Origin of the sequence: Microcoleus sp. MON2_D5 (assembly GCF_036701905.1) — a bacterium.
Classification (GTDB): Bacteria; Cyanobacteriota; Cyanobacteriia; order Cyanobacteriales; family Microcoleaceae; genus Microcoleus.
Genome location: NZ_JAUBRM010000063.1, coordinates 1 through 43305 on the forward strand (window position 1 = coordinate 1; position 43305 = coordinate 43305).

The 43305-nt window shown below is 46.2% G+C and carries 31 protein-coding genes; 15 read left to right on the forward strand and 16 right to left on the reverse strand.

Annotation, left to right across the window (positions count from 1 at the left end):
* Positions 1 to 195 precede the first annotated feature (195 nt).
* Positions 196 to 1203 carry a zinc-dependent alcohol dehydrogenase family protein gene (locus QUA47_RS21625; protein WP_333432288.1) on the reverse strand — a complete coding sequence of 336 codons (1008 nt, stop codon included), beginning with the start codon at positions 1201 to 1203 and terminating at the stop codon, positions 196 to 198.
* Between the two features lie 91 nt (positions 1204 to 1294).
* On the opposite strand from QUA47_RS21625, the gene QUA47_RS21630 reads away from it, so the two are divergent.
* Entirely contained in the window at positions 1295 to 2509 is a 1215-nt protein-coding gene (locus tag QUA47_RS21630; protein ID WP_333432271.1) for a transposase, read from the forward strand.
* A 190-nt stretch (positions 2510 to 2699) separates the two neighbouring features.
* Positions 2700 to 6245 carry a sensor domain-containing protein gene (locus QUA47_RS21635; RefSeq protein ID WP_445302537.1) on the forward strand — a complete coding sequence of 1182 codons (3546 nt, stop codon included), beginning with the start codon at positions 2700 to 2702 and terminating at the stop codon, positions 6243 to 6245.
* 162 nt (positions 6246 to 6407) lie between these two features.
* Here QUA47_RS21635 and ilvN read toward each other — a convergent pair whose 3' ends face one another.
* The 4 genes from ilvN to QUA47_RS21655 all read right to left on the reverse strand — a co-directional run bounded on the left by ilvN (position 6408) and on the right by QUA47_RS21655 (position 9076).
* On the reverse strand, positions 6408 to 6926 hold the full coding sequence (gene ilvN / locus QUA47_RS21640; RefSeq protein WP_039887977.1) for an acetolactate synthase small subunit: 519 nt from the start codon (positions 6924 to 6926) through the stop codon (positions 6408 to 6410).
* Between the two features lie 350 nt (positions 6927 to 7276).
* Entirely contained in the window at positions 7277 to 8089 is an 813-nt protein-coding gene (locus QUA47_RS21645) for a carbon-nitrogen hydrolase family protein (RefSeq protein ID WP_333432273.1), read from the reverse strand.
* Between the two features lie 252 nt (positions 8090 to 8341).
* Positions 8342 to 8470, reverse strand: coding sequence for a photosystem I reaction center subunit IX (gene psaJ, locus QUA47_RS21650; RefSeq protein WP_106151078.1), 129 nt, complete (start codon positions 8468 to 8470; stop codon positions 8342 to 8344).
* Positions 8471 to 8587: 117 nt separating this feature from the next.
* Positions 8588 to 9076, reverse strand: a complete 489-nt coding sequence (locus QUA47_RS21655; RefSeq protein ID WP_333214796.1) for a Photosystem I reaction center subunit III — start codon at positions 9074 to 9076, stop codon at positions 8588 to 8590.
* A gap of 330 nt (positions 9077 to 9406) precedes the next feature.
* Between QUA47_RS21655 and tsaD the strand changes: the two genes are divergently transcribed.
* Both tsaD and QUA47_RS21665 read left to right on the forward strand, forming a co-directional pair.
* Positions 9407 to 10480 (forward strand): tRNA (adenosine(37)-N6)-threonylcarbamoyltransferase complex transferase subunit TsaD, encoded by a 1074-nt coding sequence (tsaD, locus tag QUA47_RS21660; RefSeq protein ID WP_333432274.1) that lies wholly within the window; start codon positions 9407 to 9409, stop codon positions 10478 to 10480.
* A gap of 88 nt (positions 10481 to 10568) precedes the next feature.
* Positions 10569 to 11057: an N-acetyltransferase family protein gene (locus tag QUA47_RS21665; protein WP_333287512.1), complete on the forward strand. Its 489-nt coding sequence runs from the start codon at positions 10569 to 10571 to the stop codon at positions 11055 to 11057.
* A 296-nt stretch (positions 11058 to 11353) separates the two neighbouring features.
* On the opposite strand, the gene QUA47_RS21670 is transcribed toward QUA47_RS21665, so the two are convergent.
* The 8 genes from QUA47_RS21670 to QUA47_RS21705 form a co-directional block, all read right to left on the reverse strand.
* On the reverse strand, positions 11354 to 12094 hold the full coding sequence (locus QUA47_RS21670) for an HAD family hydrolase (RefSeq protein WP_333432275.1): 741 nt from the start codon (positions 12092 to 12094) through the stop codon (positions 11354 to 11356).
* Positions 12095 to 12335: 241 nt separating this feature from the next.
* Positions 12336 to 16556 (reverse strand): chemotaxis protein CheB, encoded by a 4221-nt coding sequence (locus QUA47_RS21675; protein ID WP_333432276.1) that lies wholly within the window; start codon positions 16554 to 16556, stop codon positions 12336 to 12338.
* A 225-nt stretch (positions 16557 to 16781) separates the two neighbouring features.
* Positions 16782 to 18191 carry an adenylate/guanylate cyclase domain-containing protein gene (locus QUA47_RS21680; protein ID WP_333432277.1) on the reverse strand — a complete coding sequence of 470 codons (1410 nt, stop codon included), beginning with the start codon at positions 18189 to 18191 and terminating at the stop codon, positions 16782 to 16784.
* A 1123-nt stretch (positions 18192 to 19314) separates the two neighbouring features.
* On the reverse strand, positions 19315 to 20442 hold the full coding sequence (locus QUA47_RS21685) for a 30S ribosomal protein S1 (RefSeq protein WP_333287504.1): 1128 nt from the start codon (positions 20440 to 20442) through the stop codon (positions 19315 to 19317).
* A gap of 639 nt (positions 20443 to 21081) precedes the next feature.
* Complete coding sequence (gene nrdR / locus QUA47_RS21690) at positions 21082 to 21639, reverse strand: transcriptional regulator NrdR (RefSeq protein WP_333432289.1); 558 nt, start codon at positions 21637 to 21639, stop codon at positions 21082 to 21084.
* 194 nt (positions 21640 to 21833) lie between these two features.
* Positions 21834 to 21929: a photosystem II reaction center protein T gene (locus QUA47_RS21695; protein WP_006635641.1), complete on the reverse strand. Its 96-nt coding sequence runs from the start codon at positions 21927 to 21929 to the stop codon at positions 21834 to 21836.
* 143 nt (positions 21930 to 22072) lie between these two features.
* Positions 22073 to 23602 carry a photosystem II chlorophyll-binding protein CP47 gene (gene psbB / locus QUA47_RS21700; protein WP_333287502.1) on the reverse strand — a complete coding sequence of 510 codons (1530 nt, stop codon included), beginning with the start codon at positions 23600 to 23602 and terminating at the stop codon, positions 22073 to 22075.
* 198 nt (positions 23603 to 23800) lie between these two features.
* Complete coding sequence (locus tag QUA47_RS21705) at positions 23801 to 24130, reverse strand: hypothetical protein (protein ID WP_333403212.1); 330 nt, start codon at positions 24128 to 24130, stop codon at positions 23801 to 23803.
* A gap of 589 nt (positions 24131 to 24719) precedes the next feature.
* Between QUA47_RS21705 and mnmG the strand changes: the two genes are divergently transcribed.
* Both mnmG and QUA47_RS21715 read left to right on the forward strand, forming a co-directional pair.
* Positions 24720 to 26636, forward strand: coding sequence for a tRNA uridine-5-carboxymethylaminomethyl(34) synthesis enzyme MnmG (gene mnmG / locus QUA47_RS21710; RefSeq protein WP_333432278.1), 1917 nt, complete (start codon positions 24720 to 24722; stop codon positions 26634 to 26636).
* A 50-nt stretch (positions 26637 to 26686) separates the two neighbouring features.
* Positions 26687 to 26908 (forward strand): hypothetical protein, encoded by a 222-nt coding sequence (locus QUA47_RS21715; protein ID WP_333432279.1) that lies wholly within the window; start codon positions 26687 to 26689, stop codon positions 26906 to 26908.
* A gap of 413 nt (positions 26909 to 27321) precedes the next feature.
* On the opposite strand, the gene glgP is transcribed toward QUA47_RS21715, so the two are convergent.
* The 3 genes from glgP to QUA47_RS21730 all read right to left on the reverse strand — a co-directional run bounded on the left by glgP (position 27322) and on the right by QUA47_RS21730 (position 33605).
* Positions 27322 to 29880 carry an alpha-glucan family phosphorylase gene (glgP, locus tag QUA47_RS21720; protein WP_333287541.1) on the reverse strand — a complete coding sequence of 853 codons (2559 nt, stop codon included), beginning with the start codon at positions 29878 to 29880 and terminating at the stop codon, positions 27322 to 27324.
* Positions 29881 to 30259: 379 nt separating this feature from the next.
* The gene (locus QUA47_RS21725; protein WP_333432280.1) at positions 30260 to 33157 is read right to left on the reverse strand and encodes an EAL domain-containing protein; all 2898 of its coding nucleotides are present in this window, start codon (positions 33155 to 33157) and stop codon (positions 30260 to 30262) included.
* Positions 33158 to 33302: 145 nt separating this feature from the next.
* Entirely contained in the window at positions 33303 to 33605 is a 303-nt protein-coding gene (locus tag QUA47_RS21730) for a hypothetical protein (RefSeq protein WP_333287488.1), read from the reverse strand.
* 349 nt (positions 33606 to 33954) lie between these two features.
* On the opposite strand from QUA47_RS21730, the gene QUA47_RS21735 reads away from it, so the two are divergent.
* The 9 genes from QUA47_RS21735 to QUA47_RS21775 all read left to right on the forward strand — a co-directional run bounded on the left by QUA47_RS21735 (position 33955) and on the right by QUA47_RS21775 (position 43237).
* Positions 33955 to 34533 (forward strand): hypothetical protein, encoded by a 579-nt coding sequence (locus tag QUA47_RS21735; protein WP_190663868.1) that lies wholly within the window; start codon positions 33955 to 33957, stop codon positions 34531 to 34533.
* 35 nt (positions 34534 to 34568) lie between these two features.
* Complete coding sequence (locus QUA47_RS21740) at positions 34569 to 34745, forward strand: hypothetical protein (protein ID WP_190663867.1); 177 nt, start codon at positions 34569 to 34571, stop codon at positions 34743 to 34745.
* Between the two features lie 146 nt (positions 34746 to 34891).
* The gene (locus QUA47_RS21745; protein WP_333432281.1) at positions 34892 to 35932 is read left to right on the forward strand and encodes a M28 family peptidase; all 1041 of its coding nucleotides are present in this window, start codon (positions 34892 to 34894) and stop codon (positions 35930 to 35932) included.
* Positions 35933 to 36047: 115 nt separating this feature from the next.
* A complete protein-coding gene (locus QUA47_RS21750; RefSeq protein WP_333432282.1) occupies positions 36048 to 37898 on the forward strand; it encodes an ABC-ATPase domain-containing protein in 1851 nt (616 codons plus the stop codon).
* A 77-nt stretch (positions 37899 to 37975) separates the two neighbouring features.
* The gene (locus QUA47_RS21755) at positions 37976 to 40336 is read left to right on the forward strand and encodes an FHA domain-containing protein (protein WP_333432283.1); all 2361 of its coding nucleotides are present in this window, start codon (positions 37976 to 37978) and stop codon (positions 40334 to 40336) included.
* Between the two features lie 59 nt (positions 40337 to 40395).
* Positions 40396 to 40881 (forward strand): SRPBCC family protein, encoded by a 486-nt coding sequence (locus QUA47_RS21760; RefSeq protein ID WP_333432284.1) that lies wholly within the window; start codon positions 40396 to 40398, stop codon positions 40879 to 40881.
* Positions 40882 to 40886: 5 nt separating this feature from the next.
* The gene (locus tag QUA47_RS21765; protein WP_333432285.1) at positions 40887 to 41336 is read left to right on the forward strand and encodes an EVE domain-containing protein; all 450 of its coding nucleotides are present in this window, start codon (positions 40887 to 40889) and stop codon (positions 41334 to 41336) included.
* Between the two features lie 84 nt (positions 41337 to 41420).
* Positions 41421 to 41906 carry a hypothetical protein gene (locus QUA47_RS21770; RefSeq protein WP_333432286.1) on the forward strand — a complete coding sequence of 162 codons (486 nt, stop codon included), beginning with the start codon at positions 41421 to 41423 and terminating at the stop codon, positions 41904 to 41906.
* Between the two features lie 209 nt (positions 41907 to 42115).
* Entirely contained in the window at positions 42116 to 43237 is a 1122-nt protein-coding gene (locus QUA47_RS21775; RefSeq protein ID WP_333432287.1) for a tetratricopeptide repeat protein, read from the forward strand.
* Positions 43238 to 43305: the final 68 nt, after the last annotated feature.

Genomic DNA, 43305 nt, shown 5'->3' on the forward strand with positions numbered 1-43305 from the left:
CCATTGGTTAGGCTTCATAGCTTGTTTGCCAGCGACCCTTGCCGTTCAAAATTGACGTTCATAACAGGAGACTCGATCGCGCTCCTGTGGTCTGCTTAGTCTAAACTCCAGTTGGTGAACCCGCCCTACAAAAATCGCGGTTCCTCGACCGGACATGATATCAGTTGTGAATTTCTTATTTAACCATCCGCATTTTTAACCAGCCGCAATTTCAAGCACTATTTTACCGGTTACCGATCCTGTTTCTAACAGTTCGTGAGCGGCTTGCGCTTCTTCGAGAGGGAAAGTTTTGCTGACGTGAATTTTTAGCAAGTTGCGATCGCACAAACGAGCACACTTCTGCAAAATATGAGCCTGCTGTTCCTGTTCCTCCACCAAACCTTCCAGCATCGGTGTTAACATTAATTCCAGACTAATTCTCAGATTCCGCATTCTCGCTGTTTTCAAATTGCCCAAAGCTGGATCGGGTTCCAAAATGGTTACCAAATCTCCATAAATCTTCACAGCCGGAATAGTTTGGTAAAAAGTTTCTCCCCCGACTGTATCGAAAGCCAAATCAACTCCTTGTCCTTGAGTCCAAGTCAAAACCTCATCGACAACATTGGTATTTTTGTATAAAATAACTGAATCTGCACCTAAGGGCTTGACAAAATTGGCTTTTTCCTCAGAACTGACAGTCGTGCAAACCTCTGCCCCCTGCAACTTCGCCAACTGTACCGCGACGTGGCCGACACCGCCAGCACCAGCTTGAACCAGCACTTTTTGGCCGGCTTGCAAGCGCCCTCGATCGTACAGCGATTCCCAAGCTGTAATTAAAACTAACGGTGCCGCCGCCGCCTCCACAAAACTTAAAGCAGCAGGCTTGAGGGCGAGAAACCGTTCGTCTACAACGGCAAACTCAGCATAAGTACCGATCGACCCGCCCAAACCGCCATTGCAGAAAAAAACCTCGTCTCCCACTTGGAAACTTTGCACACCAGCACCGACAGCCTCTACGACTCCAGCACCGTCGCACCCCAAAACGTGAGGAGTTCTCTCGGGGTAAAAAGTGCCGCGCGATCGCAACTTAGTATCGATCGGATTGATACCCGCCGCTCGCAACCGTACCAAAACTTCAGTTTCTGTTTGTATAGTAGGGGCGGGGATATCTTGCAGTTTCAATACGGACGGGCTTCCGGGCGTGTGAAAAACGATCGCTTTCATCATGGGTGTTACACTAGATCAGATAATCCCTAGACTTTATTGTATATTGCTTAGCAAAGCAACAAAAAACTTTTCGTTTCTCCCAAAATTTATGATTGTTGTTGAAAGGCCTTACATAGATGGGCAGCATCAGTTTTATAAACAGTTTGATGACTTATCGTTTCTGTCGATAAATCTCTACAATCCTGGTAAATATTATATGAGGAAACACTTTTTTACTTCGGTATCTAAAGTTGGTAGTACCAGAATTATCAGACAGTTATCTGCCCTCTTAAAACCTACAGACGGCTCTCAATCATTCCCTGTTAAAAATAGCACTCAAGTTCTCAAACGAGTTGTTCACGATTGGGAGGATGGTCACAAGTCAAGAATAGCTTCTGATCGAGCTCTACCTCGATTTTTATTTCTCCCCAGCATCTCCCAATACAAACATAAAATCTGGCGATGTAACTTGTTAAGTCATGATAACCAATCGAGAAAAAAAAGGGGAGGTGACAAAAATAATGGACTACTTCATTTATCTCGAAATGACATAATAATTTCTACAAAATTTCCAACTTTAATCAAGGTAAGGAGAGGTTTTGCAACAGCGAGCTACTTTGTTGAGGTTGCCAATCAAAAGCCTGTAACGTTGGTGGATTTAAATTGCCACCTCAGACTAGGTAAACATTTAGGGATTAGTAACCTCGTAGTTGTGGCATCCAATAAGCCAACATTTACTCCAACTATCTATGATAAAAAACATCACAAATCAATCAATCAAGGTTTCAATCAGCGCAAAGCCTTTTTACGGTCAAAACTTCACCAGGAAAAATCTACGACGCGCCAAATCCAGCAAATCACCTTTAATCAAAACAAGCGATTAGAAAACTACCTTCATCAAACCAGCAGTTTGATTGTCAAGCAGTTGGTGGATGAGAAAATAATCCAGTTAATTAGTGGTACCAAGGTGAGGGATAAACAAAATATAAGATTAGAAAAGAAGCATCAGCATTTTGTAGTAATTTCTCATACCCAGCTCATAAAATTTCTTACTTACAAAACGGATTTATTCTGTCTCAAGGTAATAGTTACACAAGCATCTTATACAAATAAGCCCAGCTTTTGGGATTTAGAGCCTGTGGGTAAGGAAGAGTCTTGCCAGGGTAAGAGAGGTAAACGAGGGTGGTTTAGCTCTTTCAATGAAAGTCGGATTAATGCTGATGTGAATGCAGCGTTAAATATGATTATAAAAGTAAACGTAAACTCACCCTTAGAGGAGTGCCACAACTGTATATGTGTTTGCAATTTCACCAGTCCGGGTTGATCCTGTACGAAAAAAACAACAAAAAGTTCGGTAATGTCAAGTATTGCCAGGTTTTTTGTGAACTGTTAACTCTCTTGTCGCCTTCACGGCGATCTGAGCTTGTATTCGTTACCCATCCGTGACGATACTTAGTTATTTTTAAATAGATTGGCTTCAGATAACTACAACAATTGTCGAGCGGTGCTAATCGATGTTCGAGCTAGATTTATTTTTTTACTTTGAGATTCTTGCATATTTTCTGGGATTATCGGCGACTTTAGCCTTGGTGTCCGCGATTTATATCAAGTGCCACCGAAGGCCATCTAGTCTACCGCTAGCCCACGAGCAACGGCAGTTGGCAGAATTAAAGCCCGACGATTTATCTGCGGGATTGAAAATGCGGAAAAACTTTTTGATTTTCCCGAACTCAAATCTGTGGCCGGCAACTGACAGCTTCTTGGGTAAAGTTTTAGGTAGGGGCCGCGCTGTATTCTTCGCCAAGCAAGAGCGCCTAAGTGTGAATTCTTCGCCTATTGTGGGGCCTGGAACCTGCAAAAGCCTAAGTCTGGGCATTTCGGGTTCGATGGGAGAAAATGTCGATCGCCCGAATGCCGAAAATCCTCCCAAAGTTACTGCTTCCGAGCAATTAGAGGAACATTTGCTGGGCGAAATCCTAGCAGCTACTGATTCGCCGGGGGGAGCTGAATTCTTTGATGCCTTAGTTTGCCACTTAGCCTCAGCACTAGGAGTTCGCACCGCCGTCGCTGCCCAATCGATTAAGTCGAAGGCACGCACCAATGCTGCGGCCAATAGATTGCAACTTATCAGTTTGTGGAGCGACGGACAGCAGCAGCCAAACTTTGAGTGCGACACCGCCAATACTCCCGAAGCGCGGGTGCTGGAGGCGGGAATGTATTCGTGTCCCGACTACCTCTGGGAAACCTTTCCAGAAGACCGCAGACCGATAGTTACAGGTGCGCGCAGTTTCCTGGGAGTCTTGCTGAAAAACTCTTACGGAGAACCTTTAGGCATTATTTGTATTTTTCACGATCGACCCCTGGTCGAAGCACATCTTGCCAAATTCCGATTAATTCTCAGCATCTTTGCCGGACGGGCCGCCGCCGAATTAGAGCGGCAGCGCCTAGAAGCAGCACTGTCCACTGTAGAAGCGAAATACTGCGCCCTGGTAGAACAAATGCCCGCTGTCACCTACATTTCTCCCCTCAACCGCAAGGCTGCCAAACTTTACATCAGCCCGCAAATCGAGACTTTTCTAGGTTATTCTGTAGCTGAATGGAGAGCAGATCCCGACCTGTGGCTGAAACTCGTTCACCCAGAAGACCGTGACCGCGTGTTAGTTGAAAACGCCACACAGAAATTCACTGATGGAGAAGATATCTTCTGCGAGGGGTCGCTGGTTTCAGAATACCGCGCGATCGCCCGCAACGGTCGAGTCGTCTGGTTCCGCGATCAAGCGACCGCAGTTCGCGATGAAGCAAGCAAGTCTGTCATTCTTCAAGGGGCAATGTTTGACATCACAGAGACTAAAGTAGCAGCCAGCGCGCTGCTAGAAAGCGAATACCGCTATTACACCTTGGCAAAAATACTGCCGGTGGGGATTTTCCGCGCCGACGCTGCTGGAGATTGCTTGTACGTCAATGAGCGATTTTTGGAGATGGCGGGACTGACTGCGCTAAAGGCAATAGGCGAAGGTTGGGCACAAAGTGTGCATCCGGAAGACCGCGAGCGTGTTTTGAGCCAGTGGTATCGCGCTGTCACAGACAAGTTGCCCTGTAAGTTAGAGTACCGTTTTTGCAAGGGTGACTTCACAACCTGGGTCTTTTGGCAAGCAGTGCCAGAAATGACCAAAAGCGGTGAAGTTCTAGGCTATCTCGTCACGTTGACGGATATCACCGATCGCAAGCAGGCAGAATTCGCGCTGCAACAGGCGGAAGAGAAATACCGCAGTATCTTTGAAAATGCGATCGAAGGCATTTTTCAGACAACGCCCGACGGACGCTACCTCAGCGCTAACCCTGCTTTGGCGAGAATTTACGGCTACGAGTCGGCCGCCGAATTGATCGCGAATATCCAAGACATAGACCGCCAACTTTACGTCGATCCCAATCGGCGCGTCGAGTTTTTGCGCGCGATCGAAAAACACGGTTTTGTGTCTGAGTTCGAGTCCCAAGTTTACCGCGCTGACGGCACTACTATCTGGGTTTCCGAGAACGGCCGGGCAGTTCGCGACCCTGACGGAAATTTACTTTACTACGAAGGCACTGTCGAAGATATTACCCTCCGCAAGATAGCAGAAGATAAGTTAGTACACGATGCTTTGCACGATATGCTAACCGGTTTGCCCAACCGAGCTTTATTTATGGATCGCTTGGGGCACGCGATCGCTCTTTCAAAACGCCGTCCCGAGATTTTGTTTGCCGTGCTGTTTATCGATCTCGATCGCTTTAAGGTTGTTAACGACAGTTTGGGGCATTTAGTGGGCGATCGGTTGCTGATCGCGATCGCGCAGCGCCTGGGAATCTGTTTGCGCGCTGGAGATACTGTTGCCCGTCTCGGCGGCGACGAATTTGCTATTTTGCTGGAAAATATCAAAAGCACCGAGGATGCGATCGTGATTGCCGAACGAGTGCAAGCGGAACTGGCAGAGCCTTTTTACCTTAACGAATATCAAGTTTTTACCAGTGCTAGCATTGGGATTGTTTGTTCTGGTTTTCCTACCTCTCCAAGGGAAACCAGCAAACTGTCGAGCCTCGAAAATCTGGGAAATATCGATCGGGAAACTTCTTTGTCTTGCTTATCTTCCGACTCTCCTGTTCCCCCTGTCCCCTTACCCATGTTGTACGATCGACCTGAAGAACTGCTCCGAGATGCAGATGCTGCCATGTATCATGCGAAGGGATTGGGTAAAGCTCGCCACGAAGTTTTTGACTTAAGTATGCACACTCGCGCCGTCGCCCTTTTGCAACTGGAAAACGACCTGCGACGCGCTTTAGACTCCCAGGAATTTCAGCTTTACTATCAGCCCATCGTCTCTCTAATCAGCGGTAAAATCAGCGGTTTTGAAGCGCTGCTGCGGTGGTATCACCCGCAGCGGGGTGTCGTATCTCCTGGCGAGTTTATTTTAGTAGCTGAAGAAACTAGATTGATTATACCTATGGGCTGGTGGATGATGCGATCGGCTTGCCGTCAGATCCACGAGTGGCACGAAACATTCCCAACAAATCCGCCGCTGACTGTCAGCGTCAACCTTTCTAACCAACAATTTAAACAACCGGATTTAATCGATCGCATCCGCGAAATTTTACAAGAAACTCAGCTTGACCCCCGCAGTTTAAAGTTAGAAATTACTGAAGGCGTCATCATGGAAAATGCCGAATCAGCAGTCGCTATCCTCGCGGAATTGAAAAAATTAGAAATTCAATTATATATTGACGATTTCGGCACTGGCTATTCTTCTTTAAGCCGCCTGCACACTTTTCCAACTGATGCTTTAAAAATCGATCGAGCTTTTGTTAGCCGCATGACTGAAGATGAAGGCAACGAAGCGATTGTACAGACTATTTTAATTTTAGCCAGTCATTTAGGTATGGATGTAATTGCTGAAGGAATCGAAACCAGCGAACAGCTTAATTTACTCAGAGCCCTGCAATGCGAATACGGACAAGGATACTTTTTCTCAAAGCCGATAGACAGCATGGCAGCCACACTTTTGATAGAAAGTCAACCCAAATGGTAATTAGTCATCAGTCATTAGTCATTAGTTAGTAGTCATTGGTAAAAGGAAAGTGGGAAAAGGAAATCGGGAATTGGAAATTGGAAATTAGCAATTGGAAGTTAAAACATTCTTCCTTCTTCCTTCTTCCTTCTTCCTTCTTCCTTCTTCCTTCTTCCTTCTTCCTTAAAGTTTCGCTTCCAAAGACTTGAGAAACTCAGTATTGACCCCCGACTCCCGCGTCAGGGCAATTTTCCCAGTACGAGCAATTTCCTTAATCCCAAATCTATTCAGAACCTGGACGATCGCCACCATTTTACCGGGATCTCCCACAACTTCCAATGTCAGCGTATCATCACCAATATCCACAACTCGCGCTCTAAAAATTTGAGCTAACTCAATTATCTCCGATCGCGTCCCGCTAGCAGCATTAACTTTCAGCAACATCAACTCCCGTTCCACACAGGGAATTTCTGTTATATCCTGAACTTTAAGCACGTTAATCAACTTGTACAGTTGCTTTGTCAACTGCTCGATAATTTGGTCATCTCCCGGTACAACCATCGTAATCCGAGACACTCCCCCTTGTTCCGCCGGGCCAACAGCCAGACTTTCAATATTAAAACCCCGACGGGCAAACAAACCAGCAATTCGAGTGAGGACACCCGCTTCATCTTCAACTAAAACCGAAAGAGTGTGTTTCATTTATCCCAAAAAGACGCATTTCGTGCAATTCTACTTTCGCCAATTCGCCTTTTAGCAGAAGTGCACGCCCATTGAACCTGCATTAGATATTTTATCGCGAGTTATTGGCCGTTCATCTGCGGGAAAAAACAATATATTAAGCTGTCGGGGCCAGAGTCACGTCCGATCGACAATATCACTCATCGATCGGCGTAAATCCGTCCCCACCCGCTTATTGTTGTCGATCGCACCCACACGATCTAAGTTTTTTTGTGTACGAACCGACACAATTCCTCGCTAGAATAAAAAGTTTTCAGGTTTTGTCGTTGACGGGGACTGAAATTTTGAGATTAATTAATCTCAAAATTCCTTCAAATAAAAACCCGGTGTTGCAGAGATGGCATCTGGCGGCGGACTTGTTCTAGTCGATCGGGATTAATTTCTGCGATCGCCACACCCGGTTCCTCTCCAGCATCCGCCAAAACCGTACCCCAAGGGTCTATAATCATCGCGTGACCGTGAGTTTGACGGCGGCCGTAGTGGCGGCCAGTTTGTGCCGGGGCAATCATATAACAAGTATTCTCGATCGCCCTAGCTTGCAACAAAACCTTCCAGTGATCCTTGCCAGTGTAAGCAGTAAACGCCGCGGGCACGAACAAAATATCAGCCCCCTTGTACGACAAATGCCTGTACACTTCCGGGAACCGCACGTCATAGCACACCGAAAGTCCCAGCGTCCCCAACTCCGGCGACACATAAACCGACGGCAAATCTTCACCAGCTTTCACAGTGTTCGATTCCCTGTAAGTAATGCCGTCGGGAACATCCACATCGAACAAATGTACTTTTCTGTACCTTGCCACTTCAGTGCCGTTTGGGTCTACCAGCAAACAAGTATTGTATACCTTCCCCCCTGCAGTCGGCACTGGAAATCCGCCGCCCAGAATCGTTACCTGGAACCGTTGGGCCATCGTTTTGAGGAATTTTTCGCTTTGGAGTCCGATCGCCTCTGCTGAAGCAATCTTTTCCTCCTCTTCTCCCATAAACGAGAAATTTTCTGGTAAGGAAACTAACTCCGCACCCCGACGCACTGCCAGGTCGATTAATTCCTCTGCCTGAACCAAATTTTTTTGCAGGTGAGGCAAGCTAGTCATTTGAATTGCTGCGGCGATATAAGACTTCATCGATTCACAATATTAGTCATTAGTCATTTAGTCATTAGTCATTAATCATTAGTCATTAGTCATTGCTAACTAATTTGATAACTAAATAGTTGATATCCTTGGATTTTACCTATTTATGCGCTGTCTAGCATGAACTGGTATGGTTTGAGAGTTTTGATATTTGAGTTTTAAATTAACCTGTAACTCATAATTCAAAAATCAAAACTCTCAACTTTTCACTCCTAGGTTTTGCAACCTAATTTCCCTCAAATCTTAAGGCATCGGATGGAAAAGCAGGTCGGGGAAAAAGCGGTTAAATTCAATTAAAGCCGCGCCTTGAATAGATAGCCAAAGGATAGCCAATACTGGTGCGGTCGAAAGAAACTTGACAAAGTATTGCATGAATTCTGCTCCTGAAAATTCGAGACAGTTGGTAATTGCCGATCGGTCTACGCCTAATTGCTAATTTGCAGTTAATTACTTAACTGTTAGCTATTAGCTCTTCTCCATTTCCCAATTTTAGCGGGGGGAAACAGTAATTTCGTCTTCCTTGGCAAACATTTCACCGCTGGTGATTGATGTGATAGCTGCCAGAGGCCATAAAACGCCGCTCAGCATACATTTGATGGCCAAAGGAACGTCGATAATAATCTCTTTTTCCTCTGGTGTTGCTGATTTTTTGGTAACTTGCAGATAAGAACGGCCCACCCAACCAATCCAACCTGCCATATACAAGAACAGTATGCTAGGAATCAAAAAGTCCCCTGCTCTGCTCAAGTTGCCGTCTACGATTAAGTGCGGGTATCCTTCCGGGCCGCACATAGCTTGAGAATAGCGATCGAATCTTGCTTTCGCAGATGCCGGGTCGCCATTCGTAGAACGCGCATTTTTAGCCAGTTCCTGGAATTCGGGAGAGTCTTTGCACGGCACTAAATTGTAAGCCGAAGCAACTGGAGCAAAACTGAACCAGACACTCAACACTAAAATTGCAGCAAACAATCGTCGCATGGAATTGTTTCCTTTTGTTACAAAACAATAAGTTTTTGTACAAGCATTTCAACTTGCCAATCTGGAACCCAGATTACCGTGTTTGTTGACAGTGTAAAGTATCCATCATTGATGCGGCAAATCCCAATAGAGTGAGGGATTCCCGTTTTGATAGGTCAATGCTGAGCTAGCAATACCGCGAGGATATTCCTTCATTGCATCAGATGATGGCCTTACCTGTCGATCGGGCAAAAATCCCTTAACAATAACCTGAGTACAGGTAGAGCGGGGGACTTGCACCGAATTAGTTAAGCTAGCAATAACTAACCTATCAAATAAAATTACCAGTTAATGGCAACCATTTTCGCAATCGAAACAAGTTGTGACGAAACAGCAGCAGCAATTGTTAAGAATCGTCAAGTTTGCAGCAATGTTGTAGCATCGCAAATTAAAATCCACGAGCAGTTTGGCGGGGTAGTACCGGAAGTGGCTTCGCGGAGTCACCTAGAAATGCTCAATCAGGTAATTGCCCAGTGTCTCGGTGAAGCAAACCTGAGTTGGTCAGAAATTGACGGCATTGCAGCGACTTGTGCCCCCGGTTTAGTAGGTGCATTGTTAGTCGGGCTGACAGCGGCGAAAAGCTTGGCAATAGTCCATCAAAAACCTTTTTTAGGCGTCCACCACCTCGAAGGGCACATCTACGCTTCTTACCTTACCGAACCCGACTTGCAGCCACCGTTTTTGTGTTTGTTAGTTTCCGGGGGACACACTAGCTTTATTTATGTCAAAGATTGCGGCGTTTATGAAACTGTAGGACACACGCGCGACGACGCCGCCGGCGAAGCTTTTGATAAAGTTGCGAGACTGTTGCAGCTAGGATATCCCGGCGGGCCGCTGATTGACAAATTGGCCGCCCTTGGCAATCCCCAAGCATACCCTCTACCAGAAGGCAGAATTTCTTTGCCTGGTGGCGGCTACCATCCTTACGACAGCAGTTTTAGCGGCTTGAAAACCGCAGTTTTGCAATTAGTACAGAAACTCAAGAAACAAAATAACAATGTGGGTGCCGAAGGCATCTTGCCTGACTCTACAATTAATGATATTGCGGCCAGCTTTCAGGAAACAGTAGCCAAGGGTTTAACAAAAAGAGCGATCGACTGCGCCGTAAATTTCGGGCTTACCACTATTGTAGTGGGGGGCGGAGTTGCAGCAAACAGCGGACTGCGAAAAAATTTACAAGCAGCAGCCACAAAACACAACTTGCGAGTATTGTTTCCGCCATTAAAATATTGTACTGACAACGCAGCAATGATCGGCTGTGCGGCGGCAGAACACTTGCAGCGAGGACACAAATCGCCGCTGACTTTGGGAGCAAATTCGCGGATGGCCCTCAGCGATATTATGGAACTGTACAAGAGTCATTAGTTATTAGTCATTAGTTAACAGTTAACAGTCAACAGTCAACAGTCAACAGTCAACAGCCAACAGCCAACAGTCAACCCTCAACCCAACGATGAAAATCCGCGACGCAGAAGACAGCGATTTGCCAGCAATTGTCGGAATATATAACGCAGCAATCCCGGGCAGAATGGCCACAGCAGATTTAAAACCAGTCTCAGTCGAAAGCCGCCTCCCTTGGTACAGAGAACACTGCCCCACTTCCTGGCCGATTTTGGTAATGGAATCAGAACAAAATATTGTTGGCTGGCTGAGTTTTCAGCTTTTCTACGGACGCGCCGCCTATCAGCATACAGCAGAAGTTAGCATCTACGTCGCACCCGATCGCCAACGCTGCGGAATCGGACAAAATTTATTGCAATCGGCAATTGTGCGGAGTCCAGAATTGAAGCTTAAAACTCTCATAGGAATAATTTTTGCTCACAATCAGCCGAGTGTAAGATTGTTTGAAAAATTTGGCTTTCAGCGGTGGGGATATCTGCCGCAAGTTGCCGAACTTGACGGTGTTGAAAGAGATGTCGTAATTCTCGGTTTGCGTTGTTAGCTGTAGGGAAACCGCAATGCTTTTTATCGTGTTAACTTAAGATTAAAAACCTTTGTACCTCTCGCTTATAGCCGAGGCCAGATCCCCCTAAATCCCCCTTAAGAAGGGGGACTTTGAATGCTCTTTCTTGTCCCCCCTTCTTAACGGGGGGACGAAACAGAAGACTCTTCTCCGTTAAAAAGGGAGACTTTGAACACTCTTGTCCCCCCCTTCTTAAGGGGGGTTAGGGGGGATCTGGACTCAGGTACAAGCGAGATTTTCCCAAGCAAAACCTGCCCCGGCGATGTGATGTTTGCTCAATCTGCTAAAATTTTAATTTCATCCAAAGATGCGATCGCCACATCAGCATTTTCCAAATGACTAACCTGGGCCTTCCCCCAACAAATCCCGATACACCCCGCCGCGCCCGCATTTTTACCCATCTGAATATCGCCCGCTGAATCTCCCACCATCAAAGTTGCTGCGGGATTTACTCCGAGTTTCTCACAAGCTTCCAAAAACAATTTCGGATCGGGTTTGTGAACCGTTGAATCAACTCCCATTTCTAACTGAATGTAGTCACCTAATGCGTGGTGTTTCACAAATTTCTGCACAACCTCCGTCGTAGCCGCCGAAAGAATTCCCAGTTTTAAACCCGCTTCCGAAAGATATTTCAGCACTTCCAAACTGCCGACAAATAAAGGAGAAACAGCACTATTTTTAAACATTTCGTCAGCTTCGTCAAAAGCGCGGCGCGCAATAGTTAAAGATTCCAGCCATCCCCTGCCGGTTTCCGCGATGTATCCCGCTGCAACAATCTCATTTTCCCTGCGACTACCCACTGCTAGCAAGCCCGTGGGGTCAATGCTGCCGCCTTCGATACCGAAAGCCATTTGTAAAGGCTCTCCAACGCCCGGAATTTGAGCGTCTGCGAGGCGCGATCGCTTAATCCCCAACAGTCTCAAAAATTCTTGAGAATCCTCTAGAGTGCCGTCTTTGTCAAAGATTACGGCTTCGATATTTGAGAACGTAATACCCCGACATTTAATATTTACCAAGAATCTGAACTCCGTAATTTTTATATTTTTTTTTATTTTCCCATATTGCGCTCTTTTTGGCAATTCTTAATTGCCCGCAATCGTTGTGTTACTACAAAATCCTGATACAACATTAGACATCTCCAATAATTATTGTGGAACAGCCCTCTTGCCTGTTCAAAACAGGCTTTTTTGGAGATGACTCTTGTTGTGTCCCTACAAATTTAGGACACAACATTGTTTTGTCCCTACAATCAATAAATTAAAATCGTCCCGCTAAATTGGCAACCATTAATGCTAGTTGAACGGGCTGCACTGGTTTGGAAATATGCGTTTTAAAACCCGCTTCGATCGCCCTTTCGCGTTCTTTATCGCTCGCATAAGCAGTCAGCGCAACCGCTGGGATTTCTCCTCCGGCTTCTGCAGCAAGAGCTCGCACTTCTCGAATTAAGAAATACCCATCTCCCTCTGGCATTCCGATATCAGAGATTAGCACGTCATATTTGCCGGGATTTTCAGTCAAAGCGGCGATCGCACTTCTGGCAGATTCCACCGTCAAAACCTCAGCCCCGTAGCTTTCTAGCACAAATGCTAAGAGTTCGCGCGTATCGCTGCGATCGTCTACAACTAAAACGTGCAAGCCTTCGAGAGAGGGGACAATATCGGTAGAGGCCTTCAAAGGCGCAGCCAAAGCAATTGTTTTTAAATTGATAGCCGATGTCAACTTTTGAGGCAAGGCTACCAGCGGCAATTTCAGAGTCATTGTACTTCCTTGTCCCTCACCCGGACTATCCGCTTCCACCGTTCCTCCGTGCAATTCTACCAGATGACACACGATCGACAAACCCAATCCTAGCCCTTGATTCCGCTTATTGCTGCTGGAATCGACTTGATGGAAACGATCGAAAATATACGGCAAAAAGTCTGCCCGAATGCCTTTTCCCGTGTCGCTGATTTGAAGTTGAGCCTGATTCTCGATCGCCGACAGCGTTACTTCCACTCCTCCTCCCGCCGGAGTAAACTTAATTGCATTAGACAGAAGATTCCACACAACTTGTTGCAATCTATCAGCATCGCCTAAAACAGTGGCAGAACTCAACTGCGAAACAAGTTGAATATTTTTGGCATCCGCTGATAATTGAACCCCATCCAGCGCAGCTTGCACCACCAAAACCAGATCCATCAAATTGGTATTAAGAGCGAGCTTGCCGCTCGTAATCCTGGCAATATCCAGGAGATCTTCGATTAACTGAGATTGCGTCCTAGCGCTGCGCTCGATCACTTCTAGAGCGCGATTAGCCGCTGCTTCCTTAAGCACGCCGGAGCGCAGGATTTGTGCCCATCCCAGGATCGGAGTCAGGGGATTGCGGAGCTCGTGGGAGAGATTGGCGAGAAATTCATCTTTAGCACGGTTAGCACTTTCTGCTTGTTGGCGGGCAAACTGTTCATGCTCCAATAACTGCGCTCGTAGTATCTCCAACTGCTTGCGCTCGGTGATATCCTCGATCGACAACAGAATCATTAAAGCTCCATCTTCTCGTTGAAGTTTACAAGCATTAAGCAGCATGGTTTTGGGCCCGATGTGCTCAAATAGATGCTCCAACTCAAAGTTTTGAAGCTGAATATCACTAACCAGAATATCTTCCAATATCGATCGTAATTGGGGGATATTCCACTGCCCGTTTCCTAGCTCAAACAGCGAAGATTGCGCTGTTTCTGAGGATGAAACCTGAAACGTTTCATAGAACGATCGATTTGCTTTATTCACTCGGAAATTAGCATCAAGCGCGACTAAAGGCGTTTGCACAGTTTCCACGATGGTTTCAGCGTAATTTCGGGCTTCCTCCAAGGTTCTGGCACTGCGTTTTAGAGAATCAATATCGATCAAAACCATCACCACACCGTCAATCTGGTTTTCTGTTGTGCGGTAGGGACGAATGCGGAGATTGTACCAATATCCCGATAAAGTTTGGACTTCTTGTTCGTGTGTCTGGAGAGTATCAATCACCTCCAACATCATCTGTTCCAAGTCCGGAACGTCAAGAGTCGATCGGATGTCGCTAAAGGGTCGTCCAATATCTGTGGGAATCAGATTAAAAAGTTCCTGCGCCGTTGGCGTAAAGCGTCGAATCTCTAAATCGTTTGTCAGCATTAAGATCGGGATATTGATACTAGCCAGCAAATTAGTCAGATCGTTATTGACGAGGCTTTGTTCAATATTTCGACTGCGAAGTTCCTCGTTAGTGGTGGTGAGTTCCTCGTTAGTAGCTTGAATCTCTTCTTTGGCAGTTTCTAATTCTTCGTTGGTGCTTTGCAACTCCTCGTTGCTCGATAGGATTTCTTCGTTCGCAATTTTGAGGTCTTGGTTGAGATTTTCCTGATCCTGGATCAGCGATTGCAGGTGCACTTGAGCATCAGTTTTTTCTTGGTTAGCGGTGGCAAGTGCCTGCTTCAGGCACTTATTTTCAGAAGCTAAATCATCTTGATCGCAGCTTTCAGAAGTGACGATGCGGAAATTGATCACTGGCGGTAAAACCTCTTCAAGTAGCAGTAAAAAATAGCGTGCTGTGAAGGTGTGCGGCTGGAACGGCATCACCTCAATATTGACGATAGTCGATCGTCCGCCCGATTCAACAACAACCCTTTCTTTCCTAACGGTTACGTTCTGCGTCTGGGCCTGATAAATTGCGGTGCGAAGCTCAACAAGCAAGCCTGGCCTTGCCATTGTCAGCAAGTTTAAGTCCGGCGTTCCGGCTGCCACTCTCAAGTAAGGATCGATGTCTCCCCGCACTTGCAGGATTTTCATCTCCTCGTTGACAAGCACACTGGCTGGGGCATAGCGATTCAAAATCAGTTGCTCAGTTTCTCGCTGCAAGTCCAAGCTATTTATCAAAGTTTCTTCATTCATTTGCTGTTGTTGAGCAGCTTTAACGACGGGATAGGAACTCGGGGTAAACGAAAAAGTGGGACGAGTCGCGGTCAACTTTTTGGCATAAATTTTATTTTTTTTATCGACTGTAGTAAATAATGATGAAAATTTTCCGGTGCTCTCAGAAGTGCCTAACAGGAGAAAGCCTGTTGGGTTAAGACTGTAATGAAAAATCGGCATCACTTTTTTTTGCAATGACTCTCCCAAGTAGATCAGCACATTGCGACAGCTAACTAAATCGAGATTGGAAAAAGGCGGGTCGCTACCTAAGTCTTGTCGGGCAAATATACACAGTTCGCGGACGGCCTTGCGGATTCTATAACCACCTCCTGCTTCGGGGCGAATAAAGAAGCGAGTACGTCGTTCTGGTGAAACGTCTACCATCTGGTTTTCTAAGTAGAAACCAGACCGGGCTTTGCCGATCGCCGCCTCGCTGATATCCGTGGCAAAAATCTGGATCGGCGGCGGGATAAGTCGATCGCCCAAAAACTCTAACAAGCAAATGGCGATCGAATAAACTTCTTCACCTGTGGAACATCCCGCCACCCAAATCCGAATCGGAGCATTTGCCGATTTATTTTGGGTAATCGTGGGGAAAACCACCTCTTTTAACTTTTCAAAGGCTTCGGAATCGCGGAAGAAACTGGTAACGTGGATCAGGATTTCTTCATACAAAGCTGTGACTTCAGCCGAATTTTGTTGAAGGTGTGTGGCGTAATCATCCAAGCTCTCCAGCTTGTACAATACCATCCGCCGCTGGATGCGTCGAGCGATCGTGGTGGGTTTGTAGGGGCTAAAATCAACGCCTGTGGTCGATTTCAGCAGTGCAAAAATAGTTGCCAGGGCATCTCCCGGTTGGGGCGATTCCTCAACTTTTGCTAGGGAAATCGGGTCAGTGAGAAGGGGACTGTGACTATAGTTTGCCAGTTCCTCGGCAATTTTTTCCGGCGTCAGAACAAAATCGACATTCCCTGTAGCAACAGCGGTAGTCGGCATACCATCGAATTTTGCCGTGTCTTGGGATTGAGCAAAAGTCATGCCTCCGGCTGCTTTGATTGCCTTGAGCCCCTCTGAACCGTCTCCGTCTCCCCCGGATAATACTACGGCGATTGCTTTGTGGCCGCGATCGAGCGCCAATGATGTAAAAAAGGCATCTCCCGGCATATATTTGCCATAAATCTTCTCGCGAGGGGATAGTTGCAGCAAGCCTTTACATACCACCATCTTGGTGTTGGGCGGAATAACGTAGACTTGATTTGGCTCTACAGCTACGCCGTCTTGTACCTCATTCACAGGCATTTGCGTCGTTCTGGCGAGAATCTCGGTGAGCAGGCTTTTGTGATCGGGCGCTAAATGCTGAATCAGCACAAACGCCATACCCGTATCGATCGCTAAATGGCTGAGTAACCCCGTGAATGCTTCCAACCCTCCTGCTGAGGCGGCAATCCCAACGATGGGAAAGGGGGCGTCGGTGACGGCTGATTCTTCGCTGTCGAGGGCGGCTGCTGCGATCGATGCGGGTGTATTTTCTAGAGATAATTGAGGAGAAGTCATGATGAGAAGTCCTCGACTTCAGTTATTGAGCGGCCAACATCTCTGGTAAGGATGCCGCTGATTAATTCCGACTATTTTTGTCAGAGCTTACGTAAGTTATCGGCATTATGAACCTCCATTAAGGATGATCTACACTGTTGAGGTCATTATCTGAGCGCGATCGAAGAACTCTGGTAGCGATTATAAGAAGAGACTGGCAATAACCAGGTATATCTGCTTACGTACTTAATTTCTTTCAGCTACCAGTGTAGGAGACAGCGCGATTACTGATTCCGTATTAATTCTAGCAGTATAGGCGACTTGTGGGCCTTGTATGCCCTTTAAATCTTCAACACGTTTTTGAATTTCGGACACTCCAGCAGCTTTTAATGCTGTTAAAAATGCTTGGTCGCTGTAAACATCTTCGGAAAACGAAACTTCGCCACTTTTAGAAAGATTTTGAAGGCGGGCGGCTTTGTTGACTGTGGAACCAAAATAGTCTAGCGAGTTATTAAGATTTACGAGTAAAGCCGTATTTCGGTGAATGCCAATTCTGACTTGAATCCACTCTGCTTGCGGGCGAGTTAAATTGTACTCTCTGAAACGGATCACAGCAGCGGCGGCTGCCATAATTGCTTGTTCGTTGCTGATAAATGAAGCCATGACGGCATCGCCGATGGTTTTAATGACTTTACCGCCAACTTTCTCGATCGACTCAAAGAAAATTTCAAAATGATCGCGCACAATATTGTAAGCTTTAGTATCTCCCAGCGTTTCGTACATTCTGGTAGAACCGGTAATATCGGTAAACATAATAGTAATCGCCCGAATCTTGACTCGCTCTCTTTCCGAGATTACTTGATCGCCGAACAAACGCTTATAATCTGGGTGATGAAGCAGGTGGATTCCTGATAGCCGCAGGGGCAGTTGTTCTAATCTCAGTTCCTGGGGCAATTCATCTGAATGCAAAATCAGCCCCGATAAATTGTGATCGGTATTAGTTAGTTCGAGCTTAACTTTTCCCGGACGCACGGCTAGCTCTGTTTTGTCAAAATCTGGACCGGCTAACTGCTTGAGTTGAATTTCTTGTATGGCTTCTGTTTTTTCGCCTTCAACCTTTAAAATCCCTTTAGCTAAAGTGAGGGGACAGCAGTACCGATATCGACCGTTTTCTAAGGTAACTATCTCCGATTCAGTGCAGTATAAAGGCGTTACCAGTTGCAGTTTGCTCTGGAGTACGGGAGGGGGAGCGCAGACGGGTCGCAGTTGCGGGTCTTCGATTTCTTTGTTTAGAGAAAAAGTAACCTCGACGCGATCGAGCAAATCAATTTTAAACTCGCGCTCGCACATCGGGCAAAAAGACAATTCTGATGTGTCTGCCAAATCCTTGAATTCGTCTGTAATCATGTTGCAGTGGGGGCAGTGAATATCCCAGTGCAAGTCGAAGGCACCGGCTTTCACTCCGTGCAGAAATTCCGAAGTAATTCTTTTAATATTCTTGACTGTATCCCCTGCTACGTAGTAAGGGTTAATTCTCAATCTCTGCAAAATGTGGGACCCGATTAACCATTTTTCGATTTGGTCGATCGTTCCTTTGCTAGCATTGGGACGTTTTTTTAGCTGTTCTAATTTTTCTTTTAATAGTTCGATGTTCATGATCCACTTGCCTTTGAGCCTCAGGGCAAGAAATTTATAATAATTTTGTTGTATACTTTGCTCGTCTGGTTGGTTCTGGCGTGAGAATTTTGATGAGTTTGCACCTGTGCGGATTTCTCTGCCCTTGATAAATCTTAACAAATTAGCACCATGAAGGCCATGCCTATTTAGGCAGATTGATCGCGCTGTCATTTGTTTTAATTCAAAGTGCGATCGCTGCATCGGTCTACAGAAATATCTTAAATCTCGGTAATTAAGAATTGGGAATTGGGAATTGGGAATTGGGAATTGTCAACCGCCCAGCAGCGACTAATATCGTTTCCGGTGGCATCGGAATAATAAAATCGAGTCAACAGTTAACACTCAACCATTCAGTTTTGCGACCCACCCGTCAACAGTCAATCGATTTTAGATTTTATATCAAATCCGTTAGCATCGGAATAGTAAATTCGAGTTCACTGTTGACGGTTGACTGTTGACGCCGTGAACAGTCAACCGTCAACAGTCAACCGTCAACATCATTCCGGTGTAACCGGAAATGATATTAGATTAAAGATTAAATAATTGAAGCATTGACCCCACGGATAAATTCGGGCGCTTGTTTATCGGAGACAAGTTTTTTATTTCTCCACGGATGAATCCAGGGGCTTGTATCCTGGATGCTTTCGGTCAACAGTCAATCGATTAAAGATTAAAGATTAAAGATTAAAGATTAAAGATTAAAGATTAAAGAATTGAAGCATTGACCCCACGGATAAATTCGGGGACTTGTTTATCGGAGAGACGTTTTTTATTTCTCCACGGATGAATCCAGGGGCTTGTATCCTGAATGCTTTCGGTCAACAGTCCATCGATTAAAGATTAAAGATTAAAGATTAAAGATTAAAGAATTGAAGCATTGATCCCACGGATAAATTCGGGGACTTGTTTATCGGAGACAGGTTTTTTATTTCTCCACGGATGAATCTAGGGGCTTGTATCCTGGATGCTTTCGGTCAACAGTCAACAGTCAACAGTCAACAGTCAACAATAATTCCGGTGCAACCGGAATTGATATAATAATTAATGACTAACTAAAAAAAAAGAGGGAAAATTCCCTCTTTTAATCACAGTAACTACGATATTATTCTTCCGTCGCAGGAGGGATTTCTTCCTCTACATCTAATACTGCTTCGGGTGCTGCTTCGGGTGCTGCTTCGGGTGCTGCTTCGGGTGCTGCTTCGGGTGCTACTTCGGGTGCTACTTCCGGCAGATCCTCTTCCATTGCTGAGGGCACATCTTCGAGTTCGTCGGAGAAGTCATCATCAGCATCAGTTGAGTCTACAGGAACGTCTATGCCTGCTTTAGCTTGCTTTTGAGCGAGCATTTTCTCCCGGAACTTAGCTGCCATTTCCTCAGCTTTTTCGTACACCAATTCGCGATTTTTGACCATCGCGCCCGGTTCCGGTTCCAACTGCTTGGTGGAGAGAGAAATCCGGCCCCTCTCGGCATCCAAGTCAATGATCATCACTTTCACTTCGTCGTTGACATTGAAGACGCTATGAGGCGTATCGATGTGATCGTGTGAAATTTCCGAGATGTGCAGCAAGCCGCTGACGCCGCCGATGTCGATAAAGGCACCGTAAGGCTTGATACCGCGTACTGTACCGATGACGACTTCCCCGACTTCGAGGCGGTTCATCTTGCGCTCAACTAAGGCGCGACGATGACTCAACACTAGGCGGTTGCGGTCTTCGTCTACCTCTAAGAATTTTAATGGTAATTCTTCGGCGACTAATTCTTCCTTCGGTTTGCGGGTACTTATATGAGAACCGGGAATAAAGCCTCGCAAGCCTTCTATTCTCACGAGTGCGCCGCCACGGTTGGTGGCAAATACTTGCGATCGTACTGTGGCATCTTCTGCTTGCAGTTGTCGCACTCTTTCCCACGCCCGCATATACTCGATGCGCCGGATGGACAAGGTTAATTGTCCGTCTTCATTTTCATCGGTGAGGATGAAAAATTCTCTAGTTTCGTTTGATTGCAATACCTCTTCAGGGGTTTCGACTCGATTGATCGACATTTCCTGAATGGGAATGTACGCTGCTGTTTTAGCACCGATATCAATCAGAGCGCCCCTCGGTTCTATACTAAAAACTGTACCCGCTACTACATCGCCCGGGCTAAAGTGATAGTCATATTTATCAAGTAGGGCTGCAAAATCTTCGTGAGTAAAGCCGATGTCTTTGACTGTGGTTTTGAGATTGACCATGCGAATAGTTTCCTAGGATTTCTCTCCTTCATGTTTTTCGTTTGTGCCGGCAGATATTAGAGATGTTGGTGAAAAAGCGATTAACTTTTTTCCAAATCTTTTACTAAAGTCAGTTTTTGCTAACTTTTGCCGGGTGCAAATGCACACCAGCGCTTGCCATTACTGTTACTCCATACTCTGTGTTAAAACGTTTAATCTTAACATTCCGAGTCAAGTAGACTATTTTGACACTCTCAGGTATAAATAAACTGAGATTCTTCATTCAACGAGCCGACTTGCTGGCGACAGGATGACTCCAGTCTAAGTAGAGGTCGGTTTCTCCAGAAGCGTAAATTTCGGTATGCCCTACCGTATTTAATTAGTCACCGATCTTTAGTTAGGTTTTGTTCAAATCCGAGCTTTCCTAAACTGCAACACCGTTAGGTGTGACTACGCACTCAACTAATCCAGTTAAGTTTTTACGTTGTCTAGTTATACTCTATTTTAGACCGATGACGATCATATCACACCCAGCACTCTTACTGAGAAAAAAGAACACTCGCTCGAATGAGAGTCCCTTGAGTCGCTATTCCTCCGGGCCTTCCTCGCGACACGGTTTTCAATCTCCCAGAATATTTCTATAAATTAATTTAAGCGAGCTTAGCTGGGACTAGCGCAGGATGCTGGGCTTTCTCGATCGACTGATTCCGAATCCGGCAAATCTGGGTCAAAATTCGGTCTAGTTTCTGCATCTTCAGCTTCGTTGAGGGGATTCTGAAGGTGATTTAGGGTATCTACAAAATCTCGGATGCCTCGGAATTGCCGATATACGGAGGCAAAACGGACATAAGCGACTTCGCTGAGCGGCCGCAGGTGCAACAGCACCAGTTCCCCTATTTCTGAGCTGGCGATTTCTCGGAGCGATCGACCTTGGAGTTGGGCCTCGATTTCTTCGGCCAGAGTTTCCAGATGCCCGGAAGACAAACCGGTTTTTTCGCAGGCCCGAATCAATCCCCTGACTAATTTTGACCTGTCAAAAGATTCGCGCTTGCCGTCCCGCTTGATCACCGTAATCGGCACAAATTCTATGCGTTCGTAAGTTGTGAAGCGGTGCTGGCAGCTCAAACACTCGCGCCGCCGACGGATGCTTTGACCTGATTCGGCTGAACGCGATTCTAGAACGCGGCTATTTGTGTGTTGGCAGGAGGTACAGCGCATGATTGCTGATTTTAACAGGCGTTGCCAGCAAATTGCCATTCATCTAACCGCCTGGGGTCTGATGAATGGCTGGACAAGAAAAATCACTTAGCACACAGCGGTGAAATAGTCCCGCATCAAATTAGATTCCTATGATGCGGGCTAACCGCAGTCCGGTTCAAGATATTTTGGACTTGCTGGAGGCGTATAGCTAATTATTTGCCAATCCGGGGAGGTTCCCGAAAGGCGATCGCAAAAAATAGTACGCCTATGGCTAAAGCCAGAATCAAAATGTAAGCAACACTTTCCATGTTAAATTTTCCCTATCTTCCCTTGCCGTATTATTTTATCTTAATTGTTGGTTTTATTATTAACTAAAAAAACCCGGTTTCTTCAAGAAACCGGGTTTTTGTGTAGCGGGGAAGTTTCCCACGTACCCAGAGGCTGGCGAAATCTAGATAGATTCTTCTCTTCTTGTGGTTACGTCGCCCACCTTTTGGAACAGGCCCCACTCGACTTGTTCTTCCAAGTCAGCCTCAACTCCAGCAAACACATCGCGGAAAATAGTCCGAGAACCGTGCCAGATATGGCCGAAGAAGAATAGCAAAGCAAAGCAAACGTGGCCGAAAGTGAACCAACCGCGAGTCGAAGTGCGGAACACCCCGTCAGAGTTCAAGGTTTCACGATCGAATTCAAACACTTCACCTTTTTGAGCATCGCGAGCAAACTTTTTAACATCCTGAGGATTATCAAATGTTTGACCGTTAAGTTCGCCACCGTAGAAGCTGACGGTAACTCCGCTTTGTTCAAAGCTGTATTTTGATTCAGCACGGCGGAAGGGGATGTCAGCGCGGACGACCCCATCTTTGTCCGTCAAAATTACTGGGAAAGTTTCAAAGAAGTTGGGGAGGCGGCGAACCGACAATACCCGACCTTCGCTATCAGTAAATACTGGATGGCCCAGCCAAGATTTAGCAATACCGTCGCCGTTGACCATCGCGCCGGCGCGGAACAAACCGCCTTTAGCAGGAGAGTTGCCCACGTAGTCGTAGAAAGCCAATTTTTCGGGAATTTGTTCGTAAGCTTCTTGGAAGCTTTGGCCCCCGGCCAAGCTAGCTTGAGCTCTGCGATCGATTTCTTGTCCGAAATAGCCGCTGTCCCACTGATAGCGAGTCGGGCCAAAAAGTTCGATCGGAGTAGCAGCAGAACCGTACCACATCGTACCCGCAACCACAAAGGCTGCGAAGAACACGGCAGCGATACTGCTAGAAAGTACAGTTTCGATATTCCCCATCCGCAGGGCTTTATAAAGACGTTCTGGCGGCCGCACTGTCAAGTGGAACAAACCGGCAATTACGCCGACTACGCCCGCTGCAATGTGGTGAGCCACGATGCCGCCCGGATTATACGGGTCGAAGCCTTCAGGGCCCCAAGAAGGCGCCACTGGTTGGACGTGACCGGTCAGGCCGTAGGGGTCGGACACCCACATTCCCGGGCCAAAAAGTCCCGAAAGGTGAAATGCGCCGAAGCCGAAGCAGAGCAAGCCGGAGAGGAACAGGTGAATGCCAAACATTTTTGGCAAGTCGAGGGCTGGTTCACCGGTGCGAGGGTCTCTGAAAAGTTCTAAGTCCCAAAATACCCAGTGCCAAACTGCTGCTAAGAACAGCAGGCCCGAGAGGACGATGTGAGCGGCGGCCACGCCTTCAAAGGACCAGAAGCCCGGATCGACGTTACCTTCGCCCGTGATGCTCCAACCGCCCCAAGAACCCGTAACTCCCAAGCGAGTCATGAAGGGCAACACGAACATCCCTTGACGCCACATCGGGTTCAGAACTGGGTCTGTCGGATCAAAAACTGCTAGTTCATAAAGGGCCATTGAGCCGGCCCAACCTGCCACGAGGGCTGTGTGCATTAAGTGTACAGAAATCAATCGGCCTGGGTCATTTAAGACGACTGTGTGTACGCGATACCAGGGTAGTCCCATTGACTGCGGTTCTCCAAGGTGTAAGTGATGATGTCTATTTTTACGGAAAAATCAGATTCTCAATCCCCAGCAGTTACCTGCAGGGTTTAAACTCTGCCTTTTGCCGACTGCCATCTACCTTCAAAGGTGGAGGCATAAAAATGAAAGTTATTTAAAGAAGTGTATCGAGTGTTAGAACCGATTGCAATATGTTGGGCATTACATTAGTTGTGGGTTGCCCATTTCGCAGCGCGCGGCGATCGTCCCGAGGCGTTCGAGGACTTGCTCGGCATCGATCAGTCTGGTGAGGGTGACGTTGCCGATATTTTTGGCGGGATCGGCGGGATCGGGACGGACTGCTGGTTGGACTTCTACCATGAGTACGGCGTCTTCTACGCGGTAGAGCCACATTTTTTCGTTGCGATCGACAAGACAGAGGTTTAGCTGTTGGATGTCCGGCGACCGCCTCCAGGCGGCGTGACTCCACTCGCCACCTACGCCCCAGACGCGCCCAACTTTCCAGCCGTCGGATAAGAAGAAGTATTTCACTTGTGTACGCTTGTTGAGATTTTTTTGTCTAACATAGCGCAAAACTGCAAGATTACGGAATTATTGAACCGCGAAGGCGCGTTAGGCGAAACCGCGCGTAAGCGCTAGGACGCGAAGGAAGAGTTGAGAAGATGTAGGTAATCTGCTAGCTGTTGGGGATAAATTTACACAATAGTCAGATAAGTTTCGGTCTGGCTAATCGGCAAAACCTCCAATCTTAGGTTTTTCAAGTCGAGTGCCGTTCCCAGCATTTCGAGGAGGAATACTCATCACAGCGGCTCTCTTGGGTTAGAAAGTTCTAACCATTCAAATTTGTATTGTGGCCCTAACAAGGTTGTGGTAATTTGGCTCTTTTGGTCGCTGGCTGTCGATCGCATTATCGAGCATAATGTTAATCGCGATTAATCTGCATGAATTTGAGCCTAATCAACCAGCCAAATTCAGATTAAACCCAACCTCCATCCGGGTTCATCTGCGTTCATCTGCGGTTAAAAATCCCCCATGAATATTTTTGCCAAAAACCCAATCCCAAAACGATCGCCATTACTGCTAAAATAAAGTACGAGTCCTTGCCGCTCAAACGCAGACCATGACCGCACAAACACCCGTAGAATTCCAAGACAGTTTCGACATCATCGTAGTAGGTGGCGGACACTCCGGCTGCGAAGCAGCCCTCGCCACTTCTCGCCTCGGCTGTCGCACCCTTCTCCTCACCCTCAACCTCGACAAAATTGCGTGGCAACCTTGCAATCCGGCTGTCGGCGGCCCGGCTAAAACCCAACTTACTAACGAAGTTGATGCGTTAGGCGGGGAAATTGGCAAAATGGCCGATCGCACCTACTTACAAAAGCGCGTCCTCAACTCTTCACGAGGTCCCGCAGTGTGGGCCCTGCGAGCACAAACTGACAAGCGGGAATACGCCGCTGTAATGAATAATATTGTCGAAAATCAAGAGAATTTGACCATCCGCGAAGCGATGGTAACAGACTTAGTTTTGGGCAAAAACGAAGAAGTAATCGGAGTAGAAACATACTTCGGCGTCGCTTTTGAATGTAAAGCAGTCATTCTGACCACAGGCACTTTTTTAGGTGGCACAATTTGGGTAGGTAATAAGTCAATGCCCGCAGGACGCGCCGGAGAATTTGCCGCCGTTGGCTTGACGGAAACTCTTAATCGTTTGGGCTTTGAAACAGGGAGGTTAAAAACAGGAACTCCCGCAAGAGTTGACAAGCGTACTCTGGATTATACCAACCTGGAACCGCAGCCGGGAGATGCAGAGGTTCGCTGGTTTAGTTTCGATCCAGAAGTTTGGATCGAACGGGAACAAATGTCTTGTTATTTAACTCGAACTACGCCAGCTACTCATCAGTTAATTAGAGACAATTTGCATCTTTCTCCAGTCTACGGCGGCTGGGTTGATGCGAAGGGGCCGCGCTATTGTCCGAGTATTGAAGATAAGATTGTGCGGTTTGCGGATAAGGAAAGTCACCAGATTTTTATTGAACCGGAAGGTAGAGATATTCCTGAACTTTATATCCAAGGATTTTCTACGGGTTTACCGGAAAATTTGCAATTGCAAATGCTGCGGACTCTTCCGGGTTTGGAAAAGTGCGAGATGATGCGCCCTGCTTATGCTGTGGAGTACGATTATTTGCCGGCTACTCAGTGCTTTCCAACGCTGATGACTAAGAAGATAGAAGGGCTGTTTTGCGCGGGTCAGGTGAACGGTACAACGGGATATGAGGAGGCGGCTGCACAGGGGATTGTGGCGGGAATTAATGCAGCCAGGTTTGCGAAAAATCAGGAGATGATTGTGTTTCCTCGCGAGCAAAGTTATATCGGGACTTTGATCGATGATTTGTGTACGAAGGATTTGCGGGAACCTTACCGGATGTTGACTTCGCGATCGGAATACCGGCTATTATTGCGATCGGACAATGCTGACCAACGCTTGACGCCGCTGGGACGGGAAATTGGTTTGATTGACGATCGCCGCTGGAAGTTGTTCGATCGCAAACAAGCTAATATTGTGGCAGAGAAGGAACGCTTGTACTCGACGCGGGTGAAAGAGCACGAGGAAGTTGGCAAGGCAATTTTGGCTGATACTCAACAAGCGATTAAAGGTTCAATTACTCTCGCTGATTTGTTGCGTCGTCCTGGTTTTCATTATGTGGATTTGGAACGCTACAATTTAGGCAATTCTAGTCTGAAGTTGGCTGAGAAAGATGGTGCAGAAATTGACATCAAATATTCCGGCTACCTGCAAAGACAGCAAAATCAAATCGATGACATTGCCAAACACGAACGCCGACAATTGCCGCCAGATTTGGATTACATGGCAATTACAACTCTCTCCAAAGAATCGCGGGAAAAGTTGGCTAAGGTGAAACCGCTGACGATTGGCCAAGCTGCCAGAATTGGTGGGGTAAATCCGGCTGATGTTAATGCTTTGTTGATTTTTCTGGAAGTGCGAAACCGTCAGCAGCCAGCGGGTGTGGGTAAATAACCTAAACTAGAGGTGTCTCAAGGCTCCCTTGAATTTTATGAAATAGCAGTGTGAAAAAGTGTGACTATTGTGGCATGACTATTTTGCTCGGCGGCTTTCATAGTGATGGATATAAATTTTGGGCTTTGCTGATTCACGGTATGAATCAACTTTTATCGGAAGTTACAAAACTCACCCGACTGGGCTTAGAAAAATTCCGAAATCTTGAATTTATACCTGTATTCAGCAACGCGACAAAAAAGGAAAACTGGCAGAATGTCAACTATAATTGATGAAATTCTGCCAGTATGTTGTAGATATCGATCGATCCTCGAACCCACTCTGAATTTCGCAAACATCCTGCAGAAGAATCAGCGTTCATCGGTGGTTCAAATCTCCCCGAAATCCCGACCAGTGTTGCCACCCTCAAAGCCTTAGAAGACCAGCTAGATGCCTTGCTGTACGCTTATATACGGGTTCACTGGTGGTACTAGGAAATAGAGCGGAATGTGGTATTGGGCGATCGTTGCACAACCGGCTACATAGTCATTCCCCACATTCCATAAAGAGTGCGAGAGAGAGGAGGAGACAGCGAGAGGGAGAGGGGGAGAGGGGGAGAATTGGGAAGCACAGTTAAATTCATCCGTGTATCCGTACCCTTCTTCCCTCTTCCTTCTTCCTTCTTCCCTCTTCCTTCTTCCTTCCTTTAATGTGCCCAGAGAATCACGCCAGCTTCATAAGGACTGCTGAGATTATCGTGCTTCGGCAAAACCCGCAACGACAAACCTTGCAAACCACTAGAAGTATAAGTAATGTCAGCCGTATAAAGGCTAGCATTGTTAGCATCTTCTCCCAAATACTCCATCACCACCGGCACGCCGCCGACAATATCTCCGTTAGCATCAACCGAACCTTGATAAAGTTCAACTTGCACGTCTGCAGGCGTCAATCCCATCAGATTAATCCGAGATTTAACAGAGATCGACTGATTGACCTTAACTTCCTTATCCTGGGAAATATCAACAGCCTCAATCTTAATATCCTTCCACTTCGCGAGAACCTGCTTCTTCCAGTGAGACAACTCCTTGGCGGGAGCACAATTATCCGAAGTCATCGTGAAGAATCGATCGCTCACCGGGAAATAAGCCCGCCGCGCGTAATCCTTCACCATCCGAGCAGTATTGAAGAAAGGACAATTCAAGCGAATCGAATCCTTCATTTTCGCCGTCCAACCGCGGGGAATTCCATCAGCATCCCGGTTGTAAAATAGGGGTACAACTTCCTTTTCCATCAAGTCGTACAAAGCATTCGCCTCGACCTCATCCTGATACTTAGTATCTTCGTAAAACTCCCCATGTCCGATCGGCCAACCGGTACGAACATAATCAGCCTCATCCCACCATCCGTCGAGGATGCTGAGATTCGGTAAACCGTTCATCGAAGCTTTCATCCCCGAAGTCCCGGAAGCTTCCCGGGGGCGGCGCGGCGTATTCAGCCACACATCGCAGCCAGAAACCATCATCCGAGCAACGTTAATGTCGTAGTTCGGTAAAAACACCATCGAGCTCATCGTCTCGTGCTCGCGGATGAAGTGAACGATATCCCGAATCAATTCCTTACCCGGAATATCCATCGGGTGAGCCTTCCCAGCAATCACAAACTGCACCGGGCGATTTTGATCGCGCATGATCCGCATGATTCGATCGACATCGCGCAAAAACAGCGTCGCCCGCTTGTAAGTAGCAAAGCGGCGGGCAAACCCGATCGTCAGCACCTTCGGATTGAGAGCCTCCCGCGCGTGTTCGATTTCCGTTTGGGCCGCACCGCGCTCGCGCAAAGTCTTTTGCAGCCACTCCCGGGCGAACACCACCAACTCCGAGCGACAGCGTTCGTGATTGCGCCATAGTTCCTCATCAGGAATCGACGACATCCTGTCCCAGAGACGATCGTCCTTGCGAGTCATTTCCCAATCCGGGCCGAGGTAGCGATCGTACAACTCCTGAGTTGACTTCGCCACACAACTGCGAGCGTGCACCCCGTTGGTAATCGAAGTAATCGGCACTTCTTCCTGCGGCAAACCCGGCCACAAACCCTGAAACATCGGGCGCGACACCACACCGTGCAAAGCCGCCACCCCGTTGACAAAACTCGACATTTTAATTGCCAAAATTGCCATATTTAGAGGTGCGGACAAATCGCCAGTATTCTCGCGGCCCAATCCCAAAAACTCATTTTGCGACAAGCCAAATATCTTGGCATAATGACTCAGATAGTGCATCACCATATCCGGCTCGAACAAGTCAAACCCAGCAGGCACCGGCGTGTGAGTCGTAAACATACTGCTCGAAACCACCACCTGTTCCGCTTCTACGAAACTCAGGTGATATTCCTCCATCAGCATCCGTATCCGTTCCAAAGCCATGAAAGCCGCGTGGCCTTCATTCATGTGATAAGCCGTAACTGTCAGCCCCAGGGCCTTGAGCATTTTTACGCCGCCGATGCCCAGCATGATTTCTTGGTGCATCCGCAGAGTTTTATCGCCGCCGTAGAGTTGGTCGGTAATATCTTGGTCGTAGGGGCTGTTAGGTGCAATATTTGTATCCATCAGGTACAAAGGAACCGTACCCACTTGTACCCGCCAAATCCGCGCGTAAACCTTGCGGCCGGGATAGTCTACCTCAATCCGCAATTCCGAACCGTCGGGATTGCGTTCTGGGTGGAGCGGCATATTGTAGAAATCATTGAGCGGATAGCGTTCTTGCTGCCAGCCGTCGGCGTTGAGATACTGCGAAAAATAACCTTCTTGGTAGAGCAGGCCGACACCGACTAAGGGCAAGCCCAAATCGCTAGCTGATTTGAGGTGGTCGCCTGCGAGCACGCCCAAACCGCCCGAATAGATTGGTAGGGCTTTAACCAAGCCGAATTCCATCGAAAAGTAAGCGTAGCATTCTTGCTGCTCGGTGCCGCGCTGTTTGCGGTACCAGGCGCGATTTTTGAGATAATCGTCTAACTGCTGGGCTGCTCGGTTCATTTGGGCAATGAAGCCTTCGTCTTCTGCCATTTCTTGCAGTCGCTCTTGAGATATGGTTCCGAGCATCAGCACCGGGTTTTGGTTGCTGGAGTCCCACAGGTCTCGATCGAGGCGGCGGAAAAGGTCTTTAGTATCGACGTTCCAATCCCAGTGCAAGTTATAGGCAAGCTTGCGTAGGGGTTCGAGAATTGTCGGTAGCGAGGGGGAAACGTTAAATGTGCGAATCGGCTGCATAGACAAAGCCTTTATGTTGGAGTAGCGATATTTTCCTCTGTCTTTAGCCGCAAGTGGGTTATTCTGCACACTATTTTAAGTTTTAACAAGTGGGGGCGATCGCGATGACCATCATTAAGCACACGAAGCCGTGCCGTGTCCCTAACCTAGCTAAGCTTTTAACTGCGGTGGCGGGATTTAGGACTTGATGCCCGTGAGCTGAAAATTTCTCAAGTTAAAGCGCTGTATCACCCTTGGGGCAAGAATCTTAACGAATTGCCCGACAACTTAGGCCCGCCGCAGCGCTTTAGCAGTGATGATGTTGGGGGTGTAGCGGAGGAAAATAAGTCGCGAGACTAAGATTTGCGGTCAAGAACCATAACTAATAACTAATGACTAATTAAGCAATTTTCAATTTACTCAACTGAGAATTTACCAACAGTTTGCTAGCATCGCCAGCCGAGAGGGCAGGGCTGAAATAATAACCCTGAATTTCTTGACAGTGGAGTTCGCGCAAACACTCCAATTGCTCTTTAGTTTCTACTCCTTCGGCTACTACGCTCAAGTTCAAATCTCGCCCCAGCGTCGCTACAGCCTTGGCGATCGCCCGTTCGCACGGATCGGTCGTCAGTCCGCTGACAAAGGATTTATCTATTTTTAAGATATTCAAGGGAAACTTTTTGAGATAATTTAGAGAACAATAACCCGTGCCGAAATCGTCCAGCACAATCTGCACTCCCATGTTCTGCAGCTCCCTGAGAACTTTTGTGGTATAATCCACATCTTGCATTGCTGTAGTCTCGGTAATTTCTAACTCTAAATACTTGGGTGCTAAACCGCTTTTTTCCAAGCATTTCGCTACCATTTCTAATAAATTAAATTGCTGGAACTGCCGAGCCGAAACGTTGACTGCTACCCGCAAATCTGGCTGCAAAGCATCCTGCCAAGCTTTATTTTGAGTGCAGGCTGTTTGCAGCACCCATTCCCCAATAGCTACAATGAGCCCGTTCTCTTCGGCGATCGGAATAAATGTAGCGGGAGTAACTAAACCTAATTGTGGATGTTGCCAGCGCAGCAGGGCTTCCATGCCCTGAATTTTCCAAGTAGTAATGTTGACCTTTGGCTGGTAAAAAACCTCAAATTCTCCCTGTTCTAAAGCCTCGTGCAGCCTGTGTTCTATAGTTAGTAACTGGCTGTCTTGGGGATTAATCGTGGAAGTATATAACTGATAGTTATTTCTTCCCATTTCTTTAGCGCGGTACAAGGCGGCATCGGCATTTTTGACTAAAGTTTCGGCATCTTCACCGTCATCGGGATAAAGGGCAATGCCGATGCTGCTGCTGACGTGAAACGGTTGTCCTTCTAGTTTAAATGGTGGCTTTAAATTGTTGAATATTCTTTGAGCTGTTTTAACTGCATCTTCTAAGCAATTGATGTCGGGAAGCAGTATGGTAAATTCGTCGCCTCCCCAGCGAGCTACCGTATCAGTCGATCGCAAACTGTCGCTGATGCGTCCGGCAAAACCTTCTAACAGGCGATCGCCTGCAGCGTGACCTAGTGTATCATTAATCTTTTTGAACCTGTCCAAGTCTAAAAACATCACTGCTAGCATTTTTTTTGTTTTTTTAGCTTCTCTTAATGACGCCAGCAGCCGCTCGTTAAAAAGTATCCGGTTCGGTAAACCTGTGAGTTGGTCATAAACAGCTTGATAGCGAATAATTTCTTCAGCTTGCTTGCGCTGAGTGATGTCCATCATAGTGCCGATCGCCCTTACTGCTTTGCCACTTTCATTACGGATGATATAGCCGCGATCTAGCACAAAAATATATCCCCCATCTGCACGGTGAAAGCTGTATTCTTCCGACCAACATTGAGCGTCTGAATTCATTGCTTCGTTGAAGCTTAACATCACTCTTTCCCGTTCTTCAGGATGAATATTTAGCCACCAAGATTCTAATTCTATCGTCTGATTCTCATTGAGTTTGTATCCAAAAACTTTTTCAAATTCTTCGCTTAACCAATACTCATTTTTTAACAAATCAAAATCCCATACGGCATCATTTGTCGCCCGCGTCAACAGGTGAAAGCGTTCTTCGCTTTTGCGTAGTTTTTCTTCGGATTGCACCCGTTCCGTTACATCCCGAAAGCTGAATACCCGACCAGTAATTTTGCCTCCGGTGCGCTGCGGCAGCGAGTAGCGCTCAAAGATTCTGCCATCTGTAAACTCTATGATATCGTAACTTTCTGCTGCGGGGCGATCGGACAATTCTTTAGCGCGGTTGAGAAATATTTCCGGGTATTTTAACTGGTTGATTCCAAACCCCCAAATTAGATTGTTATCTCTCGAATCCAGCAGGAAAGCCGGCAACTGCCACATTTCGGCAAACTTGCGGTTAAAGGTAAGAACTTTTCCTGTACTGTCAACCGCCAGAATACCGTCAGCAGTAGATTCAATGGTTGCTTGAAGCAACGAAAGAGATGTTTCTAGTTCTAACTCTGCTAATTTGCGCTCGCTGATGTCAAAAGCTGTGATTAATATTGACGCTTTTCTCTCAAATTTAATAATATCTACAGTTGCTTCAATCCAGCGCATTTCTCCGGTTTTCGTGAGAATTATTACTTCATATTTTGAGCCGGCACTTGAGCGCGCGTGGCTGGATTTACCCCATTCTTTAACTATTTCTAGAAAATCTCGATGGATTAAGTCGTATAAATCCAATGCTAGCAATTCTTCGCGAGTATATCCTGTCAGAGCTTCTGTCTGAGCATTGACATAGCGCAACTGTCGGCGGTGATAGATAAATGCCACAGCATTCACAGTTTCTATCAGTTGCCGAAACTTTTTTTCACTGCGCCGCAAATTTATTTCAGCCCGCTTGCTATCAGTAATATCTTGTGCTATGTATAACTTGCCGCTGACCTTGCCTTGACCGTCGCGAATAATTGAAATAGAAAGCAGTACAATTATTTTTTTTCGCTGTTTAGAAAGGTAGACTTTTTCGACGTTGCGGACAGAACCTTCGGCTGCTAAACTGGCTAAGTCTAACTCGGGTGGTGGTAATTCAGTTTTCTTAAAAAGTTCGTCTATTGGTTTCCCTAACAACTCTTTTTTAGAGTATCCCAAAAGTTGACAGGTAGCTTGGTTTAACGACAGGATATGACCGCCCGGGGTAGTCGCAATTATTGAGACGTTCATTTCCTCGCAAATATCCAGGGCATATTCGGCAGTTTGCTGCAAATCTTGGGTCATTTGGGCAATAGTATCCCAGATATCCTGTTCTTTTTTTGGATGCAACACTTTTTCTCCTTTTGGTAGCTTGTCATTCTCTGTTTCAGACTGCGCCTTGATTAACCTCATCGTCTTGGATAAGCTATTTACTGTTTTACCCCGATCAATAATGAGATTAATAAAGAAATAAAAACCCGATAATAAGAAATTAGTCTTAACCTAATATTAGGTTTTTTTTTGAAGTTTCCTGAAAATGTATATAATGGTAGGTCGGTAATTTTACGGACTCCATTTGGGATAATTTATCCAAAAATAATGCGGCGCTTGCAGAGCTAAGGGGGTGAGATGCCGAGCGCAAATAGCTATGTTTCTGAGACGCAACCAAAATTCTTTGTACAGGGCGACTGCCAGATCCATCCCCTACACTTGCCTGTAATTTTTTTGGATTAATGCCACATTCCACAGGAAAAATAGCCACCGTTAAATATTTCAATACTAATTGAAAAATTCTTTTCATTTGTCTCTTCCCTAATTTTAAATAAATTCTTCCTGGCAAGCAGAAATGTTAAAAATTTTAGCAGAACTTGCTTTATCCTAGGAAAACCCAGCTAACATTAATTTAGGTGGATTTGTAAATAAAATTCTCCTAAGCTAATAATTTAGCTTTATAACTAATTATAATTATAATTTTAATCTTAATTTAAAATATGTCATCAGCCATTGTGCCACAAATTATCCGTCCTTCTGCCTAGACACCGGGTGAGAGCGCGCTAAAATTAGATAATTCCCGCAAAGAGGCGACCGGGATTTGTTAGAAAAATAAACAATTAGCTTAAAATCGATGCAGAGGTCCACTAATTGAACCCATGAGTCAGACCATCCCAGAACTCCAAAAAGAAGTCCGCGCGCTGCAAGCAGAAATTACCGCCCTGCAAGAGTCGCGGGAAAAACTTGGCGTACAGCGCTCTGAGTGCCGAGTGGCAGTCAGTTTTCCCAAAAATAATACTCCTGAAGCCATTGCTGAGTTCCACCAGCAAACTGCTGCTTTTGGGGAGCAGTGGTTGCAGCAAGTCCAGGAAATTGACCGAGAGACTAAAAATATTGAAAAGCAACTGGAACAAAAACAGGCTTTACTCAATTACAAACAAGGTGAACTAGAAAAATTGGTTGCCGGACAGCACTGGCAAGAAGTAGAAAACAACGTTCAAACCGGGGAAAAACGCTTGCAAGCACAAGCTCGCAGAATCAATCAAGCAGCAGCGCAGCTAGAGACAGAAATCCAAGCTTTAAAAGCACTGTACGACCAACTCAACCCGAGTTATTCCGAGTGGTTTCAACAACCAACTCAAATAGTTGAATTTTCGGCAAAAACTATTCCTTATGCTTTTCCCAGCAGCAGTGGCTTGATTTTGGAGAATAAGGAGATTGAGTGGGAAAAAAAGTAGTTTTGAGTTGTGAAGGTTAAAGGTAAATTATTAAGGTGAATGTCGCCGTCGAATACTCGAATAAGCAAGAAACCTTTGACGGCGACATTCAAATAATTTTACCTGGTTTATTAGTAGGTAAAAAAAAGCACAAAACTGCCTCATCCACAGCTAATATTAAGAGTTTTGAGTTTCATTTTTGGAAACAGGTTTATTTTGAACTCGGGTATTAAGATAAAATCTAAAATCTAACACTCCTAGACAGATAAACCGGCTTGTACGAAAAGACTTCGTTGCAGTCCTCTCTCCTGCTCAAAAAAACGGTTGATGAGAGCGAGGAGTGCGTAAGCCCTGTCTAAAATCTCAAATAGACTTACTGATGAAAAAATTGATTTGGATAGCGCTATTTATTCTAGTTGCGGTGGCGGCTGTGGGTTGGCGTTCTGACTCGTGGCAGCGGTTGTCGGGTGTACCCGAATTAGGGATCGATCGCAATATCCACACTTCCCAAAACCCGTCTCCCTTACCGCTTCCTGCTGAAAAAAATACTTTTTTTCAGCCCAAAATTGACCCGTCGCGCTTGTGGAAACACGTCGATAGTTTAGCAGGAGAACGGGATGGAGAACAATCTCGCTCTTTTACGAGAGACTACATTTCCCAGCAATTGCAAACATTAGGATTTTCCGCAGAGTTGCAGCCGTTCGATCGCGGAATCAATGTCTTCGCTGAGAGAAAAGGCACTGACTCAAACGCCGGTGCAATTTTAGTGGCCGCACACTACGATACTGTACCAAACTCCCCAGGTGCTGACGACAATGCCACGGGAGTTGCAGTAGTTTTAGAAGTAGCAAGATTGCTGGGTTCTCGTCCCACGCCTCGGACATTGCAAGTAGCTTTTTTCGACAGGGAAGAACTCGGACTTTTAGGCAGTTTAGCATTTACAGGTAGCGACGCGCGGTTAAAAAATTTGCAGGGAGCGATCGTCCTAGATATGGTAGGTTATGCCTGCCGCACGCCCGGATGCCAGCAATATCCCGAAGGATTGACAGCGCAACCTTTTTTAGAAGCATCGGGGGTAACTTCTCCCGACAAAGGCGAGTTTATCGCTGTGATTGGGGATGCGGAACATCCGCTGCTATTGAAAAGTTTTGCGGAGTCTGGAAAAGCCGATTTGCCGCCGGTGGTGGCGCTGCCGGTTCCCCTGAAAGGGTTGCTGACTCCCGATGTTTTGCGGAGCGACCACGCGCCTTTCTGGTATAAAGGAATTGGTGCTGTGTTGGTGACGGATACTGCAAATTTGCGATCGCCCCACTATCACCAATCTAGCGATAGATTAGCAACTATCGATCGACCTTTTTTCGCCGGTTCTGCTCAAATTGTTGTTAATGCCGTGGCTAAATTATTGGAATTAGGTAATTAGTAATTGGGAATTGAGCATGGGGAATTGGGAATTGGGGATGGGGCATCGGGCATGGGGCATTGGGCATGATGACTGTTATTGATACTGCCAACGACCCACTAATAACTAATAACTAATGACTAACAAAGAAACCTTGCAACGGCATTTACTGCAACTAGACAATCGAGGCTACAAAGCCTACAAAGACATTCAAGGTAACTACGACTTTTCTGAATTCACATTAATTATTGATTACGTGCAGGGAGATCCGTTTGCTTCTCCCAGTAAATTTAGAGTCATAGTTCCGCCAAACATTGCTCAACTTCCCCGCGAACTTTTCAATTCCCGCAGTCGAGAAATAGCCTTGCGAGATTACCTAACTCGCCAGTTTGACCGAGCAGCAAATAGCATCAGCAGCAAGCGTGGCACTGGGAAAAGCGGTATGATTGCAGTGACTGGCTTCGGACAAGAAGTTTTAGAGCGAACTTCCGCATTTATCATTTCGTCAAATACATCCAATATCGAAGATTTAGGAGGAGTTGAACTGCGATTTGCCGTCGGACTTCCAGCGGGCGGACGCAGTATCTTAGGGCGACAAGCTGCTGAAATGCTGTGCGAAGATATTCCGCAAATTGTCAGCAATTCTCTGAAGTATGCTAACTTAAATGCTGCGAAATGTCGCCGTCATGTTGAAACTGTAGAAGATGCTGACTGGTTGCGGCAGCAGTTAGCTGATAACGGATTAGTTGCGTTTGTTGCTGACGGTGCTATTTTACCCCGCCGCAGCGGTGTTGACAACAGGCCTTTGTTAAATAATGCTGTGGCTTTTCTGTCGCCGCCGTCGTTAAAAGTTGAGTTTAATTGTCCGAATCGCGGTTTGATTTCCGGGATGGGTATTCCCGCTGGCATTACTTTGATTGTTGGAGGCGGCTATCACGGCAAATCAACTTTACTCAGGGCGATCGAGTTGGGAGTTTACAACCGAATTCCGGGAGATGGTAGGGAATTTGTGGTGGCTAATCCGGCGGCGGTTAAAATTAGAGCGGAAGATGGCAGAAGTGTGGCGGGAGTTGATATTTCGCCGTTTATTAACCACTTGCCACAAGGTATAGATACTGTACAATTTTATACGGAAAATGCGAGCGGTAGCACGTCGCAAGCTGCTAATATTATTGAGGCTTTGGAAGTGGGGAGAAGAAAGAAGGAAGAAGGAAGAGGGAAGAAGGAAGAAGGAAGAGGGAAGAAGGAAGAAGCTCAGTCTTTTGTTTTAGAGACGCAATTAGTCGCTATTTCAGAAGGGGATTTAGTGCCTGTTTTATTAGTGGATGAGGATACGGCGGCGACGAACTTTATGATTCGCGATCGCCGAATGCAGGAACTCATCGCTAAGGATAAGGAACCGATTACGCCGTTTATTGATAAAGTTAAACAATTGTATGTGGATTATGGCGTATCGACTATTTTAGTCATGGGCGGAAGCGGCGATTATTTTGATGTGGCGGATACTGTGATTTCAATGGATAACTTTCAAGCATATAATGTGACGGAAAAAGCTAAAGAAATTGCTAAAAATTACTCGATTAGCCGGGCGGCAGAAGGGGGAGAAACTTTTGGTGAGATTACTCAAAGAGTGCCGATTCCTGCTAGTTTAGATCCGAGTCGGGGACGGCGAGATGTGCGGGTGAAGGTGCGGGATGTTGATGAATTGGCTTTTGGAACTGAGGATATTGATTTGGGTGCTGTTGAGCAAATTGTGGACAGCGGACAGTTAAGGGCGATCGCTGCGGCAATGGTTTATGCTAAGCAGCAATACATGGACGGAAAACGCACTTTGTCGGAAATCATAGATTTGGTGATGGCGGATATTGAGGCGCAGGGGATGGATATTTTATCGCCTTTTCCTGAAGGAGATTTTGCCATGTTTCGGCGGTTTGAATTAGCTGCGGCCATTAATCGGCTTCGCAGTTTGTCGGTTGTTGCCAAATAGACTTGCTTAATATAAGTGTATTGTTGTCCTACTTTTGATATGCTGACGAAAGTGAGTGCAAAAACCGCGATTGAAGTATGACAGGCAATATAGGACAACTGACTGCTTTAAGCGATCGACCTTATATAGTATTAAGCAATCAAGGGGAAATTTTACAGTTAGAGTTAAAACAGCAGCAGCACTTATTGGGGCGCGATCGCACTCGTGCTGATTTAGTCATTCCCGAAGCTTGGCGCGCAGTTTCCGGCGTTCACGCTGTTTTGCGCCAAATTGGGGATAATTACTGGATTTACGACGGTGACGGTCAGCGGCCGAGCACTAATGGCTTATTTGTCGATCGCACTCGCATCACTCCCAATGACGGTTATTGTCTGAAAAATGGCACTGAAATTAAAATCGGTCTCGATCCTCAAAATCAAGTTTTGCTGACTTATTTTAATCCGCTGGCGAATCAGGTTGCTGTCCCAAGCAAGCAGTCAATTCTTCTTAAGAATCGGTCGGTTTTGTTGGGCCGCGATCCAAACGCTTCGCTGCAATTAGATGCGCCGCTTGTTTCTAGACGCCACGCGACAATCGACCAAGACAGTCGCGGCAATTATATTTTGCGAGACCACAGCGTTAACGGGGTTTTTGTTAACGGTCAGCGAGTGACAAATTCTGTACAGTTGTCCGAGGGAGATGCAATTCGGATCGGCCCGTTTACTCTAACTTACCGCAGCGGTGAGTTGCAGATGCAAGACTCGGGCCATCAAATTCGTTTGGATGCTGACAGTCTGGTGATTCCGAAGCGTTTGGATAACATCACTTTGGCGATCGAACCGGGGCAGTTTGTGGCTTTAGTCGGCGGTAGCGGTGCGGGTAAATCTACCTTAATGCGGACGCTTTTAGGCATCGAAAAAACTACTAACGGCGCTGTGTTTCTCAACGGTGACAACCTGCGCCAAAACTTCAATATTTACCGCAATCAAATCGGTTACGTGCCTCAAGATGATATTGTGCACGCAGATTTGACTGTAGAAGAAGTCTTGAGTTATGCAGCTAAATTGCGCTTACCTCCCGATACAGATGTCAAGCAGGTAGTCGCAAAAACTTTAGAAGATATTGAAATGACTCACCGCCGCAAGGCTTTGGTAAAACAGCTTAGCGGCGGACAGCGGAAGCGGGTCAGCATCGGAGTTGAACTGTTAGCAGACCCGAAACTTTTCTTTTTAGACGAACCGACTTCAGGACTCGATCCGGGTTTGGATAAGAAGATGATGCAACTGCTGCGAAAGTTGGCAAATCAAGGCCGGACGGTGATTCTGGTGACTCACGCGACGGCAAATATCACGATGTGCGATCGTATTGTTTTTATGGGTCGCGGCGGACGCCTTTGTTACTTCGGCTCCCCTAGGGAAGCACTCGATTTTTTCGATGTCAAAACTGGCGATTTTGCAGACATTTACAACGAATTAGAAACAGGAGAAACCAACGTTCAAAGCTGGGCAGAAAAGTTTAATAAATCTCCATACTATCAGCGCTATATTGTCAACCACTTCAGCACAGGCAACGCTAATGCAAAAATACCTTCTGCACCTTCTGCACCAAAATCTCAATCTTTTGTAAAACAACTCGTTTTGCTGGCGCAACGCTATTTTCAACTCGTTTCCCGTGACTTAGTTAACTTAAGCTTAGCTCTTTTAACAGCGCCGATCGGCATTAGTTTGCTGCGGCTAGCCGTCAGAGATAAAGACCCGTTAATTGGCGCACCGGAGGCAACTTTAGCACCTTTAGCGCTGAGAGTTTTATTTGTATTTACCTGTGCGGCGATTTGGGTAGGGCTGGCAACTTCTCTGCAAGAAATTGTTAAGGAATCTGCTATTTATCTGCGAGAACGTTTGGTCAATTTAGGATTGTTTGCTTATTTAGGTTCAAAAATTTTTATACTTTCTGGTTTGGCAGTATTGCAAACACTGTTAATGGTAGGAGTTATTCTGATTGCTTTTAAATCTCCCGAACCTAGTTTTATTTCCTGGGCGATGGGGGCAACTATTACCACATTCCTAACTTTGATGAGCTGCATAAGTCTCGGATTAGTCGTTTCCGCGATTGTTAAAAATAGCTCTCAAGCTAATAGCGCTTTGCCTCTCTTATTGCTGCCTCAGATTATTTTTTCTGGAGTTTTGTTTAAGATGGAAGGTGCGGCGAGCAAGTTTTCTTGGCTGATGTTAAGCCGCTGGTCTGTGGGTGCTTACGGCTCTTTAGTTAATGTGAATGGGATGGTTCCCGCGCCTACTACATTACCGGACGGGAGTACGCTTCCTCAGCCGTTTGAGCCTACTCCTGTTTACGCTCCTAACTGGGAGAATTTGAGTTTAAATTGGGGTATTTTGTGCGTGCATATTTTGGTTTATTTGATGTTGACTCTGTGGTTGCAGAAGCGGAAGGATATTTTATAATTAAAATTACGCACTTTTAACTCACAGGTCATTATCCAATCAGATGGGGGGAGGAATAAATGTTAGTTAAAACGAACGCATTAGTAGAAATTGCTGCATCGCCTGAAGTAGTCTTTGATTTTGTTACGTCCCTGTCAAATCTGCCCAAAGTCTTTCGCGGATATGGCCCAATTCCAGCAATTATTAAAGCTGAGATGGCAGATGGTGGAGAGATGCGTGAAGGCGGGGTGCGGCGGATAGAAAATTCCGACACTTCGGTGATTGATGAAGAAATTATTACTTTCAAAAAGCCAGAAAGACAAAGCTACCGGCTGGTTAGAGGGTTTAAGTTTCCGATTTCTCTACTGATTGAGTCGGGTGGCGGAGATTGGAATTTCACTGCTACAGCAAAGGGAACTCGGATTGATTGGGAGTTTTATTTTATGCTGACTTCTCCGGTATTCTATCCGCTTGGGTTGTTGCTAGTTCTGGTTTTTATGCAAAAAGCTATGCAGCAGTGTTTAGATAATATTCAAGAATATTTGGCGGCTAACCAAAGTGAATAAATTGTATGAATTATTGGCTAATGAAGTCGGAGCCTGATGTTTACAGTATTGGGGATTTGAAGCACGATCGCACTTCGATTTGGGATGGCGTTCGCAACTATCAAGCGCGCAATTTTATGCGAGAAATGAGTCGGGGAGACTTAGTATTTTTTTACCATTCTAATACTAAATTTCCGGGTATTGTCGGGTTAGTGCGCGTCGTGGAAGCTGGGATTGCAGATCCGAGTCAGTTCGATATGAATAGCGAATATTACGATCCTAAATCGCAGTTTGATGCTCCTCGCTGGCAAACTGTGAAAGTGGAGTTTGTTGAGGAGTTTGCTAAGTTAATATCTTTGGATGAACTGAAACAAAAGTTTAGCGCTGATGAGATTTTGCTGGTGAGGAAAGGCAATCGGTTATCGGTGATGCCGGTATCTGAAAGTGCGGCACAGAAGATTTTGAAGATGAAGTAGGAGAAAAGAGGAAAATAGATGCGGATGTCGAGCTGTATAATGAGAATATGAGATTTAAACTGATTATATTATTTGGAGTTTTCGATGATTAGCAAGCGCCTGTCCCACCTGCAATCTGAAGTGGAAAAGTATTACGATCAACTCGCTTGCCAGGAAGAAGCGAAACGGTTGGCTGAAGACGCGCAAAAGGTACGGATTCAGCAGGGAATTGATAAACTGAAAAGAGATATCGGTAGCGTGGAACGAGAGTATTGGCAGCGCTGGGGGGCGGAAATTGCCGGATTGACGATTCCCGAAGCGGATGCGGAAATAGTTGCGAGTCAATTGGTGGAGGAAGTGGAGTTTCTGGAGATTCAACCTGCGGTTCAGAGTAATGCCGAATTGATGAAGGTGTTACAGGAAATCAAAGCGGAATTGAGTAAGCCGGGAATTCCGGCGGCGGGAAAACTCAAAGCAGCGATTCCGTTGTTGCCGGGATTAATTTCCTATGAGATGGAGTTGGATACGGCAGGATTGTTGCGGCGGGTATTTCCCACGTTTTTTAACTTTGCAGACAAACTAAAAAAGTAACGCCCTCCGAAATAACCCGAACTTCGGAGGAGATCCCGCAAAGGACAACAAGGCTTTGGCTAGTTGCAGGGGCGATCGGGTTATTGAGTCTCGGTGGTGGCGGTATAGGTTTACATTTTCTACAACCTCAGTTATCACCTCTATGTCTGATACAACACTGCGAACAAAAAACCCAAACTGTAACGGTTCTGTTAGCGGAGTTTGATGGGGTGGATGCGAAAAATTATCGCGTCACAGAAACGATTTTACAGAATTTGCAGGATGCAACTAAAAATTACCCAACCGTGAAAATTCAGCCCCTCAAACAAGCGATTACTCAGCAGGAAGGTAAAGATAAAGCGCGGGAATTGGGCAAGAATAAAAATGCGGATATTGTGATTTGGGGTTGGTATGGCAAGACGCAGCAGAAAGCAGCAGTCAGCGTGAATTTTGAGATTCTTTCAGCAGCAAAGGATTATATCGATGTAGGTAAGCAAGTGCAGGGAGAACCTCGCAACATGGCGGTGGCTTCGCTAGAAAGTTTTGAGATACAAGTCAATTTAGCGGAGGAACTGAAATATTTAACGTTGGTGACATTGGGGGTGTCTGCTTATGCAGCGGATGATTGGGATAATGCTATTAAGCAACTAACGGTAGCACTTTCAGTGGCTAAACCAAATAAAGCTGCACTTGACCCAGCCACTATCTATTTCTATCGCGGCAGCGCTTACTACTATAAAAAGGAATACGATTGCGCCATTGCCGATTACAATCAAGCCCTTATACTCAATCCTAAATACGCAAAAGCCTTCCAGAATCGGGGCCTTGCTTACTACTATAAAAAGGAATACGAGCGCGCCATTGCCGATTACAATCAAGCCCTTATACTCAATCCTAAAAATACAGCGACTTTCAACAATCGGGGCATTGCTTACAACGATAAAAAGGAATACAATCGCGCCATTGCCGATTACAATCAAGCCCTTATACTCAATCATAAAAATGCAGAAGCCTTCCATAACCGGGGCATTGCTTACTACTATAAAAAGGAATACGAGCGCGCCACTGCCGATTACAATCAAGCCCTTATACTCAATCCTAAATACGCAGACGCCTTCTACAGTCGGGGCAGTGCTTACAACGATAAAAAGGAATACGATCGCGCCATTGCCGATTTCAATCAAGCCCTTATACTCAATCCTAAATACGCAGCAGCCTTCCACAATCGGGGGAGGGCTTACTACTATAAAAAGGAATACGATCGCGCCATTGCCGATTTCAATCAAGCCCTTCTACTCAATCCTAAAGATGCAGGAGCCTTCTACAATCGGGGCCTTGCTTACACAGGGTAAGCTCATCTAATTTGGTATAATATGAACTTGACAAAGTTAACAAAATAAGCATAAGAGACTGTGTAGAC

Coding starts and splice junctions, on each gene's coding strand:
- tsaD (WP_333432274.1), top strand. CDS start 9,407: ATGGCAACCATTTTCGCAATCGAAACAAGTTGTGACGAAACAGCAGCA.
- QUA47_RS21680 (WP_333432277.1), bottom strand. CDS start 18,191: ATGAACATCGAACTATTAAAAGAAAAATTAGAACAGCTAAAAAAACGT.
- QUA47_RS21755 (WP_333432283.1), top strand. CDS start 37,976: ATGACAGGCAATATAGGACAACTGACTGCTTTAAGCGATCGACCTTAT.
- QUA47_RS21675 (WP_333432276.1), bottom strand. CDS start 16,556: ATGACTTCTCCTCAATTATCTCTAGAAAATACACCCGCATCGATCGCA.
- QUA47_RS21665 (WP_333287512.1), top strand. CDS start 10,569: ATGAAAATCCGCGACGCAGAAGACAGCGATTTGCCAGCAATTGTCGGA.
- QUA47_RS21625 (WP_333432288.1), bottom strand. CDS start 1,203: ATGAAAGCGATCGTTTTTCACACGCCCGGAAGCCCGTCCGTATTGAAA.
- QUA47_RS21765 (WP_333432285.1), top strand. CDS start 40,887: ATGAATTATTGGCTAATGAAGTCGGAGCCTGATGTTTACAGTATTGGG.
- QUA47_RS21655 (WP_333214796.1), bottom strand. CDS start 9,076: ATGCGACGATTGTTTGCTGCAATTTTAGTGTTGAGTGTCTGGTTCAGT.
- QUA47_RS21685 (WP_333287504.1), bottom strand. CDS start 20,442: ATGGTCAATCTCAAAACCACAGTCAAAGACATCGGCTTTACTCACGAA.
- QUA47_RS21630 (WP_333432271.1), top strand. CDS start 1,295: ATGATTGTTGTTGAAAGGCCTTACATAGATGGGCAGCATCAGTTTTAT.
- QUA47_RS21635 (WP_445302537.1), top strand. CDS start 2,700: ATGTTCGAGCTAGATTTATTTTTTTACTTTGAGATTCTTGCATATTTT.
- ilvN (WP_039887977.1), bottom strand. CDS start 6,926: ATGAAACACACTCTTTCGGTTTTAGTTGAAGATGAAGCGGGTGTCCTC.
- nrdR (WP_333432289.1), bottom strand. CDS start 21,639: ATGCGCTGTACCTCCTGCCAACACACAAATAGCCGCGTTCTAGAATCG.
- psaJ (WP_106151078.1), bottom strand. CDS start 8,470: ATGCAATACTTTGTCAAGTTTCTTTCGACCGCACCAGTATTGGCTATC.
- QUA47_RS21695 (WP_006635641.1), bottom strand. CDS start 21,929: ATGGAAAGTGTTGCTTACATTTTGATTCTGGCTTTAGCCATAGGCGTA.
- QUA47_RS21735 (WP_190663868.1), top strand. CDS start 33,955: ATGAGTCAGACCATCCCAGAACTCCAAAAAGAAGTCCGCGCGCTGCAA.
- QUA47_RS21730 (WP_333287488.1), bottom strand. CDS start 33,605: ATGAAAAGAATTTTTCAATTAGTATTGAAATATTTAACGGTGGCTATT.
- mnmG (WP_333432278.1), top strand. CDS start 24,720: ATGACCGCACAAACACCCGTAGAATTCCAAGACAGTTTCGACATCATC.
- glgP (WP_333287541.1), bottom strand. CDS start 29,880: ATGCAGCCGATTCGCACATTTAACGTTTCCCCCTCGCTACCGACAATT.
- QUA47_RS21760 (WP_333432284.1), top strand. CDS start 40,396: ATGTTAGTTAAAACGAACGCATTAGTAGAAATTGCTGCATCGCCTGAA.
- QUA47_RS21645 (WP_333432273.1), bottom strand. CDS start 8,089: ATGAAGTCTTATATCGCCGCAGCAATTCAAATGACTAGCTTGCCTCAC.
- QUA47_RS21750 (WP_333432282.1), top strand. CDS start 36,048: ATGACTAACAAAGAAACCTTGCAACGGCATTTACTGCAACTAGACAAT.
- QUA47_RS21770 (WP_333432286.1), top strand. CDS start 41,421: ATGATTAGCAAGCGCCTGTCCCACCTGCAATCTGAAGTGGAAAAGTAT.
- QUA47_RS21745 (WP_333432281.1), top strand. CDS start 34,892: ATGAAAAAATTGATTTGGATAGCGCTATTTATTCTAGTTGCGGTGGCG.
- psbB (WP_333287502.1), bottom strand. CDS start 23,602: ATGGGACTACCCTGGTATCGCGTACACACAGTCGTCTTAAATGACCCA.